46 protein-coding genes, 2 tRNA genes, 3 rRNA genes and 1 pseudogene are annotated in these 56795 nt (G+C 39.2%); 28 read left to right on the top strand and 24 right to left on the bottom strand.

Annotated elements, in window-relative coordinates; translation table 11 throughout:
- Nucleotides 1-36: 36 nt before the first annotated feature.
- The 7 genes from rrf to J655_RS21860 form a co-directional block, all read right to left on the bottom strand.
- Nucleotides 37-151: ribosomal RNA gene (rrf, locus tag J655_RS21890) — 5S ribosomal RNA — on the bottom strand.
- A 186-nt stretch (nt 152-337) separates the two neighbouring features.
- Nucleotides 338-3228 (bottom strand): 23S ribosomal RNA (locus J655_RS21885).
- 352 nt (nt 3229-3580) lie between these two features.
- Nucleotides 3581-3656, bottom strand: a tRNA-Ala gene (locus tag J655_RS21880).
- A 55-nt stretch (nt 3657-3711) separates the two neighbouring features.
- A tRNA-Ile gene (locus J655_RS21875) sits at nt 3712-3788 on the bottom strand.
- A 59-nt stretch (nt 3789-3847) separates the two neighbouring features.
- A 16S ribosomal RNA gene (locus tag J655_RS21870) occupies nt 3848-5385 on the bottom strand.
- The 16S, 23S and 5S rRNA genes sit together here with 2 tRNA genes alongside, the layout of an rRNA operon.
- Nucleotides 5386-5782: 397 nt before the next feature.
- Complete coding sequence (locus J655_RS21865) at nt 5783-6334, bottom strand: peptidylprolyl isomerase (RefSeq protein WP_017481230.1); 552 nt, start codon at nt 6332-6334, stop codon at nt 5783-5785.
- A 158-nt stretch (nt 6335-6492) separates the two neighbouring features.
- Nucleotides 6493-7563: an alpha/beta hydrolase gene (locus tag J655_RS21860; protein WP_025468414.1), complete on the bottom strand. Its 1071-nt coding sequence runs from the start codon at nt 7561-7563 to the stop codon at nt 6493-6495.
- A 209-nt stretch (nt 7564-7772) separates the two neighbouring features.
- Here J655_RS21860 and J655_RS21855 point away from each other — a divergent pair, with 209 nt between their 5' ends.
- On the top strand, nt 7773-8099 hold the full coding sequence (locus J655_RS21855) for a hypothetical protein (protein WP_032042483.1): 327 nt from the start codon (nt 7773-7775) through the stop codon (nt 8097-8099).
- A gap of 167 nt (nt 8100-8266) precedes the next feature.
- Here the strand turns inward: J655_RS21855 and J655_RS21850 are convergent, their stop codons facing one another.
- Nucleotides 8267-8497, bottom strand: coding sequence for a hypothetical protein (locus tag J655_RS21850; RefSeq protein ID WP_000733015.1), 231 nt, complete (start codon nt 8495-8497; stop codon nt 8267-8269).
- Nucleotides 8498-8889: 392 nt separating this feature from the next.
- The gene (locus tag J655_RS21845; RefSeq protein ID WP_017481227.1) at nt 8890-9756 is read right to left on the bottom strand and encodes an MBL fold metallo-hydrolase; all 867 of its coding nucleotides are present in this window, start codon (nt 9754-9756) and stop codon (nt 8890-8892) included.
- 107 nt (nt 9757-9863) lie between these two features.
- On the opposite strand from J655_RS21845, the gene J655_RS21840 reads away from it, so the two are divergent.
- From J655_RS21840 to J655_RS21815, 6 genes and pseudogenes are all read left to right on the top strand, one after another.
- Complete coding sequence (locus J655_RS21840; protein WP_009392834.1) at nt 9864-10757, top strand: LysR family transcriptional regulator; 894 nt, start codon at nt 9864-9866, stop codon at nt 10755-10757.
- Nucleotides 10758-10919: 162 nt separating this feature from the next.
- Nucleotides 10920-11474 carry a nucleotide exchange factor GrpE gene (gene grpE / locus J655_RS21835; RefSeq protein ID WP_002115470.1) on the top strand — a complete coding sequence of 185 codons (555 nt, stop codon included), beginning with the start codon at nt 10920-10922 and terminating at the stop codon, nt 11472-11474.
- 118 nt (nt 11475-11592) lie between these two features.
- Nucleotides 11593-13533, top strand: coding sequence for a molecular chaperone DnaK (gene dnaK, locus J655_RS21830; protein ID WP_002115449.1), 1941 nt, complete (start codon nt 11593-11595; stop codon nt 13531-13533).
- Nucleotides 13534-13861: 328 nt separating this feature from the next.
- Nucleotides 13862-14767, top strand: a complete 906-nt coding sequence (locus J655_RS21825; RefSeq protein ID WP_025468413.1) for a matrixin family metalloprotease — start codon at nt 13862-13864, stop codon at nt 14765-14767.
- A gap of 137 nt (nt 14768-14904) precedes the next feature.
- Nucleotides 14905-15872, top strand: a pseudogene (locus J655_RS21820) (M57 family metalloprotease).
- 101 nt (nt 15873-15973) lie between these two features.
- Nucleotides 15974-16348 (top strand): hypothetical protein, encoded by a 375-nt coding sequence (locus J655_RS21815; RefSeq protein WP_014207668.1) that lies wholly within the window; start codon nt 15974-15976, stop codon nt 16346-16348.
- Between the two features lie 63 nt (nt 16349-16411).
- Here J655_RS21815 and J655_RS21810 read toward each other — a convergent pair whose 3' ends face one another.
- From J655_RS21810 to J655_RS21795, 4 genes are all read right to left on the bottom strand, one after another.
- Nucleotides 16412-17704, bottom strand: coding sequence for a lytic murein transglycosylase (locus J655_RS21810; protein ID WP_017481224.1), 1293 nt, complete (start codon nt 17702-17704; stop codon nt 16412-16414).
- A gap of 691 nt (nt 17705-18395) precedes the next feature.
- Nucleotides 18396-19517 (bottom strand): 5-(carboxyamino)imidazole ribonucleotide synthase, encoded by a 1122-nt coding sequence (locus tag J655_RS21805; RefSeq protein WP_017399664.1) that lies wholly within the window; start codon nt 19515-19517, stop codon nt 18396-18398.
- Between the two features lie 9 nt (nt 19518-19526).
- Nucleotides 19527-20042, bottom strand: coding sequence for a 5-(carboxyamino)imidazole ribonucleotide mutase (gene purE / locus J655_RS21800; protein WP_032015103.1), 516 nt, complete (start codon nt 20040-20042; stop codon nt 19527-19529).
- Nucleotides 20043-20325: 283 nt separating this feature from the next.
- Nucleotides 20326-20688, bottom strand: a complete 363-nt coding sequence (locus J655_RS21795) for a DMT family protein (RefSeq protein ID WP_075384089.1) — start codon at nt 20686-20688, stop codon at nt 20326-20328.
- 240 nt (nt 20689-20928) lie between these two features.
- On the opposite strand from J655_RS21795, the gene mpl reads away from it, so the two are divergent.
- Nucleotides 20929-22302 (top strand): UDP-N-acetylmuramate:L-alanyl-gamma-D-glutamyl-meso-diaminopimelate ligase, encoded by a 1374-nt coding sequence (mpl, locus tag J655_RS21790; RefSeq protein ID WP_017399665.1) that lies wholly within the window; start codon nt 20929-20931, stop codon nt 22300-22302.
- Nucleotides 22303-22369: 67 nt separating this feature from the next.
- Here mpl and J655_RS21785 read toward each other — a convergent pair whose 3' ends face one another.
- Nucleotides 22370-23620 (bottom strand): low temperature requirement protein A, encoded by a 1251-nt coding sequence (locus tag J655_RS21785; protein ID WP_032053125.1) that lies wholly within the window; start codon nt 23618-23620, stop codon nt 22370-22372.
- A 135-nt stretch (nt 23621-23755) separates the two neighbouring features.
- On the opposite strand from J655_RS21785, the gene J655_RS21780 reads away from it, so the two are divergent.
- The 8 genes from J655_RS21780 to J655_RS21740 all read left to right on the top strand — a co-directional run bounded on the left by J655_RS21780 (nt 23756) and on the right by J655_RS21740 (nt 31259).
- Complete coding sequence (locus J655_RS21780) at nt 23756-24352, top strand: undecaprenyl-diphosphatase (protein WP_032053124.1); 597 nt, start codon at nt 23756-23758, stop codon at nt 24350-24352.
- Between the two features lie 319 nt (nt 24353-24671).
- Nucleotides 24672-25628 carry a TerC family protein gene (locus J655_RS21775; RefSeq protein WP_000447689.1) on the top strand — a complete coding sequence of 319 codons (957 nt, stop codon included), beginning with the start codon at nt 24672-24674 and terminating at the stop codon, nt 25626-25628.
- Between the two features lie 188 nt (nt 25629-25816).
- Nucleotides 25817-26182, top strand: coding sequence for a hypothetical protein (locus J655_RS21770; RefSeq protein ID WP_032053122.1), 366 nt, complete (start codon nt 25817-25819; stop codon nt 26180-26182).
- Nucleotides 26183-26203: 21 nt separating this feature from the next.
- Nucleotides 26204-27364 carry a glutathionylspermidine synthase family protein gene (locus J655_RS21765; RefSeq protein WP_032053119.1) on the top strand — a complete coding sequence of 387 codons (1161 nt, stop codon included), beginning with the start codon at nt 26204-26206 and terminating at the stop codon, nt 27362-27364.
- 291 nt (nt 27365-27655) lie between these two features.
- Nucleotides 27656-28711: an aromatic ring-hydroxylating oxygenase subunit alpha gene (locus J655_RS21760; RefSeq protein ID WP_032053117.1), complete on the top strand. Its 1056-nt coding sequence runs from the start codon at nt 27656-27658 to the stop codon at nt 28709-28711.
- A 56-nt stretch (nt 28712-28767) separates the two neighbouring features.
- Entirely contained in the window at nt 28768-30093 is a 1326-nt protein-coding gene (gene guaD / locus J655_RS21755) for a guanine deaminase (RefSeq protein ID WP_017481214.1), read from the top strand.
- 214 nt (nt 30094-30307) lie between these two features.
- Nucleotides 30308-30835: a hypoxanthine phosphoribosyltransferase gene (gene hpt / locus J655_RS21745; protein WP_002115408.1), complete on the top strand. Its 528-nt coding sequence runs from the start codon at nt 30308-30310 to the stop codon at nt 30833-30835.
- Between the two features lie 172 nt (nt 30836-31007).
- Entirely contained in the window at nt 31008-31259 is a 252-nt protein-coding gene (locus J655_RS21740; protein WP_002115476.1) for a GlsB/YeaQ/YmgE family stress response membrane protein, read from the top strand.
- Between the two features lie 52 nt (nt 31260-31311).
- On the opposite strand, the gene J655_RS21735 is transcribed toward J655_RS21740, so the two are convergent.
- Both J655_RS21735 and dmeF read right to left on the bottom strand, forming a co-directional pair.
- Entirely contained in the window at nt 31312-32010 is a 699-nt protein-coding gene (locus J655_RS21735; RefSeq protein WP_017481212.1) for a DsbC family protein, read from the bottom strand.
- A gap of 95 nt (nt 32011-32105) precedes the next feature.
- Nucleotides 32106-33116, bottom strand: coding sequence for a CDF family Co(II)/Ni(II) efflux transporter DmeF (gene dmeF / locus J655_RS21730; RefSeq protein ID WP_032053115.1), 1011 nt, complete (start codon nt 33114-33116; stop codon nt 32106-32108).
- A gap of 57 nt (nt 33117-33173) precedes the next feature.
- Between dmeF and J655_RS21725 the strand changes: the two genes are divergently transcribed.
- On the top strand, nt 33174-33437 hold the full coding sequence (locus J655_RS21725) for a metal/formaldehyde-sensitive transcriptional repressor (RefSeq protein WP_017481210.1): 264 nt from the start codon (nt 33174-33176) through the stop codon (nt 33435-33437).
- 48 nt (nt 33438-33485) lie between these two features.
- Here the strand turns inward: J655_RS21725 and mnmE are convergent, their stop codons facing one another.
- The 5 genes from mnmE to rpmH all read right to left on the bottom strand — a co-directional run bounded on the left by mnmE (nt 33486) and on the right by rpmH (nt 37585).
- Entirely contained in the window at nt 33486-34841 is a 1356-nt protein-coding gene (gene mnmE, locus J655_RS21720) for a tRNA uridine-5-carboxymethylaminomethyl(34) synthesis GTPase MnmE (RefSeq protein WP_009392881.1), read from the bottom strand.
- 90 nt (nt 34842-34931) lie between these two features.
- Entirely contained in the window at nt 34932-36692 is a 1761-nt protein-coding gene (gene yidC, locus J655_RS21715; protein ID WP_032053113.1) for a membrane protein insertase YidC, read from the bottom strand.
- Between the two features lie 5 nt (nt 36693-36697).
- A complete protein-coding gene (yidD, locus tag J655_RS0104810) occupies nt 36698-37018 on the bottom strand; it encodes a membrane protein insertion efficiency factor YidD (protein ID WP_003656027.1) in 321 nt (106 codons plus the stop codon).
- A 10-nt stretch (nt 37019-37028) separates the two neighbouring features.
- On the bottom strand, nt 37029-37421 hold the full coding sequence (gene rnpA, locus J655_RS0104805) for a ribonuclease P protein component (RefSeq protein ID WP_005063921.1): 393 nt from the start codon (nt 37419-37421) through the stop codon (nt 37029-37031).
- 29 nt (nt 37422-37450) lie between these two features.
- The gene (rpmH, locus tag J655_RS21710; RefSeq protein ID WP_000831329.1) at nt 37451-37585 is read right to left on the bottom strand and encodes a 50S ribosomal protein L34; all 135 of its coding nucleotides are present in this window, start codon (nt 37583-37585) and stop codon (nt 37451-37453) included.
- A 681-nt stretch (nt 37586-38266) separates the two neighbouring features.
- Here rpmH and dnaA point away from each other — a divergent pair.
- The 6 genes from dnaA to J655_RS21680 all read left to right on the top strand — a co-directional run bounded on the left by dnaA (nt 38267) and on the right by J655_RS21680 (nt 46030).
- On the top strand, nt 38267-39676 hold the full coding sequence (dnaA, locus tag J655_RS21705; RefSeq protein WP_017481209.1) for a chromosomal replication initiator protein DnaA: 1410 nt from the start codon (nt 38267-38269) through the stop codon (nt 39674-39676).
- 97 nt (nt 39677-39773) lie between these two features.
- On the top strand, nt 39774-40922 hold the full coding sequence (dnaN, locus tag J655_RS25620; protein WP_017481208.1) for a DNA polymerase III subunit beta: 1149 nt from the start codon (nt 39774-39776) through the stop codon (nt 40920-40922).
- Nucleotides 40923-40936: 14 nt separating this feature from the next.
- Nucleotides 40937-42019 (top strand): DNA replication/repair protein RecF, encoded by a 1083-nt coding sequence (gene recF, locus J655_RS21695; RefSeq protein WP_002115479.1) that lies wholly within the window; start codon nt 40937-40939, stop codon nt 42017-42019.
- 52 nt (nt 42020-42071) lie between these two features.
- Nucleotides 42072-44540, top strand: coding sequence for a DNA topoisomerase (ATP-hydrolyzing) subunit B (gene gyrB / locus J655_RS21690; RefSeq protein ID WP_017481207.1), 2469 nt, complete (start codon nt 42072-42074; stop codon nt 44538-44540).
- 35 nt (nt 44541-44575) lie between these two features.
- Complete coding sequence (gene cybC / locus J655_RS21685) at nt 44576-44968, top strand: cytochrome b562 (protein ID WP_023187717.1); 393 nt, start codon at nt 44576-44578, stop codon at nt 44966-44968.
- A gap of 135 nt (nt 44969-45103) precedes the next feature.
- Nucleotides 45104-46030 carry a hypothetical protein gene (locus J655_RS21680; RefSeq protein ID WP_032007325.1) on the top strand — a complete coding sequence of 309 codons (927 nt, stop codon included), beginning with the start codon at nt 45104-45106 and terminating at the stop codon, nt 46028-46030.
- A gap of 50 nt (nt 46031-46080) precedes the next feature.
- Here J655_RS21680 and J655_RS21675 read toward each other — a convergent pair whose 3' ends face one another.
- Nucleotides 46081-48009, bottom strand: a complete 1929-nt coding sequence (locus J655_RS21675) for an ATP-binding cassette domain-containing protein (RefSeq protein WP_032007326.1) — start codon at nt 48007-48009, stop codon at nt 46081-46083.
- A 253-nt stretch (nt 48010-48262) separates the two neighbouring features.
- On the opposite strand from J655_RS21675, the gene J655_RS21670 reads away from it, so the two are divergent.
- The 4 genes from J655_RS21670 to erpA all read left to right on the top strand — a co-directional run bounded on the left by J655_RS21670 (nt 48263) and on the right by erpA (nt 52346).
- Nucleotides 48263-49267 (top strand): putative solute-binding protein, encoded by a 1005-nt coding sequence (locus J655_RS21670; protein WP_032007327.1) that lies wholly within the window; start codon nt 48263-48265, stop codon nt 49265-49267.
- Between the two features lie 255 nt (nt 49268-49522).
- A complete protein-coding gene (locus J655_RS25205) occupies nt 49523-50530 on the top strand; it encodes a putative solute-binding protein (protein WP_002115480.1) in 1008 nt (335 codons plus the stop codon).
- Nucleotides 50531-50881: 351 nt separating this feature from the next.
- On the top strand, nt 50882-51886 hold the full coding sequence (locus tag J655_RS21660) for a putative solute-binding protein (protein WP_005804873.1): 1005 nt from the start codon (nt 50882-50884) through the stop codon (nt 51884-51886).
- A 124-nt stretch (nt 51887-52010) separates the two neighbouring features.
- On the top strand, nt 52011-52346 hold the full coding sequence (gene erpA / locus J655_RS21655) for an iron-sulfur cluster insertion protein ErpA (RefSeq protein WP_002115421.1): 336 nt from the start codon (nt 52011-52013) through the stop codon (nt 52344-52346).
- A 60-nt stretch (nt 52347-52406) separates the two neighbouring features.
- Here the strand turns inward: erpA and J655_RS21650 are convergent, their stop codons facing one another.
- Both J655_RS21650 and J655_RS21645 read right to left on the bottom strand, forming a co-directional pair.
- On the bottom strand, nt 52407-53249 hold the full coding sequence (locus tag J655_RS21650; RefSeq protein WP_032053110.1) for an alpha/beta fold hydrolase: 843 nt from the start codon (nt 53247-53249) through the stop codon (nt 52407-52409).
- Between the two features lie 127 nt (nt 53250-53376).
- A complete protein-coding gene (locus J655_RS21645) occupies nt 53377-54504 on the bottom strand; it encodes an anhydro-N-acetylmuramic acid kinase (RefSeq protein WP_032053108.1) in 1128 nt (375 codons plus the stop codon).
- A 61-nt stretch (nt 54505-54565) separates the two neighbouring features.
- On the opposite strand from J655_RS21645, the gene tyrS reads away from it, so the two are divergent.
- On the top strand, nt 54566-55798 hold the full coding sequence (gene tyrS / locus J655_RS21640) for a tyrosine--tRNA ligase (protein ID WP_080973473.1): 1233 nt from the start codon (nt 54566-54568) through the stop codon (nt 55796-55798).
- Nucleotides 55799-56795: the final 997 nt, after the last annotated feature.

The raw sequence follows: 56795 nt of genomic DNA, 5'->3' as shown, positions 1-56795 counted from the left end.
CCCCCATTCGTTAGAACGGGGGTGTTTAGAATAATGAGCTGGCGATGACTTACTCTCACATGGGTAACCCCACACTACCATCAGCGCTAAGAGGTTTCACTTCTGAGTTCGGGAAGGGATCAGGTGGTTCACTCTTGCTATGGTCGCCAGCACAACTGGTATGGATACTTGCTTCGTTTTATTCACTGTGTGATACGTTGCGTTTTCCAAATCTTTACAGATGGGCTGATTGGTCTGATTTTTCGTTGTTCATTTTAGCTAGTAGTATAACTAAATCAAGTTGCTTTGCATGTTTATGAATCGATTGATGCTTCATATACAACTGCTTGGGTGTTGTATAGTCAAGCCTCACGAGCAATTAGTATTGGTCAGCTTCACATATCACTATGCTTCCACATCCAACCTATCAACGTCCTAGTCTCGAACGGCTCTTTAGAGGAATAAATTCCTAGGGAAATCTTATCTTGAGGTAGGCTTCCCGCTTAGATGCTTTCAGCGGTTATCCCTTCCGAACATAGCTACCCGGCGATGCGACTGGCGTCACAACCGGTACACCAGAGGTTCGTCCACTCTGGTCCTCTCGTACTAGGAGCAGATCCTCTCAAATTTCCAGCGCCCACGGTAGATAGGGACCGAACTGTCTCACGACGTTCTAAACCCAGCTCGCGTACCTCTTTAAATGGCGAACAGCCATACCCTTGGGACCTGCTTCAGCCCCAGGATGAGATGAGCCGACATCGAGGTGCCAAACACCGCCGTCGATATGAACTCTTGGGCGGTATCAGCCTGTTATCCCCAGAGTACCTTTTATCCGTTGAGCGATGGCCCTTCCATACAGAACCACCGGATCACTAAGACCTACTTTCGTACCTGCTCGACTTGTGGGTCTCGCAGTTAAGCGCGCTTTTGCCTTTATACTCTACGCGTGATTTCCGACCACGCTGAGCGCACCTTCGTACTCCTCCGTTACTCTTTAGGAGGAGACCGCCCCAGTCAAACTACCCACCAGACACGGTCCTCGTCCCGGATAACGGGACAGAGTTAGAACCTCAACATTACCAGGGTGGTATTTCAAGGACGGCTCCATTGGAACTAGCGTTCCAACTTCAAAGCCTCCCACCTATCCTACACAAGTAAGGTCAAAGTTCAGTGTCAAGCTGCAGTAAAGGTTCACGGGGTCTTTCCGTCTAGCCGCGGGTACACTGCATCTTCACAGCGATTTCGATTTCACTGAGCCTCTGCTGGAGACAGCGCCGCCATCATTATGCCATTCGTGCAGGTCGGAACTTACCCGACAAGGAATTTCGCTACCTTAGGACCGTTATAGTTACGGCCGCCGTTTACTGGGGCTTCGATCAAGAGCTTCGCTTACGCTAACCCCATCAATTAACCTTCCAGCACCGGGCAGGCATCACACCCTATACGTCCACTTTCGTGTTTGCAGAGTGCTATGTTTTTAATAAACAGTTGCAGCGGCCTGGTTTCTGCGGCTGTCGTCAGCTCAGGAAGCAAGTTCCATCACCAACAACAGCGTACCTTCTCCCGAAGTTACGGTACCATTTTGCCTAGTTCCTTCAGCAGAGTTCTCTCAAGCGCCTTGGTCTACTCGACCTGACCACCTGTGTCGGTTTCGGGTACGATTCCTGTGTAACTGAAGCTTAGAGACTTTTCCTGGAAGCATGGTATCAGCCACTTCACTGTACAAGTACAGCTTGCTATCGGATCTCAGTATAGAGTACCCCGGATTTGCCTAAGATACATACCTACATCCTTCCACCTGGACAACCAACGCCAGGCTGACTTAACCTTCTCCGTCCTCTCATCGCATTACACAGAAGTATTGGAATATTAACCAATTTCCCATCGACTACGCCTTTCGGCCTCGCCTTAGGGGTCGACTCACCCAGCCCCGATTAACGTTGGACTGGAACCCTTGGTCTTTCGGCGAACGGGTTTTTCACCCGTTTTGTCGTTACTCACGTCAGCATTCGCACTTCTGATACCTCCAGCATACTTCTCAATACACCTTCATCGGCTTACAGAACGCTCCCCTACCACTTGACTAATGTCAAATCCGCAGCTTCGGCACATAGTTTTAGCCCCGTTACATCTTCCGCGCAGGCCGACTCGACTAGTGAGCTATTACGCTTTCTTTAAAGGGTGGCTGCTTCTAAGCCAACCTCCTAGCTGTCTATGCCTTCCCACATCGTTTCCCACTTAACTATGATTTTGGGGCCTTAGCTGGCGGTCTGGATTGTTTTCCTCTTGACTACGGACGTTAGCACCCGCAGTCTGTCTCCCGGATAGTACTCATAGGTATTCGGAGTTTGCATCGGTTTGGTAAGTCGGGATGACCCCCTAGCCGAAACAGTGCTCTACCCCCTATGGTATTCGTCCGAGGCGCTACCTAAATAGCTTTCGGGGAGAACCAGCTATCACCAGGCTTGATTAGCCTTTCACCCCTATCCACAAGTCATCCCCTGGCTTTTCAACGACAGTGGGTTCGGTCCTCCAGTTAGTGTTACCCAACCTTCAACCTGCTCATGGATAGATCGCCTGGTTTCGGGTCTATACCCAGCAACTAAACGCCCTATTAAGACTCGATTTCTCTACGGCTCCCCTATACGGTTAACCTCGCTACTGAATATAAGTCGCTGACCCATTATACAAAAGGTACGCAGTCACACCACGAAGGTGCTCCCACTGCTTGTATGCATGCGGTTTCAGGATCTATTTCACTCCCCTCACAGGGGTTCTTTTCGCCTTTCCCTCACGGTACTGGTTCACTATCGGTCAGTCAGGAGTATTTAGCCTTGGAGGATGGTCCCCCCATATTCAGACAAGGTTTCACGTGCCTCGCCCTACTCGTCATCATTATGTGTGCCCTTTCGTGTACGGGAATATCACCCTCTACGTTCGCACTTCCCAGAGCGTTCCACTAAAACACACATAACTTAATGGGCTGATCCCCGTTCGCTCGCCGCTACTGAGGGAATCTCAATTGATTTCTTTTCCTAAGGGTACTGAGATGTTTCACTTCCCCTCGTTCGCCTTGCAACACTATGTATTCATGTTGCAATACCTACCTTAAAGTAGGTGGGTTCCCCCATTCAGAAATCTCCGGATCAAAGGATATTTGCCGCCTCCCCGGAGCTTTTCGCAGGCTATCACGTCTTTCATCGCCTCTGACTGCCAAGGCATCCACCACATGCACTTAATTACTTGACTATACAACCCCAAACAGTCGTCAACACCTACAAGTGAGTGTTGTCCGTGCGATTCTTCATCGCTACTATCTGTTGTTTGTGTACTTAAACACTGTACAGCTTCAATCTAAATTCATATACCAAAACGCTTGATTCAGTTAATTTGCTAGTTCTCAATTCATCTAGATTAATTGCTTAATCTAAACTCTTGAGTGAACAATTTATTTCAGACTCAATTTTGCCAATCTGTTAATGAATAAACACGCCTTCGTCAGGTCATGCTTAATACCGTGATACTTAAATCACAGAAGTTAATAAACCAAGACCGAAATCTCTATTTACTAATTTCTGTAATCCGAACTTCTCTTAAGTTCTGGTGGAGACTAGGAGAGTCGAACTCCTGACCTCCTGCGTGCAAAGCAGGCGCTCTACCAACTAAGCTAAGTCCCCAGCTTACATCATCAGTCATGTATCTTTTATCTATAACTTCAACCAGTCAAAGTCATGGTGGGTCTGACAAGACTTGAACTTGTGACCCCACGCTTATCAAGCGTGTGCTCTAACCAACTGAGCTACAGACCCTCAGATACATCTATGAAGAACAACTTGTTGTGGATTCTTACCAATCGTCAATCTTTCGTTAAGGAGGTGATCCAGCCGCAGGTTCCCCTACGGCTACCTTGTTACGACTTCACCCCAGTCATCGGCCACACCGTGGTAACCGCCCTCTTTGCAGTTAGGCTAGCTACTTCTGGTGCAACAAACTCCCATGGTGTGACGGGCGGTGTGTACAAGGCCCGGGAACGTATTCACCGCGGCATTCTGATCCGCGATTACTAGCGATTCCGACTTCATGGAGTCGAGTTGCAGACTCCAATCCGGACTACGATCGGCTTTTTGAGATTAGCATCCTATCGCTAGGTAGCAACCCTTTGTACCGACCATTGTAGCACGTGTGTAGCCCTGGCCGTAAGGGCCATGATGACTTGACGTCGTCCCCGCCTTCCTCCAGTTTGTCACTGGCAGTATCCTTAAAGTTCCCGACATTACTCGCTGGCAAATAAGGAAAAGGGTTGCGCTCGTTGCGGGACTTAACCCAACATCTCACGACACGAGCTGACGACAGCCATGCAGCACCTGTATGTAAGTTCCCGAAGGCACCAATCCATCTCTGGAAAGTTCTTACTATGTCAAGGCCAGGTAAGGTTCTTCGCGTTGCATCGAATTAAACCACATGCTCCACCGCTTGTGCGGGCCCCCGTCAATTCATTTGAGTTTTAGTCTTGCGACCGTACTCCCCAGGCGGTCTACTTATCGCGTTAGCTGCGCCACTAAAGCCTCAAAGGCCCCAACGGCTAGTAGACATCGTTTACGGCATGGACTACCAGGGTATCTAATCCTGTTTGCTCCCCATGCTTTCGCACCTCAGCGTCAGTGTTAGGCCAGATGGCTGCCTTCGCCATCGGTATTCCTCCAGATCTCTACGCATTTCACCGCTACACCTGGAATTCTACCATCCTCTCCCACACTCTAGCTAACCAGTATCGAATGCAATTCCCAAGTTAAGCTCGGGGATTTCACATTTGACTTAATTAGCCGCCTACGCGCGCTTTACGCCCAGTAAATCCGATTAACGCTTGCACCCTCTGTATTACCGCGGCTGCTGGCACAGAGTTAGCCGGTGCTTATTCTGCGAGTAACGTCCACTATCTCTAGGTATTAACTAAAGTAGCCTCCTCCTCGCTTAAAGTGCTTTACAACCATAAGGCCTTCTTCACACACGCGGCATGGCTGGATCAGGCTTGCGCCCCTTGTCCAATATTCCCCACTGCTGCCTCCCGTAGGAGTCTGGGCCGTGTCTCAGTCCCAGTGTGGCGGATCATCCTCTCAGACCCGCTACAGATCGTCGCCTTGGTAGGCCTTTACCCCACCAACTAGCTAATCCGACTTAGGCTCATCTATTAGCGCAAGGTCCGAAGATCCCCTGCTTTCTCCCGTAGGACGTATGCGGTATTAGCATTCCTTTCGAAATGTTGTCCCCCACTAATAGGCAGATTCCTAAGCATTACTCACCCGTCCGCCGCTAAGATCAGTAGCAAGCTACCTCTCTCCGCTCGACTTGCATGTGTTAAGCCTGCCGCCAGCGTTCAATCTGAGCCATGATCAAACTCTTCAGTTAAAATCATTTTGTACCTTATTTAAAGACAAGGTACCAATTCTGGCTCATCAATTACTGACTTAAATTTCGCTCAAATAAACTTCGAGTAATTTAAACCAATCAATCAATGAAAATTATTTCGATTAATCAACCAGTAAAAATCCACACAAGTTGTTCTTCAATTCTCTTAATGATTTTTCTGCTCTTCGTCAGAGACAGAATTCAACGCAATACTAAGCTTTCATCTTAACCCTGTAAGCTAAGATATTCTCGTGTATCGCGTCGGGATGAGTGCATTATAGGGAAAAAAAACTGGTACGCAAGCACTTTTATAAATATGCACGTTCGACCGGTTCTTTTTCAGCCAAAAAAAATCTCAAAAACAAACAAATATATGATTTATATGGTTAATTTATTTTTAAAGAGTTTTAAACTTTATATCTACTATCTTTATAGCCTGTTTTGGTACGTTTTGATGCATGCCATAGTTTGATGTAGGGACCTGAACAATACGGTCAACCACATCCATTCCTTTAATTACTTTTCCAAAAACTGCGTAACCCGGATTACCAGCAGAACGATTTAAAAAATTATTATCTGCAACGTTAATAAAAAACTGACTAGTAGCTGAGTCAGGATTTGCAGTACGAGCCATCGCCAACGTTCCGCGTGTGTTAGCAATTCCATTTCCAGCTTCATTTTTGATAGGTGCTCGCGTAGTCTTTTCCTGCATATTTGCAGTAAGTCCACCGCCCTGCACCATAAAACCAGGAATTACGCGGTGAAATATCGTATCTTTATAAAAACCTGACTTTATATAGTCTTTAAAATTCTTCACACTGTTTGGTGCTTTATCATCATAAAGTTGTATTTCAATGTTGCCTAAATTTGTTTGCATTTCAACTAAAGTGTCAGCCCAGACTGAATGGCTGCTTATACCCAAACAACATAACATTAATAATTTTTTCATATTTTCCCTACAACAAAATGCCAAACTTAATGAAGGATAAATTTAATCATCTATATAAAAGAATTCTAGTGAGTATTTATTATCTTTTATTTAGTGCTTTATATTTTAGATTTGAGTATTAGTCCACGTTCCACGTGAAACATGGACTAAGCTTTTATTTAACTATTTTTATCCCAGAACTTTCTGAAGTTTTTACTAATCTCGATGGTATAGCGTTTTGCCTTTTTCGAAATAGGGGTCAAGTTTATAAAACCGTGGGTTTGATCTGGATATTCTTCATAATGCATTTTGACGCCATTTTGTCTTAGCTTATAGCTATAAATTTTTGCTTCATCATGCAGTACGTCATGCCCAGCCGTAATCACAAAAGCTGGTGGATTCTTTTTCAAATTACCATAGGTTGGAGAAATAAGTGGATCATCTAATTCTACATTATGCTGAGTTGCATAATATTGAGTGACATAATTAATATCGCTATCCGTCAAAACTAATCCTTCGTTATAAGCATAAAAAGAAGGATGTCGGCTTTTAAAATCAACTGTAGGATAAATGAGAAGCTGTGCTTGTGGAGCATAAGGTTTGTTTACTGATCGTTGAGCTACAACCGTACTGATATTTCCGCCTGCACTATCCCCTGCTACAGCAATACGATTTTTTAATATTTTTAGTTGTCTGCGATTTTGATAGACCCAAGCCAATGCATCTTCGCATGATTGAATTAAATGTTGAGGTGAGACTTCTGGTGCAAGAGGATAATCAATGCTGAGTACTTGTACTTTTGCGTATTTCGCCAATATGCGGCACACCTCATCATGAGTATCTAATCCACCCACGACAAAACCTCCTCCGTGATAGAAAACTAGTAGAGGTAATTTTTTATTAGGTGCCGGGTGATAGTGTCTTGCGAAGATAGTTCCGCTTTGAAGAGGTAAGCGAATATCTTCTACAGAATCAACTTCTGTTGATTTCTGACGGATAGCCAACATTTGTGTATCAAATTGCCGTCTAGACTCAATAGGATCTGAACCAATAAAACCGATACGTCCCTGTTTAATTTGTACGGCCATCATACATTTAGTAAATGAGTCGAGATCTGGGTATTGGTAGGAATATCCAAGAATTTTGGCAAGTGATTCTTGAGCCAATCGAGGTAACTTATCAAGAGCTCGAGCAGCAGGCCCTTGGCCCTTATCTAGCAATGTTTGAATTTTTTGATTAAATGCTGTCATGCCTATCTCCATGAATTCCTCTTATCCTTCATATTTTCTACAGAATTCTTTGTTGTTTGACTATATTCGCATACAACTCATGTAATCAAGATACAAAGGTAAAAACCAATCTACGCTAATCTGATTTATAGCAAATGTCATTAACAAATCTGTCGTTTAAAACAGGACTTTTTTGCCAATTATTGTTAACAGACAAAGGAGATTGGGCTATGTCAGCAAAACTCGTTGTTACTTTGTTAGCAACCAGTCTTTTAACTGTAGGCTGTGTTGCTTATACAGATGACCCTTATTATCGCGGTGGTTATGGTTACCATGATCATGATGATGATCGTTATGACCGTAACGATGGACGTGGATATAGTGATTGGGAGCGAAAACGTTGGGAAGAGCGTAAAAGAATATACGAACAACAACGTAAAGATGCTCGTGAACAGGACAAAAATCGTCGGGATTGGGAAAAAAGACATCGTGAATGGGAAAAAAAACGCTTAGAAGATCGTGATCATGACCACCGAAATTATCGTCATGATGACTAATCTCATTACTATATAAAAAGCCCCAAAGAGATAAGTCTTCTGGGGCTTTTTTGAGAATTCTAAATTCTCTTAATTATAGAGTAATGAGTAGCAGCTCACTTCATATATAAATCGGCATCTTGAATATATGTACTCTATAATCTTTTAACTGTTCTTATCGCTAAGAATTACTGAGCTGTCGCAGAACCTGAAACAGAACCAGAAGCACCAGCATCAACTTGACCTGGTTGTGCTTGACCAGAAACACCAGCGTCTACACCTACACCAGCTTGTACGCCAGATGGGCTAGCGCTAGTTTGAGCAGAACCTGATGCGTTTAAGCCAGCTTCAGATGCACAACCAACAGCTGTAAAAGCAACACCAGCAAGTACTACAGAGATAAGACCTAATTTTTTCATAATCGCTTTCCTTTCATTACGACAAACATTTAAATGCAAAGTTCATCTTCGCGCTGCCTATAATTCACAATTTTTTTTTCTGGCGTGCGTATCATTGGTTGTCTTTTGTAGTAATAGAAGTACAAATTGTGCAATTTTTTATTAAAATCTCTTCCTTAGCCTCACCTCTACCTTTTATATAGAAGCTACAACTTAAGCTTTTGTTTAATTTTATCAATTTCTAATTTTTATCTTAGCCTTTTACTCTACTCAAAAATTTTTTCTTTATAGAAACGCTATATAAGATGCGTAGAATGTTACAGAGACTTTTTACTTAAAAATGCCTTATCTCATCGAAAAAAGCCGAGTATAGACCACGGCTTTTTTGAATTTTTTTAGCGCTTCATCTTAAATTATGGCCATTGCATCTCGCCTTTTACAACTTTTGCGCCCAGCTCTAAACTGTCCACACTCTTTAATGTTGGATATTGTTTCTGCATGAGCTGACTTAGCTCACCCGCATTTTTACTTACTTTGACCGCTTTCTCATAGCTCTTGAGATAGTCGATAGAAAAGTTAACCGCATCTAAACCTTGTGGAGCTCCCTCAACCATATGAGCTGGAACAACTGTTTGAGGCTGCAGTGCTTTAATATTTTCTAAAGTTTGAATCACTTCATTGCGGTCTTTAACTTTTGGTGTATCCGCCATCCATAAATGAATACCTGAAGAGACAGGAATACCACCTACTACTGCTTTAGAAGAAGGAATCCATAAATAAGTGAGTTCTTTCTTACCTTTAATCTCGATCGACTCATTTTCTAACTTTAAAGTTTTAGCAGTATAAGCTTGAGGCAAAATAATTTGACTAGGCGCATTTGCACCCATTTGTGGACCCCAATATTTCACTTTAAGCGCTTGAGTATCTTGGATATGTTTAATAGTTTCTGGCGTTGCGATGATTTGTACATTTGGGAAGTATTGTTTAAATACATCTAAGCCAAAATAATAGTCTGGATCGCCATAACTTACGAAAATTGTCTTTAATGTTTTACCACTATCCAAAATATCCGCAGCAATACGTAATGCTTCAGATTTTGAGAATTGCGCATTCACCAACAGAACTTCTTTATCGCCTTCAATTAAAGTAGAAGTCACACCGAAATGTTCGGGTTTAGCCAAGAAACTTTGGATTTTCAAATCTTGCGCAAAAGCTGAGGAAGTTACTGTTAAAGAAGTAGCAGTTGCTAGGACTGAAGCAGTTAATTTAAAAAATTTCATTATGTATTCTCCAAATTCATGAGAAATACTTTAAATTGCAATTCTTGTAAGGTAAATGCACTAAATTAAGATAAACTGTTGCATATATTGTAATAATGATAAAGTATATGGACACATTAAAAGCCATACAAGTCTTTGTTTCTATTGCTCAACATGGCAATTTAACCAAAGCCGCAGAACACCTAAATTATTCCCGTGCGATGGTTTCTCGCTATCTTGAGCACCTAGAGCACACATTCTCAACTCGACTATTTCAAAGAAATACCCGAAAAATATCTCTCACTCCAGCGGGTGAAAAAGCCCTACTCTACTGTGAGAATATTTTACAACAACAGCAACTTTTACAAGAGTTAGCCGCACCCGAACAACATAACGGTACGATTCGCTTTACCTGTGGTTTATTTTTATTTCAATTAGGGGTTGGGGAATGTATTCGCCAATTTAAACAGCAACATCCACATATTCAATTTGATGTATATCTGACCGAAAATACAATGGACTTAATTGATGCACAGGTCGATTTAGCCTTACGTATAACGCAAAAAGTTGCAGATGGATTAATTGCACGACCTGTTTGTCAAATCGAGTCTGTTTTCTGTGCTCATCCTGATTATTTAAAACAGCACAGTCCCCTCTCCCATCCAAGACAACTGATTCAACATGAATGTTTAGCTCACCATAGCCAACATCAATTTTGGACTCTTTTTGATAATGAACAGCAGCCTCAAAACTATCCTTTGAACGTTACCTTTAAAAGTAATGATGTAAATGCTGTTTATGACATGTGTATACATGCTCAAGGGGTAGCGATGCTACCTACTTTATTAGTTAAAAAAGATTTAAAAGAAAAACGATTAGTTCCTTTATTTAAAAACTTTTCAGCTCCTGAATTAAGTTTGTCGGTGGTATATGCTTCAAGGCAACATTTACCCAAAATAACGCAAGAATTTATTGCATTTATGATCGAAAATTTAAATTTTTACTTAAAACCGCAAAATTAAAAGTTTTAAATTGCCGTGTACGCTTGAATTTTTAGGCAATGCCCATACTTCATCCCTATTAATGAATTACAGCATATGCATGGCAGTTCAGGTTTTACCCAGTAAATGCTGATGCCAAAAGGACTGTACATGTTTAAAAACCCATTTAAACGGAGATCATCAATGGCTAATGAGCAAAATGAGCAAGCTCAAGACATTCAACACGAGCAAGCAGAGCAATCTAATGAGCAAACTCAGGCTGAAGGTGTAGAGCAAGCAAACGACGTTACCGTTGAATCTTTACAAGCGCAAATCACCAAATTAGAAGAAAGCCTAAAACTTGAAAAAGCACGTACTGCGAATGCAGTTTACGAAGCACAAAAAAGTGTAGAGCGTATTCAACGTGAGTCTGACAAGCATAAAGAGACTGTGCTTGAAAAATTTGCAAAAGAATTACTAGATTCTGTTGATAATTTAGAGCGTGCAATTCAAGCAGCTGGCGATGAAGAAACACCAGTACTTGAAGGTATTAAACTAACCTTGAAGTCGCTGTTAACCACACTTGAAAAATTTGGTGTTGTAGAAGCTGATACAAAAAATGGCTTCAATGCGGATTTACATCAAGCTGTAGGTATTGACCCAAATGCTAAAGCGAATGAAATCGGTAGCGTTTTACAAAAGGGCTATACATTAAATGGTCGCTTATTGCGCCCTGCTATGGTTATGGTTGGTCAATAAATAATTTTTTGAGAGTTTTTAGATTTTTTTTCGCTAAAACGCTTGAAAAAAATAGATTCACTCTCATATCGGATAACAAGCAAAAACATTGCAAAAGAATTTTTGAGGAAAACGTCACATGGCAAAAATTATTGGTATTGACTTAGGTACTACCAACTCATGCGTTGCTGTACTTGAAGGCGATAAAGTAAAAGTAATCGAAAACGCTGAAGGCGCACGTACAACTCCATCGATCATTGCTTATAAAGATGGCGAGATCTTAGTAGGTCAAAGTGCTAAGCGTCAGGCAGTAACTAACCCAAAAAATACATTATTCGCTATCAAGCGTTTAATCGGTCGTCGTTATGAAGATCAAGCGGTACAAAAAGATATCGGTCTTGTACCTTATAAAATCATCAAAGCAGACAATGGCGATGCTTGGGTTGAAGTAAACGATAAAAAATTAGCGCCTCAACAGGTTTCTGCTGAAATCTTGAAAAAGATGAAGAAAACTGCAGAAGACTATTTAGGTGAAACAGTTACTGAAGCAGTTATTACTGTTCCTGCTTACTTTAACGATGCTCAACGTCAAGCAACTAAAGATGCGGGTAAAATCGCTGGTTTAGACGTTAAACGTATCATTAACGAACCAACTGCTGCTGCACTTGCGTTCGGTATGGACAAAAAAGAAGGCGACCGTAAAGTTGCAGTTTACGACTTAGGTGGTGGTACTTTTGACGTATCAATCATTGAAATCGCAGACCTTGATGGCGACCAACAAATCGAAGTGTTATCAACAAACGGTGATACTTTCCTTGGTGGTGAAGACTTTGATAACGCCTTAATTGAATTCTTAGTTGAAGAATTTAAGAAAGAACAAAGTGTGAACTTGAAAAATGATCCACTTGCGTTACAACGTTTGAAAGAAGCTGCTGAAAAAGCAAAAATCGAGCTTTCTTCATCAAATGCAACTGAAATCAACCTTCCATACATCACTGCTGATGCAACTGGTCCTAAACACTTAGTAATCAATGTAACACGTGCGAAACTTGAAGGTTTAGTTGCTGATTTAGTTGCTCGCACTATTGAGCCTTGTAAAATCGCACTTAAAGATGCTGGTCTTTCGACTTCAGACATCTCTGACGTGATCTTGGTTGGTGGTCAGTCTCGTATGCCACTTGTACAACAAAAAGTACAAGAATTCTTTGGCAAAGAGCCACGTAAAGACGTGAACCCTGACGAAGCAGTTGCAATCGGTGCTGCGATTCAAGGTGCTGTATTGTCTGGTGACAAAACTGACGTTCTCTTATTAGACGTAACACCATTAACTTTAGGTATTGAAACAATGGGTGGTGTATTAACACCAATCATTGAGAAAAACACGACGATTCCTGCGAAGAAATCACAAGTGTTCTCTACTGCTGCTGACAACCAGCCTGCCGTAGACATTTCAGTTTACCAAGGTGAACGTAAGATGGCTCAACAAAACAAATTGTTGGGTAACTTCCAATTAGGCGATATTCCACCTGCTCCACGTGGTGTGCCACAAATTGAAGTATCTTTCGACATCAATGCTGATGGTATCTTGAAAGTATCTGCTAAAGATAAGAGCACTGGTAAAGAGCAATCGATCCAGATTAAAGCGAACTCAGGTTTGTCTGATGCTGAAATCGAAGCAATGATTAAAGATGCTGAAGCGAATGCTGAAGAAGATCGTAAGTTTGAAGAACTTGCAAAAGCTCGTAACGAAGCTGATGCATTAATTTCAAGCTCGAACAAAGCTGTTAAAGATCTTGGTGATAAAGTTACTGAAGATGAAAAAACAGCTGTAAGCACTGCCGTTTCTGAACTTGAAGCAGCAACAAAAGAAAATGATGTAGAAGATATCAAAGCGAAAACTGAAGCTTTACAAAACATCTTGATGCCTATCACTCAACGTGCTTATGAACAAGCGCAACAAGCTGGTGGTGCTGAAGGCTTTGATCCAAATGCATTCCAAGGTGGTGATGCGGGTCAACAAAAAGCAGATGATGGCGTTGTAGATGCTGAATTCACAGAAGTAAAAGATGACAAAAAATAATTTGTCGCTTTAAAAAAGACCGCGCGAAAGCGCGGTTTTTTATTGTTTACAAAAAGTAACAATAAGTTTTTTAATGATATTATTCAAATGTTTCTGTCAGAAAGATCAATGATAAAAACTAAATATTTAATTTTAAATAATATTTTTTTGCTAAAAAATCACTGTTATTTACTACATTAATTATTTAATTATTGCCAAGTCTGAGAACATCTTTTTTAATTTTTCGACCAATATCACAAACCTCACCTAATCTATTGAGATTTTTATCGTTTTGACGAATTAAATTAAGTAGCTAACAATAAGATTTATTTATATTTTTTATTTTGCCATGAAAAAATTTCTATGGTGGGGATTGAGCTTATGCTTATGCATGGGCTTACAAACAACACTTTTTGCTCAAAGCAATCTGCCAATTAATTCATCTCATCAGCCTTTAAAATACCGAATTGCTTTTATTGATCCACGATTTCAACTTACTAAAGAACAATTAGTCGAGGTAAGTCAGCAAGCTGCTGAAATCTGGCAAAAAGAAACTGGGAAGACCTATTTTATTTATGATTCACAGGCTCAATTGTCAATTAACTTAATCTATGATGATCATCAAATGCTTAAAGATGAACAACAAAACAATTTGGATGCACTTTTGCAAAAGCAGGAAGCTTGGCGCATTAAAAATGAAGAAATTGTTCTAAACAAACAGCAAGTTGCTCAACTATCAACTGATTTGAACAAGAAAAAGGCCAATCTAAAAGCGGAGTTTGAACAATATCAACAAGAGGTAACGCGCTTTAATCAAGGAGAACAGCAGTACTCTAGTGCCAATAATTTAAAAGAATGGCAAAAACAACTAGAACAAAAATCGGAAGATTTACGAAATGAATCCAATAGTCTAAATTTTAAAATTCAATCACTTAACTTAAAAATTAAAGAGTTAAATCGAGAGCAAATTGATTTAAGCGCTTTAAAAACACAATTCAAACTAGAGCAGAAAACTAGTATTCAACCCTTCCATAAAGGATTATTCAGTCAAAACCAAATCCAGATTTACGGCTATGCTTCTTTAAATGACTTACGTTTGACCCTTGCTCATGAACTTGGGCATGCATTAGGACTAAAACATACTACTGATCCTAAATCATTAATGTATCCACGGTTAAAAGAGCAAGATATTCATAACTTTAAATTAACAGATTCAGATTTAGATTTATTAGGTTCAATTTATAGACCAAATTAAGGAAAAATCGTTAAAGTTAAATGATTAAAAAAACTAAATAAAACGAAATATATTAAATTTTTTCTAAAAAATAATTTGGCATTTGGTAAAAAATAATGAGACTAAAGTCTCATTTATTTTCCTGATTTGTACGTTTTTTGATTGATCTTTCATTTTATATTCTTATAATACGTTTTTTTTAAAATCTCCCCTTTCGATTATGCGTTTAACATCTTTGTTATTAGGCGTAGCCTTTGCTTTTTCTAATTTTCAGGCTAATGCTAATCTTGCAACTCCAGCACATACTCAAATCCAGCAAAAAACAGGTCAACATTTGACTTATAAAATTGCTGATATTGATCCACGTTTTGGTTTAAGCCAAGACCAATTAATTCAAATTAGTCAACAAGCTGCGGACATTTGGAAACAAGGTACTGGACAGGATTATTTTACTTATGATCCAAATGCAAAGTTAGAAATTCGTTTAGTTTACGATAATAGTCAAAGCCGTTCTGAACAGCGTCAAAAAATTGCAGCTCAGTTCCAACAAGAACAGCAACGTGTAATTGATGAACAGCAACAAATTAAGCAATTGAAGCAAACTCTTGGTCAAACTCAGTCTGAGCTTGAAAATAAGAAGCAGATTTTGAATGGCAAATTGAAAAATCTTGACCAACTAATGATGCAGCTTAACCAAGGCAAATTAGCACCTGAATACAGCGCTAAATCTTTGGCTAAAACTCAGAAAGATTTGCAAAAACAAACTGTTGCTTTAAAGAAAGAAATTGCTGCATATAATCAGCAAGCTAAAGACTTAAATGTCAAAGTTACTCATTTTAATCAGATTAATAATGAGTTTAATAATTCATTGAACCAATTTAAGCAAAATGCTCAAGCGGATGTCTTTAAAAAAGGTATCTATAACGGCAAACAAATTGTGATTTATGAGTTTAAATCTATTGATGACTTACGCTTAACCATTGCTCATGAGTTAGGACATGCACTGGGTTTAAAACATAGTGATCAACCAAATGCATTGATGTACTCAGTACGTAAAGATGGTGACAAAAAAATCACTGGACTTACGGATGCTGACCGTGATCTATTAAGTGCTTTACCTCAATAATTAAAAGCTTGATATAAAATGATGTATCTATTTCTATGTAGATACATCGAAATTGATATCAAAGTCATGTTATTGTGGTCATAAGAGCTAACGAAAATAGAATGGAGATCAAGATGAGTTATTATCATATCCTGATTGAAGTAAATGATCATATCAGCACGATTGAACAGACTCGTGATATTGAACTGTTTGATATTATTGAAATTAAACCATACCTCCATTCTATTTTAATTCCCTTTTTCAATGAGCATGAAATCGAGCTTGAGGATGAAAATATCGAATATAAAGATATTCTCCATCTTGAAGTAAAACAGACTCTGTTACCGATTGAACATTTAATTGAAGAAGAGCAAAAGCAATTACCAAGTGATACTGATGTCACCATTACTGCATATGAAATCTTTAATGATCGTGATTTAAGCCAAGATGTTACGTCAGTTATTTTTGATATTTTGGAAGCAGTTAAATTAGAGTAATTATCTTATATAAGTACCTATAAAAAAGGTCTGCATGAGCAGACCTTTTTTATTATTTCCAGTTTATTGCATCATTTTTTGAGCTTGTTCTTGACGGAATGCGCGTAAAATTTGCTGCCCTGCCCGTCCTGTTGGATTTAAACCTAAACGAGTCTGCTCCTGACGAATAGCTACGCGGGTTTTACCTCCAATAAGACCGTCAACTGCACCAATATCATAGCCACGATTAATCAAAAATTGTTGGATTTCACGACGTTCTGCACGTGAAGTTCCCGGATCATCAGTTGGCCAAGACGCAACAAATGGACCAGCACCTTTTAAACGATCAGATAAATGTGCAATCGCAAGTCCATAGCTTTCCGCAGCGTTATAGCTGTAGATAGCATCAAAATTCTTAAATACTAAAAATACTGGACCATTTATACCTGCAGGTGCCATTAAACCCGCTGAAGTATTACCAGATAAAGCTCCTTGAACAAGTGGAGAACCATCAATTCGGGTCACCCCTCGTGCACTCCAGCTACTTAAAGCTTTCTTTGAACGTCGCCCTTCTCCATCAATTGACATACCTTGGGGAACTTTGACTTCAAAACCCCACGGCATTCCTGTTTGCCAACCTGCTTTATTTAAGAAATTAGCAGTTGAAGCCAGTGCATCAGCTGTACTCGACACTAAATCTCGACGACCATCTCCATCAAAATCAACAGCTAAACGTTCATAGGTAGATGGCATAAATTGAGTATGACCAAATGCCCCAGCCCATGAACCTTTCAGTTGATCTTCGGTTAAATCACCACGTTGTAAAATACGCATAGTGGCAAAAAACTCAGTGCGGAAATAACTTTGTCGACGCCCTTCACAACTTAAAGTGCCGAGTGCTTGTAATAAAGGATATTTACCAGAAATATCACCAAAATTACTTTCAACACCCCACACTGCTACAATTGTTTCCGGGGGCACACCGTAGATTTGAGAAGCACGGTTTAAAACATCTCGATGTTGCGCCAGTTTTTGTTTACCAAGCTCAACGCGCTCTTCATCAACTAGACCAGAAAGATAATCCCAAATTGGTGTCGAAAATTCTGGTTGATAGTTTAATTTATCAATAACTGAATAATCTGGGGTCAAGTTTTGGGTATAACGATCATAAGTTGTACCAGATACTCCAGCAGCAATTGCTTGAGAACGTAAATTTGCCAAACAGCTTTGGAAATTATTATTAGGCGTATAATCTTCACTCGTCACTACTGGAACAGTAGCACTGCTAGATATTGTAGAACCATTAATTACGAGCTCTGCTTGAGCCTGAGTCATCGCTAAAAATACAGAGCCAACAATACAAGAAAAACGTCGCATATTATCCTAGTTCGATTTTTAAATTTAAATTTGTAAGTACCATACCATTATGAGTCCAAAATTTCAGAGAGAAAACGTAAATTTGAATTCATAATCTCTACTTTAAATTCATTCCCCATGTTTTAAATTCAAATTTTCTACTTTATTTTTGAATTTAAAATTCTTTAGATCCAAATTATTAGTTTTGAATTCAAAACCGATACTCAAGTTTAAATTCAAAAGTACTTCTTTAAATTTAAACTATAAATCTCTCTTTATTGTGGATAACTTTATCCACAGCACAGCAAAAAACACTTCTATTCCTTAATAATTATATTCTATATCTCCTTATTATTTATTACAGACTAGAGTCTACCACCACAAAAATCCGTATTTTTTAAATTTAAAGATCAGCCAAAATTTTTAAATTTAAAACCCCATACCAACAGACTTCTATTTTTGAATTTAAAAAGCACATCCAACTCTCTCATTTAAATTTAAAAATACTTTTGTGGATAACTAATTTTAAATTCAAAAACAACCAAGGCTGCCTTTTGTAGTTTTAAATTCAAATTACAGTAGCTTTTTTAAATTCAAAAGTTCCAATTAAAGTTATCCACAACCCCAAAATATGTATGTTCTATTATTTTTTAAATTTAAAAGATAAAAAAAAGCGATCCGAAGATCGCTTTTTAGAGAATTAAAAATACTTTTAGAGGGTCATATCTGCTGTTAAAGCGAGTGGTTCTGGCAAAATTTCCGCCAATTGACGGCATAAATTTGTCAATTCATTACTATCCACAGGCATTAAAGTGATATGACCTAATTTGCGGCCAGCACGTTCTGACTTGTTATAAAGATGCAGATGAGCACCATTTAAGGCAAGTACATCCTCAGTTTTAGGATGTTGACCAATAATATTGATCATAACCGTTGGGCGAACAACTTCTGTTGAGCCTAATGGTAATCCTGCAACAGCTCGAATATGGTTTTCAAACTGAGAACAAACCGCGCCTTCAATTGACCAGTGGCCTGAGTTATGCACACGTGGTGCCATCTCATTTGCACACAAACCTTGTTCTGTTACAAATAACTCGAGAGTCAGCACACCAACATAGTTAAGGTGATTCAACAAACGAGTAATGTAGTCTTGAGCAACGGGTTGCAAAGCTTCACTATTCGGTGCAGGAACAATTGAATGCGATAAAATACCATTATGATGATGGTTTTCAGCCAATGGCCAAGTTTTTACTTCACCATTTTGGCCACGCACCGCAATAATTGAAACTTCGCGAGAGAATTTAACAAAGCTTTCGGCAACTAGACTTTTTGCAGGGCCAAGTTCAGCCCAAGCTATATCAATCTGATCTTCTGAACGAAGTACAAACTGACCTTTGCCGTCATATCCACCAGTTGCAGTCTTAAGCACGATCGGTAAACCAAGCTCAGCCACAGCCTTTTTCAAGCTTTCTAAGCTATCTACAGCACGATACGGCGCAACAGGAATAGTAAGCTCATCAAACAATGCTTTTTCTGACAAACGATTTTGCGCAGTCGCTAAAGCAACACGGGGAGGATGCAATGTTTTGGTTTGTGTCAAAACATCAACATCTTCAACTGGCGTATTTTCAAACTCAAGACTGAAAACATCAGCACTTTCAATAAACTGCTTTAAGCCTTGCTCATCTTGGCTAGAAAAAACCTGGCCTAAAACACCTGCTGGACAATCTGTATTTGTTTCAAAAAAAGTACATTGAATATTTAATGGTAACGCTGCTTGAGCCATCATACGGCCCAGTTGCCCACCACCAAAAATACCGATAGTTTTATCCATCTCAGCCTCTTACACCTGACCCGGAATATTTTTGCTTGCAACTTTATCAGTTTGCGCAGCACGGAAATCAGCAACATTTTTTGCGATTTCAGGACGAGTTAAACCTAAGATTTGTGCAGCCATAATTGCCGCATTCGTTGCACCAGCTGGACCAATCGCTAAAGTACCAACTGCAATACCTGCTGGCATTTGTACAATTGAAAGCAAAGAGTCTACGCCATTTAAAATTGATGATTTAACTGGCACACCTAAAACAGGTAAATCAGTTTTTGCGGCACACATTCCAGGTAAATGCGCTGCACCGCCTGCACCGGCAATAATCACTTGAATACCGCGATCGCGTGCAGTTTTTGCATATTCAAATAAACGATCTGGAGTACGATGAGCAGATACCACTTCCGCTTCAAATGGGACACCAAGCTGTTTAAGCATATTGGCTGTGTTTTCGAGAGTTGCCCAATCAGATTGAGAACCCATAATAATTCCAACGAGAGGTTGAGCGTCTTGTGCTGCGGCCGCATTCATTGCTAATGTTCCAGAGACAAAAGTAAAAGAAGATAAATCTCGACGAGAGCCAAGTTTTAAATGGTTCGGAAGCCCATTATTATAGACTGATTTTTCATCTCACGAAAATTTAACTGACCAGCTCTGTGAATATTTTTAATATCATCAAAAAATGTCATGGTTTAACAGTGACACATTCTCAATTTTTATTAATATTAATTAATTAGATATCTGAAAGATAATGAGGTATTTGAAAAATTAATAGCTTGTATAGAATCAATTATTCAATACAAGCTATCATGGATTATTGGCTTCTAAATACGAAATAAACACAACCAAATAGGCATAACATCGCCCATAAGTAATCGAGTTTAAAGGGTTGCTTAAACAAGAAAATCATAAAAGGTACAAACACGACCAATGTAACTACTTCCTGAGTGATCTTCATTTCACCGAGTAACCAGCCTTGCGCGCTTAACATACGAGTGGCTGGGATCATAAAACTGTATTCAAGTAAGGCAATAATCCAACCGAATAGAATCGCTTGCCAAAGTGGAGCATGGTGCAAAAATTTAAGATGCCCATACCATGCAAGTGTCATAAAGCAGTTAGAAATAATTAATAGCGTAAAAGCTAAAACCGTTGGGCTCAAAGGCACATCCTTCATCATCACGATGATTTAAGTATTTTAACGATACAAAACATTATAAAAGATAAAACTGTAATTCAGCTTAAATCTAAAAAATAAAGCTGTAGTTTTATTAGGGTCTCAAACACATAGAACAACAACGATTTTTGACTATCTTTTCGAGTTTAGCCTTGCTATCGTTGCTGGCAAATTTATCAATAATGCACACACAGCAATTCATTTTAATGTTGTGTACAAAAGCAGTGGAGAAGGCGAGCAATGCATCTGCATATCTTGGGTATTTGTGGCACTTTTATGGGCTCTTTAGCACTTTTGGCTCGTGATTTAGGACATAAGGTAACTGGTTCCGATTTAAACGTTTACCCACCGATGTCTACCCAGTTAGAAAATGCAGGCATTACACTCATGCAAGGCTATGACCGTAGTCATTTACAGCCTCATCCGGACTTGGTTATTGTCGGCAATGCCATGAAACGTGGTATTGATGCAGTCGAATATATGCTGAACGAAGGCCTACCATATATTTCTGGTCCACAATTCCTTGCCGATCATGTTTTACAAGGTAAACATGTACTTGGTGTAGCAGGTACTCACGGGAAAACAACAACTACGACCATGTTGGCTTGGGTACTTGATCAAGCTGGTTTAAATCCGGGCTTTTTAATTGGTGGTGTTCCACTCGGTTTTAGTGAAAGTGCTCGTTTAGGCGGTGGTAAATACTTCTGTGTTGAAGCCGATGAATATGACTCTGCTTTCTTTGATAAACGTTCTAAGTTTGTTCACTATCACCCAAAAACGGCGATTTTAAATAACCTTGAATTTGACCATGCCGATATTTTTGATGACCTAGCAGCGATTCAAAAGCAGTTCCATCATCTTGTGCGTACCATTCCAAGTGAAGGCCGTATTATTGCGCCAATTACTGAAACGCATATTGATGAAGTGCTTGAAATGGGTTGCTGGACACCAGTAATTCGTACAAGTCTAGAAGCGAATGAAAAAGCTGCTCTCTCTGCCGAACTCATTTCAATTGATGGCAGCCATTTTAAAGTACTCGAAAATGGCAATGTCGTTGGCGAAGTGAAATGGAGCATGACAGGGCAACATAGTGTAGCGAATGCTTTGGCAACAATTGCAGCTGCTCAACATGTAGGTGTTACGCTTGAACAAGCTTGTGAAGCTTTGTCTAACTTTGGCGGTGTGAAACGTCGTATGGAGTTACTCGGTACAGTGAATGGTATTGAGGTTTATGATGACTTTGCTCACCATCCAACAGCAATTGATACGACTTTAGATGGCGCACGTAAACGCTTAGGTGAACGCCGTTTATGGGCCATTATTGAACCACGTTCAAACACGATGCGTATGGGCAGTCATAAAGATGGCTTAGCACATTCAGCACGCTTAGCAGACGAAGTGATCTGGTATCAGCCAGAAGGCTTAGATTGGGATTTACAACCTGTAATTGAAGCTGCTTCTAACCATGCTCAAGTGAGCCGTTCACTTGATAACATCATTCAACGTATTGTCAATGAAGCAGGTGAGGGCGATGCTGTGGTGATTATGTCGAATGGTGGCTTCGGTGGCTTACATCAAAAATTAATGAGCGCATTAAAAGCAAAAGCTGCTTAAATTTCGCTTTAGATGATTCAATAAAAAATGGGTTTCAAATTGAAACCCACTTTTTTATCAGTGACTTTTAAAGCTTTTCTGGCTCTATATTGGCCATAAATTTATTAGAAACGATTAAACGTAAACTATAGACAATGCCCATCGCAAAAACGCTATATCCCACGTTATTACAAATAAACGGAATACATAAAATAATGAGCGCTGTGATTGGATAAAACCATTTCGTGATTCCAGATAAGCATTGGAACTCATAAAGTATCCAAATACAGGTGGTATAAAGCACCACACTCACCGCAACGACTATTCCCATATATAAATCAGAAATATGCGCATGATGGGTTGTAACATCCACGGCAGCAGCAAGCGCAGCACCTACCGCAGCAATACTGACAAAAACAAAATAATGACCGTATCCCCAAACAAATGGGCGTACACCTTTTACATGATGGTGTTGTTCACTACGATCAAAATAAGCCCACCACATTGCGAACATGAGCATCAATCCACCCACCATCAAGAAAATGGCAGGGATATTCATTGATTGAGCGGCTAAAGCATCACGTATGGCATTAAAGCTACCGACAATCGACTCACCCAACACAATAATTGTGAGTAGGGCATAACGTTCTACAATATGATGAGGATGCCACGGCGTTGGAGAATATTTTTCTGCATAAATTGGAACAAATAATTCCACGACAACCAGAAATAAAAATAGAGGTATTGAAAGTACATGAGCAAAGTTAGCCACAAGCCAGCCAATTTGTACTAAGACTATACCTATTGCATAGCGATAAGCCGTAACTCGCCTTTCAGGATCATGTTTTGCTGCTCTGAGCCACTGAGTCACCAAGGCCATGCGCATGATCACATAACCGATAATGATTACATCAAAATCCTGACTACGAAATACATCAGGGATACCCGCAGCCATCACCAATGAACCTACAATCTGCACAAAGGTAAGGCAGCGATACAAAGCATCATCGTTATCGTAAGCCGAAGCAAACCATGAAAAATTCATCCAGGCCCACCATAGTGCAAAAAATACCATCAGGTAGCTTGGCAGTGCATGCCAGAGGTGATTTTCAATAATCGCGTGGTGTAACTGCTGACCAGCTGTTGCAATTGCGACTACAAAAATTAAATCAAACAATAATTCGAGGGGAGTCGCTGCTCTATGGGATTGTTTTGGATCTCTTGGAGATAGGGGCCTCAAACTTAATTTTTTCTGTTTTTCTTGAGTAGTCATGAAATAACGTTCTCGTATAAAGTGCCGACACGTTAACACTTTAATATCAACGCTTAGATCACGCATTAAAAATTATCTAGACCTGTTGTTTAATCTTTACCCATCAGCGAGCTAGATTTCATTTTTGTGACAATTCTTTATCAAGACCTTAAGCTTAATTCTTTATCATAGCTCACGTTTTTGTTCTTGTTTGGAATATGAATGTCTTTAGAAACACTCAACCTTAGCTTATTCCATGTGATTAATGGGGCTCAGGATGCGAGTCAATTTATCATTCGTCTTGCTATCTTTTTTGCTAATGATCTCCTCTATATTCTCTTATTCATCCTTACATTTTTATGGTTTTATGGCGATCAAGATTTAAAAAATAGGGTCATTAAATCTGTCTTTTTAACCTGCGTATCACTTTTAGTCGGTTACGTTATTTCTTTGTTTTACCATCACGCAAGACCGTTTGTCATGGGTGTGGGTACGACTTTTATTGAACATGCACCAACGGCATCTTTTCCAAGTAATCATATGCTGATTTTTAGCACCATTGCTTTATCTTATTTATTTGCTCAGCGCAAAATAATTGGAATTATTCTTTTATTTTTATCATTTGTAGTGGCGTGGTCACGTATTTATTTAGGTGTGCATTTCCCTTTAGACATGTTAGGGGCTTTTATTGTCGCACTACTAGTCAATACAGCAGGTTATTACTTCTGGAATGCTTACGGTACAAGTTTGACGGCATTCTGTATTCATATTTATCAGATTATCTGCAAACCACTTTTAGACCGCGGTTTGATTAAATAACCTATAGATCTTTTTTTGCATTCAAACCACGACATTAAGTTCAGTTGCGTAATACAAAAAAATCTGCCATTCTATGTCGACTTGGATATGTTTTATCCAAAACAGAATTTAGTTTGACAAGGGGAGTAGCCTCCTCCAAACATAACAGCAGTGTTATGTGTCAGGTATCGTCAATACACTTTTATTAAAAAGTCGGTATCTGAGCATCGTGAAATTCATGATGTAGGCAAGACCTTGATCATGTTGATACAGATGTTTACTTCATCTGGCAACTGGTCGAGGTTTTTTTATGCCCAATTGCCGGATGTATGGAGGATTTATGGAAACAATCGGCAATTTATGGCTGTACATAGCATTCTTTGGCATAGTCATTGTGATGCTCCTGATTGACTTTTTAGGCTTTAAGCAAAAGCAAGGTCAAGATGTCTCAATTAAGCAAGCTGCTTACTGGAGTGTAGCGTGGGTAAGCGTCGCAGCCTTATTTGGTGGTGGTTTATGGCTTTACCTACAACAAACAGTTGGGGTGACCTTAGCAAACCAAAAAACTATGGAATACTTTGCGGGTTACTTACTCGAAAAGTCCCTCGCAATTGACAACGTTTTCGTCTGGTTAATGATTTTCGCAGCGTTTGCTATTCCAGCTGCACTACAACGTAAAATTTTGCTCTACGGCGTATTAGGTGCCATCGTACTACGTACCCTCTTTATTTTTATTGGTGCATGGTTCGTTCAAGAGTTTTCTTGGGTACTTTATATCTTCGGTGCGTTCTTAGTATATACAGGCTTTAAGTTCTTAAAAGGCCAAGATGAAGAAACCAATATTGAAGATATCAAGCTCTTAAAATGGTTACGTAACCATATGCGCATTACACCACAGCTTGAAGGTGACAAATTCTTTGTACGTCAAAACGGTTTATTGTGGGCAACGCCGTTATTTCTAGTTTTGATTTTGGTTGAAGCTTCAGACGTGATTTTCGCAGTAGACTCTATTCCTGCTATTTTCGCGGTAACTAGCGACCCGTTTATTGTTTTAACGGCGAACTTAATGGCAATTTTAGGTTTACGCGCAATGTTCTTTTTACTTGCTGGCGCTGCGACTAAATTGCATTACTTACCATACGGTTTAGGCATCATCTTATTGTTCATTGGTGCGAAAATGTTGTTGCTTGATGTATTCCACATGCCAATCTGGATCTCGTTAAGCTTTATCGTAATAGTGTTAGCAATCACTGCTTACCTTTCTCTACGACACAACAAAAAGCAATTGCAGTCTTAATTCATCACAACAAGGCATCTACACGTGAGATGCCTTGTTATCTAAATTTTCAAAATAGACTGTACTTTAAAAAAACAGATTAATATTATATGCCAACTTAAAATTTATCTTTCCTAATCAGAAACATAATAGATAACAGCTATTCGGTATTTTATGCCGAACATACTTATTAAAATGTGTGGAGTCTCATGCGTTCTAAAAAAATTAATCTTGTCGTTGTCCCTCTATTAATCACGGCATGTAGCCATAATGATGGTCCTTTAGTACAAGACGTATATAACAACCAATATGACTGTGCTCGCGACTGGAATAATGAAACATGTAAACAAGAAAATAGCTCCAGTGGACATGGTTCTAGCTATGTTGGTAGTCGCTATTTAGGTCCTGCGTATTATCGAAATAATCGGGAAGTTTCTTACCACGGCAATACCTTACATCCTTACAGCAATTTGAGTGTAGGCCAACCAATTATTTCAAGCACAGCGAAAAGTTCGTCTTTTTCATCCCCAATTCGTGGTGGTTTTGGCCGTAGCGGTTTTTCTTTCGGCGGCTAAGTCTTTAGGCATTCACTCAATATGAAAAGAAAAATATTTACTCCACGACCAGACTGGCAAGTGGAGCATCAAAATATTGGTTTTGATTATTTTAATTTACCTTCTCTTGATGGCTCAATTTACTGGTCTGAAGGAGTTGCTTATGAGTTTACCCTTAAGCAGATTGAACAACTTGAAGATGCAGCAAATGAACTGCATCAGATGTGTTTATTGGTAGTAGGAGACCTTATTCAACGGGGCGACTATCCTGCTTATTTTCAAATTCCTGAAGTCGCTATAAACCATATTGAACATTCATGGAAACAAAATGCTCCGATGCTGTATGGCCGCTTTGATTTCGCTTACGATGGGCGAAATATCAAAATGCTGGAATATAACGCCGACACGCCGACGGGCTTACTCGAAGCCTCTGTCGCGCAGTGGCTGTGGATAGAACAAGTCTCAGGCATTGCAAACCGAGATCAATTCAATAGCATTCATGAAGACCTGATTAAACGCTGGAAAACAATTTTACCGCGTGGTAGCCATGTGCATTTTGCTGCTTGTCAGGAGGCTGGAAGGGAAGACTGGGGTAATTTAGAGTACTTAATGGATACCGCTTATCAAGCTCATCTACAAGTTTCCGAGCTTTCTATGGAGAACATAGGCTGGAACGGGCAAGATTTTGTTGATCTTCATAATCAGCCCATTCAAAACATATTTAAGCTCTACCCATGGGAATGGATCTGGGAAGAAGCCTTTTCTCAATATATCCACCCACAAACACAGTGGATTGAACCTTGCTGGAAAATGTTACTTTCAAATAAAGCGATTTTGGTTGAGCTTTGGAAGCGTTATCCAAACCATCCATTGTTGGTCGAAACCCATACCTATGACCCGCAACAAGCGTTGTCTGGCAAATGGGTGAAAAAGCCGATTTTGGCAAGGGAAGGGGCCAATATTCGAGTTTTACAAGACGGCCATGACCAAGGCGCGGCTTCTGGTAGCTTTTATTTTGATGACTATGACAAATACGGTTATGTCGTACAGAAATGGGTAGATACCCCATTATTTTCAGGGCAACTACCTACACTCGGTTTATGGATGGTTGGACATCAATGCGCCGGCATGTCTATTCGTGAAGATTGCTATGACATTATTGGTAATGATGCTCACTTTGCAGCACATTATTTTGTCGAGTAATAAGTACCTAGAGGTATTTTAAAAAGCACTTTTTAGGTGCTTTTTTATTATGCTTGATTCGCAATCAAACAGAGCATTTTACGTATATAGCGATAATGAATATTTATTTTTAAAGCTAAATTAGAACAAAAATTCAAAAATATAATGACTTAATATTATGTAATTTAATAATTTTATTCTTATTTCTTCAATTAAAAATCAATATTGGCAAGCTCTTTGCATCTCCTAAAAAGAAAAAAGCCTAGATTTTAAGGGCTCGTGAGAGCCCTGATTTTTTTAAGGAGTGATGCCATGAATGCGATTCCAACTTTAACGCCCGTTGCCATGCCGTGTAACAGCAGTTTTGAAGCAAAAGATTGGGAAATTTTATCTACTCACTGGTATCCCGTCGCACGTACTCAAGATGTCTCTACTGCACCTCAACGAGTCACGCTACTAGACGTCAATATGGCGTTATATAAAACAGAAAGTGGGGAAATTCATCTGGTTCGAGATATTTGCCCACATCGTGGGGTGCCATTAACCAAAGGTTGGGTGGATGGTGAGGTGATTGTCTGTCCTTATCATGGTCTACGCTATAACACCGAAGGGAAATGTACCCAAATACCAGCTCAGCCCGAACTAACTAAAATTTCTGATCGTTTTTCTCTGACCAAATTTCCAGTTGTACAAAGATATGGTCTCATTTGGACCAGTATTCATGGTCGTGATATTGCTAAAGCCAATATTCCTATATTAGATACTTGGGACCACGCAGAGCATCAATCAATTTTACCGCCTTTCGTCGATATTGGTGGTTCTAGTGGACGTCAACTTGAAGGGTTTATCGATGTCGCTCATTTTGCGTGGGTACATCACAATGCCTTTGCGAATCGCGATAATCCCATCGTCCCTAAATATCACACTGAACGTACCGACTATGGCTTAAAAACGGTCTATATCAGCAATGTCAGTAACTATCCTCATGAACTAAAACATCTCGAACCAGAAGGCTTTTTGTGGACGCGCACCTTTGATGTCTATCCACCTTTTTCAGCCGTACTCACGGTCGATTTTCCAGAAGGTGGAGTCTTAAAAATTTTGAATGCCTGTTGTCCTATCTCAAATAATAAAACCCGTTTATTTGTTCCACTCACCCGTAACTTTGACCAAACAGGTGATTTAGAAAAGGTATATGCATTTAATGCCCAAATTTTTGCCGAAGACCAAGACATGGTCGAATCACAAAAACCAGAAGAACTACCGCTTGATCTAATGATGGAAGCACATTTTGAAGCAGACCGTTCATCAACGACTTATCGACGGATTTTGGCTGAATGGGGACTAAGTAAACGTTATACCGTTTAAATATTAGCTAACTGGGGTACAATCAATCGAAAAAAGTGAAAATATAAAGGCTTTCCATGTCATTAATCGCAAATACCACCGTTGTGCGTGGTCGTTTTTTAGATATCCAGCAAACCGTCTCTGAGCCAACAGATATTCCAAATCAAGTGCGTTATTTGGAAGATGGTGTATTGGTTAGTGAACATGGAAAAATCAAATGGTTTGGTGCATGGGAAGACGCTCAGACGCATCTACCTGCTGGGGTTGAGATTCAACATTATCCAGAACAATTGATTGTACCCGGCTTTATTGATACCCATATTCACTTCCCGCAAACCGAAATGGTTGGAGCATATGGTGAACAACTTTTAAGTTGGCTCAATACTTATACTTTCCCAACTGAAATCCAATTTCAGGACAAAGCATATGCAAGTGAAATTGCCCAGTTCTTTGTTCAAGAGCTACTGAAACACGGTACAACCACAGCACTGGTTTTCTGTACAGTTCACCCCGAGTCTGTTGATGCCTTATTTAAAGCCGCAGAACACGTTCAGATGCGTTTAATTGCTGGTAAGGTACTCATGGACCGCCATGCACCTGAAGCGCTTTGTGATACGCCAGAAACAGCTTACAGCGACACCAAAGCACTGATTGAGAAATGGCATGGTAAGGGCCGTGCTCTCTATGCGATTACTCCACGTTTTGCACCAACGTCTACACCTGAACAGTTAGAAAGAGCAGGGCAGTTAAAACAAGAATTTCCAGATGTTTATGTACATACCCATTTAAGTGAAAACAAAGATGAAATCGCTTGGGTGAAATCTTTATTTCCAGAACAAGCAGGCTATTTAGATGTTTATCAACATTATGGCCTGACTGGTAAACGTTCTGTATTTGCTCATTGCGTTCACTTAGAAGATCAAGAATGGCAATGTATGCATGATACACAATCGGCTATTGCATTTTGCCCAACGTCAAACCTGTTCTTAGGCAGTGGTTTATTTCCACTGAAAAAAACTTGGGAAAAACAAGTGAAAGTAGGCTTAGGGACAGATATCGGTGCTGGTACATCATTTAGTTTGCTGCAAACCGTTAACGAGGCTTATAAGGTTCAGCAGTTACAAGGTGATAAACTTTCAGCTTATGAAGCGCTCTATCATGCAACTTTAGGTGGAGCAAAAGCGCTTGATTTACAAGATCAGTTAGGCAACTTCAATGTCGGTAAAGAAGCAGACTTTGTGGTACTGAATCTCAAGCCAACAGCATTACAGGAACTTCGCCAGTCTAAATCCAAATCTGTTGAAGACTCACTGTTTGCATTATTCACTTTAGGTGATGACCGTAATATTGAGGCGACTTATATTTATGGAAACCGTGCTTATCAAAAAGAAACAGCCAAATAAAAAAGTCATTGTTAAGTTTTTGTTATTATTTGGAATATGTGCTCTTGCATTAAAGCGTGATCGACATAATCCGCAAAATGATAAAATTTCACAGCCATCAAAGGGTGCATGAAACGTCATTTTGCTTTAAAATTTTACCATTAACTCAGATTTTCGAGGTGTTGCAGGTCAACACCTTTTTTATTTTTTCTTTTATATCTTGTAGGAATCTGCCATGACTGTTGCAATGAGCATCATGATTTCAACCGAAGAAATTCAAGCAAAAGTCAAAGAGCTCGGCGAGCAAATTAACGCTCACTATGCAAATAGTGATAAAGAATTAGTTCTTATTGGACTACTTCGTGGTTCTGTTATTTTCATGGCAGACTTGTGCCGTACAATTACTAAACCGCATGAACTCGACTTCATGACAGTGTCTAGCTACGGCGGCGGTACGACTTCAAGTCGAGATGTCAAAATCTTAAAAGATCTTGACGGTGAAATTCGCGGTAAAGATGTATTGGTTGTTGAAGATATTATCGACTCAGGCAATACCTTAAGCAAAGTCGTTGAAATGTTGCAAACTCGCGAGCCAAATTCAATCCAACTCTGCACATTAGTGAGTAAACCGTCTCGCCGTGAAATTGATCTTGAAGTGAAATTTTTAGGTTTTGAAGTTGAAGACAGATTCATTGTGGGTTACGGCTTAGACTACGATCAAAAATATCGCCACTTGCCATTTATTGGTGAAATTGGTTTATAAATTTCAGAGAAATAGCACCGCAAGGTGCTATTTTTTTATATAAAGCCTTAGCTTTGAACAAAAAAGACACAAAAAGTCGCAATCTGCTACAGACAAAATAGACAGCTCTACCGCACGATAGAATATGAAGCAAAATCATTAACTTCATCAAAAAAACAACTGGAGAACAAATATGTGGTCACTTATTGTTGCTATTGTAGTTGGTTTCTTTGCTGGCTTAATCGCTCGTGCTTTGCATCCTGGGGATGATAAAGCAGGTTTCATCGTAACGACCTTGATTGGTATTGCAGGTTCACTTCTAGCTACTTATGGTGGTCGTTTACTTGGACTTTACGGCGAAAACTCAGCTGCAGGCTTTATCGCATCCGTGATTGGTGCCATCGTTATTCTTTTTATCTACAACTTGATTGCACGAAAAAGCTAAACTTTAATTCATTTATAAAAAAAGCATCTTATGGTGCTTTTTTTAATTTATTTTAAAGACCTAACTCTTTCCATACGGCCTGAATTTCTTCAGCAGAGCGTGCGCCAACCAGTTTGAAACCATTCGCAAAAATTAGGGTAGGGGTGCCGTTAAAGCCGAGTTTTTTTCCTAATTCCAAATTACGATCAATTGGGTTTGCACAGCTCGCAGCTATTGGTTTAACACCTTGCTGAATCAGTTTTTTCCATGAATAAGATTGATTTGGTGCACACCAAACTTGTCTAGAAACCACAATAGACTGAGGTTTTAAAGGATAGATGAACGTGTAAATAGTCACATCTTTCAGCTTGTCGAGTTCAGGCTCAAGCTGTTTACAATAAGGGCAGTTTGGATCAGAAAATACTGCTAAAACATGCTGTCCATTACCTTTCACCGTTTTAATCGCATCTTTTAAAGGCAGCTGTTTCCAATCAATTGAGTTCTGTCTTAAAACTAGATCTTTGGTTAAGTTCTTTTGGTCTTTTAACCGAATCATAGAGCCTATAAACATATGTTGCCCATCTTCACCAACATAAATGATTTGCTGATCAAGATTAGCGCTATATAACCCAGGCATTTCAGTTTTCTGAATATTGCTAATTTTCAAATTAGGATATTGTTTTTTAATATTTTCCCTAACAGTATCTACATTAGCGAAACTCACACTTGCAGTTAGGCTAAATAATGCCAATATTCCTAATTTTTTAAGCATAAAACTGACTCATAGGTAGGAGAGGAGATCATTTTAATCAGTTCAGCTTTTTAAAACAGAACTGATTACCGAGTTATAACCAAACTTCCACTCATTTATGCCAATGTTTCACGTGGAACATAAATAGATTTTAGAGTATTAATTTCTACAGATATATGCACGATTTCATCATGAATGGATAAAGCATGACGAATCTGATCTGCGGTTAAAGAAATATCATCAGTTTCGAGTGCCAAAATACAAGAAAACTTACCTTTCGCGACTTTCCAGACATGAATATCCGTAATTTCAATGTGTTTAGGAAACTCAGCAATTACTTCACGGATCTCTTCAACTACCGGATGATCCATTTCTGCGTCTAAAAGGGTTTTTCCTGTCTCTTTCATTAATCCCAGAGACCATTTTGCAACCAAAATAGCACCTAAAATTCCTAAAAGTGCGTCTAAAAAATCCCATCCGAAATACTTACCTGCGAAAAGCGCAATAATTGCAAAAACAGAAGTTACTGCATCTGCAACTACATGTAAAAATGCAGCTTTTTGGTTTAAATCGTGGTGATGATGCCCATGATCATGCTCGTGGTGGTGATGGTGGTGGTGATGGTGATGGTGATGGTGATGGTGATGGTGATGGTGATGGTGATGGTGATGGTGCCCATCATCGTGAAGTAACCATGCGCAAATCAAGTTAATGACCAAACCTAAAATTGCAATCGGAATCGCTTCATTATAAAAAATTTCAACTGGATTAAATAAACGTTGTATCGACTGAAACGCCATAAAAATGGCGACAACCATCAACAAAATTGCACTGCTATAACCCGCTAAAATCTCGATTTTCCAAGTTCCGAAACTAAACCGACGATCTTTGGAATAATGACGAGCCGCGCGATAGGCAAAATAGGCTAAACCGAGAGCCAACATATGGGAACTCATATGCCAACCATCAGCCAAAAGTGCCATTGAATTGAAAAACCATCCACCGAATATTTCTAACACCATCATTGATGCCGTTAAAATCGTTGCAATCAAAATACGTTTTTGTGCAAGTGGATTTCCTTCATCAAACTGATGTTGATGATGACGTGATACACTATGATCCTGCATAATATTTAAACCCAATATACTCCCTACCAGTATATTGAATTATACAAGAGAACACAGATGAGTCACATTGGTCAGGATAAAAAAATACTTAATCGTGTAAAACGACTAAAAGGACAAATCAACAGCATTGAGCATGCTGTTGAACAGCCAGATATTTCATGCATAGAAATACTACAACAAGTTGCTGCAATTAAAGGGGCAATAAACGGTTTGATGAGTGAATTGATGGAACAGCATTTACATTATCACGTGCTCAAAGACGCACAAGTTGATCAGAATGAGCTAGATGAGTTTTTAAAGGTTCTAAAAAGATACGGTTAACGAGGTGACTGAATGACACAGCGATGTGCATCATTCAGAATTTTGTAATTATTTTCCAATACAGAATGAACCAAAAATCTTGCCTAATAAGTCATCGGCACTAAAGTCACCAGTAATTTCACCTAAAGCATTTTGGGCAAGACGTAGTGACTCAGCAACCAGTTCACCTGCGTTAAACACAACAAGTTGTTCACGTGCTTCTGAAAGATAGAGCTGCGTGCGCTTCATTGCGTCTAAATGACGTGTTCTTGCAATAAAGGTGTCTTCCTCAGGGTGGAAGCCTGCATGCGCTGTAATCGCGTCTACGAGGCCTTGTACGCCCATCTCTTGTTTTGCAGAAACAGTTATATGACGGAAACCTTGAAAATCACTTATTTCAGCTAATTGACCAGTTAAATCGCATTTATTACCAATTAACATTAAACGACGCGGTTCAATATGTTCCGCAAAATACTCTTGAGCGAGTTTTAATGGGTCATCACCTTGGTTTAAATCATAAACCAGCAATAACAAATCAGCTTGTTCAATTTCTTTGATTGCACGACGAATCCCTTCTTTTTCAACGATGTCACCTGTTTCACGAAGACCCGCAGTATCTGTTAAGGTGATTGGTAGACCATTTAAGCTAATTTTTTCATGTAAAACATCACGAGTTGTACCAGCAATATCTGTCACAATTGCACGCTCAACACCAGCAAGTGCATTTAACAAGCTCGACTTACCCGCATTTGGTTTACCCGCAATAACGACTTGCAAACCTTCACGGAGTAATTGCCCTTGTCGTGCAGAGGTTTGAACGGCATGTACCGACTGCTGAACATCCTCAAGTAAAGCTAAAATTTTGCCATCTGCCAAGAAATCGATTTCTTCTTCAGGAAAATCAATTGCTGCTTCAACATGCAAGCGTAAATGAATCAGTTTTTCTAAAACGGTATTAATTTTTGTTGAAAATGCGCCTTGTAAAGAGCGAACCGCAGAGCGTGCCGCAGCTTGCGAAGTCGCATCAATCAAGTCGGCAATCGCTTCCGCTTGTACCAAGTCCATCTTGCCATTTTCAAAAGCACGCATGGAAAATTCGCCGGCTTTTGCAGCAATTGCACCAAGCTCAAATAGACGTCCAAGCAAGGCATTTTGGATGACTGGACCGCCGTGACCTTGTAGCTCTACAACATCTTCACCTGTAAACGAGTGAGGATTGGGAAAGCATAGAACAATCCCTTCATCCATAATACTGCCATCAGCATCATAAAATTTACGGAAACCCGCCATACGCGCTTCTGGCAAGTTTTTTTGTGTCAGGTTTTGAGCAATTTCATAAGCCTTAGGTCCAGATAGGCGAATCACGCCCACACCACCACGCCCAGGTGGCGTTGCAATTGCGGCAATCGTGGTTTGACTTTGCATATTATTCACCTAAAAACCTAAAATCCAGCCAAAGAAAAATCCGCCTAAGATTACCATCTTAAGCGGATTTATTCAGCAAAAGTTCAACGATTAAGAAGCTGATTCAGTCTTATTGATACGACTTTTCTCAACGCTCTTATTAATAAACGACTGCTGTAAAATAGTAATACTGTTGTTCACAATCCAGTACAGTACAAGACCGGCAGGGAAGAACAACATAAATACCGTGAACATAATCGGCATAATGCGGAACACTTTTGCCTGCATTGGATCAGCGGGTTGCGGGTTCAACATTTGCTGTGCAAACATGGTAGCACCCATGATTAACGGCAAGATGAACCAAGGATCCATTGCTGACAAGTCCTGAATCCAACCTAACCATGGTGCGTGACGTAATTCCACACTTTCCATGAGTACCCAGTACAAAGCAAGGAAAATTGGCATTTGTAGCAACAATGGTAAACAACCTGAAAGTGGATTTACTTGTTCACGCTTGTATAAAGCCATCATTTCTTGCGAGAAGCGCATACGGTCTTCACCGAACTCTTCTTTCATGCGTTGCATTTCTGGTGCAATCACACGCATTTTCGCCATAGAACGATAACTTTTTGAAGATAAAGGCCACAAGATCATCTTCACCATAATGGTAAGCAAGATGATTGACCATCCCCAGTTGCCCACAATGCTATGGAAGAATTGAAGACCTAAGAACAAGAGTTTAGCAATCGGCCATAACCAACCATAATCAACAGTCTGATTTAAACCAACAGCTAAATCTTTTAATTCAGATTGTACTTTCGGACCTGAATAAAGTTTTGCATCCACTTCCATTGAAGTGCCTGCCGGAACATTAATCACTGGTGAGGTAAAACCAATGATATTCATGTGATCAGCAGATTGACGAGATTCAAGCTTAGCTACATAAGGCTGACCATTCGCTTGAGTCAGCTTAAGGTTTCCAGGAATCCAAGCACTTACAAAATAATGCTGAACAATCGCAACCCATCCACCTTTCGCTTCAGTATTTACTTTTTCTTCTGAGAAATTAGCAAATTTAAGCTTGTTGTAATGTGCATCAGGCGTTCCCCAAGCTCCACCTAAGAAAGTTCCTAGAGTGAAAATACCTTGAGAAGATTTACCTGGATCTTCAGAATTATCGCGCTTTAATTGTCCAAACATCTGACCTTGCCAGCTTTGTTGACTACGGTTAATGACTTGATGTTTTACAACAATTGGATATTGACCTTGAGTAAAGGTAAAAGTTTTAATAATTTCAACGCCTTCAGGTGTTTTAAATACCATCGGAACGTTTAAAACTTTTTCAGATTGCCCCTTTTGGTCCTGTACACCTTTAGCATCAGCCAAAGTATATGATGTCTTTTCAACAGCATATAATGGACGACCACCACGACTACTATCTGGTCCATTCAAACCAATTAAGCCAGATTGAGCAACATATGTACGCTTGGCATCATTTTCAAGCATAACAAAAGGTTGATCGCTGTCTTTGCTTTTGTCGTGTGAGAGTAATTCAATACGAACAATATCACCACCTTTTGAATTGATCCAAATATGGTAAAGGTCAGTTTGTACTGAAATAAGCTGTTGATTCACAGGTGCAGTTGCATCTGTGGTTTGTGACTGCGCAATATTTGCTTGTGGCACATCGGAAGCCACTGTTGCATTTTTAGCATTTGGCAAATCAGCAGATACTTCATGCGAACTTACAGCTGCCGCTTGTTGTTGCGGAGCAGTTGCAGCATTTCCATAATCTTTTTGCCAAGCCAAAATGAGCAAATATGCGGTGACAAACATGGCCCCGAGAATTGCAAACCTGGCCCATTGTTGCATATCTATTACCCCAAATGGTTAGAGAGATTTTGCTTCAGTAAACGATCACGAAAGGGTACAGCAACATGATGCGTTTGAGAATCTATTTGATGAAACGAAATAAAACGAATTGCTTTTGGCGGTACCGGATCATATCCAGATCCTCCCCACGGATGACAACGACATATCCGTTTAGAAGATAACCAAACGCCTTTTATCGCACCATGAGTTTGCAATGCTTCTATCGCATATTGGGAACAAGTCGGGATATAACGACAACGGGGTCCAAGAAGCGGACTAATCGCAATTTGATACAGTCGAATCAACCAACGTAGAAAACGGACCATTGGCTATCTCTTAATTCTGCGAGGTTGTGCCAACTTTAGAATGTTTTTTTGCTAAGCGCTGTAATTTTTGCCAAGCAAAGTCTAATTGTTGATATAGCTCAGCATTCGTAATCGTTTCTATACCAACTTTCGGCATCACCACAACATCTATGTCTGATCCAAAATTCGGCTGATGTAGACGAAAGCTCTCACGAGCAAGACGTTTTATTCGATTTCTTTCATGCGCTCGGCGCACTTTTTTCTTAGCAACAACAATACCCAAACGGCTTTTAGGCTGTTCGGTTAATTTTGCAAGAAATAAAAAATGGGGTTGATGCACTTTAAAAAGCGCACCATCAAATACACTTTTATAATCTGCAGCACAGCGTATTCGCACGTCTGTGCTAAAACTGTAAAGTGTCATCACACCCAAGTCTGGTCAGCGTAACAGTATTAAACAGTTAAGCTATGACGACCTTTTGCACGACGACGAGCTAATACTTGACGACCAGCTTTAGTTGCCATACGAGCACGGAAACCATGAACGCGTTTACGCTTTAATTCAGATGGTTGGAAAGTACGTTTCATATTGAAACTCCCAAAAATGATCTTTCTATAAAGGTCCGCGATTTTATTGTGCAATGTTTACGCTGTCAATGAAAAACCAAGAAAGTTTTGTATTTAACCCAAATTTTTAATCTCTTCTCTTCTTTTTATCACGGTCATAATTCAGTGCAATATATAGCTTTAAAAGTTATACACAAAGTAATTGTCTATTTTTATTAGAACTTTTAATATATACACACCTTATATACATATTTATCAACAAAACAAGATACCATCTTGGTTTGGATTTGCTGTATTTGAATTTAAATTCATATTTTGCAGTTATCCACAAAAGATCTCCACCCTATTAAATAAATTCAAATTTAGAAATTTAAATTTATTCTTATTAGGGATAACTTTTTCTGTGGATTTCGCACTTTTAAATTTAAAAAACATATATTTGAGTTGTTGATAACTCTGTTTTTACTATATTTATGGATTGTGGATAAGTTTATGTGTTAATTTATCCACAGCTTGTGCAAAAAGTTATACACAAGCCATTTTGAATTTAAATTCATTCACAAGAGATTTCTTTTTAGACAAAATCAACTGAAATCGTCATGACAGATGTGGATAACTTGGTTAGAATGGCGACCCCTTCTCATCAGGAAGGGTTAATCTTTAGATTATTTGAATTTAAAAACGCAGAAATAGGGGATACACATGCTTTGGACAGACTGCTTAACTCGCTTGCGACAAGAGCTCTCTGATAACGTCTTTGCGATGTGGATTCGCCCATTAGTTGCTGAAGAAGTAGAAGGGACACTGCGTCTTTATGCACCTAATCCTTATTGGACGCGTTACATTCAAGAGAACCATCTAGAATTAATTTCTATATTGGCCGAACAGTTATCAGAAGGGCGAGTACGTCAGGTTGAGATTTTAGTTGATTCTCGTCCTGGTAGTATTTTGTCATCAGGTGAGCAGCCAGCAACTACAACTGCTGCTTTGCAAACTGCGTCCCAACAAAGTATTAAAGTAAAAAAAGAACCAGATTCTATTTCCAGTTCACCTACTACTAATAGTGTAGTGAACCCAAAAACACCGAAAAAGAAACTATTAAACCCCCAATTTACTTTTTCTTTATTTGTTGAAGGCCGTTCGAACCAGATGGCTGCTGAAACATGTAGAAAGGTATTAACACAATTAGGTGCTTCACAGCATAACCCTTTATTCTTATATGGTCCGACAGGATTGGGTAAGACTCACTTGATGCAGGCAGTTGGTAATGCTTTATTGCAAGCCAAGCCTAATGCACGGGTGATGTATATGACCTCTGAGAGCTTCGTTCAGGATTTTGTAAGTTCTTTGCAAAAAGGCAAAGTTGAAGAATTTAAGAAAAATTGCCGTTCTTTAGATTTATTGTTGGTCGATGATATTCATCTTTTAGCAGGTAAAGAAGCAAGTTTGGTTGAATTCTTCTATACATTCAATGCATTACTTGATGAATCTAAACAGATTATTTTAACTTCAGATCGTTATCCAAAAGAATTGACCGAGTTAGACCCGCGTTTGGTTTCTCGCTTTTCTTGGGGTCTTTCAGTAGGCGTTGAACCGCCAGATATTGAAACTCGTATCGAAATTCTATTGAAAAAAGCCGAAAATAGCGGCGTTGATTTACCTCGAAATTGCGCATTATTTATTGCACAACAAGTAGTTGCCAACGTACGTGAACTTGAAGGCGCACTCAATAAAGTCGTCGCAATTTCTCGTTTTAAAGGTGCACCAATTGATCTTGATGTTGTCCGAGAGTCTTTAAAAGATGTGTTGGCAATCCGTGCGCGTACAATTAGTGTAGAAAATATCCAACGTGTGGTGAGTGAATATTTCCGTATTCCTTTAAAAGAATTGGTAGGACCAAAGCGGACTCGAATCTATGCGCGACCACGTCAGTTAGCAATGGGACTTGCTCGTGAGTTAACTGGTGATAGTTTTCCCGAAATTGGAATGGCTTTTGGTGGACGTGACCACAGTACAGTCATGCATGCTTGCGAAAAAGTAGTAAGTCTACGTGAAGAAGATCCGATTTTTGACGAAGATTATAAAAATCTACTGCGTCTACTCCAGAGTTAATGAAATGATAAGACGTTGTTGCAAAGTCTACGTAAGTGCAGCATAGTACACAGCTAAAAAATGAAATATTTGCTCCAAGTTGCTAGAGGAATGAATCGTGCGTTTGAAAATCGCTAAAGAAAGCTTACTCAATGTTTTATCGCATGTTGTCGGTGCGGTAGAACGTCGTCATACATTGAATATTCTTTCAAACGTCAAAATTCAGACTAATGCTCAGGCACTCACCATTACCGGTTCTGATTTAGAAGTCGAGCTGGTTGCCAGTACTGTTTTAACAGAAGGGGCATGCATTGAAGCAGGTGAAACAACTGTTCCTGCTCGTAAGTTGATGGAAATTTGTAAATCATTGCCTATAGCTGCATTGATTGACTTACAAATTACAGAAGATCAAAGATGTATTTTAAAATCTGGTAATAGCCGTTTTGTATTAGGTACTTTACCGGCAGAAGATTATCCATTATTGACCACTGAAAATAGTCAAGGTACACAAGTAAAGGTCACTCAACGTGAGTTAAAGCGTTTATTTGAAAAAACGGCTTTTGCTATGGCCGTACAAGATGTACGTTTCTATTTAACGGGTACTTTATTAGAAATTGATGAAAATCAATTACGTGCAGTAACAACAGATGGTCACCGTTTAGCACTTTGTGAAATTACTGCTTCTTCTACATCATCTCAATTGGTCCAAGCAATTGTGCCTCGTAAAGCTGTTGGTGAATTACAGCGTTTACTTAGCATTGAAGATGAACAATTAACGTTGCTGATTGGTCGCGAATTGTTAAATGTCACAATTAATACGCCAAGCCGTGACAAAGAGCAGGGCGATATCACTGTTCGCTTTACTACAAAGTTGATTGATGGAAAATTCCCTGATTATCGTCGTGTAATTCCACGTGGTGGCGATAAACATGTGTTAATTAGCCATGATGTGTTCAAACAATCATTACAACGTGTCGCAATTTTGAGTAATGAGAAATTACGTGGTGTTTTCTTGAATTTTAATCAAGATTCTTTACAGCTACGTGCAAATAACCCTGAACAAGACGAAGCGATTGAAGATTTAGCGATTCAGTATCAAAACATACCGCTTGAAATGTCATTTAATGCACAATATTTGCTGGATGTTTTAGGTGTGCTTGATGGTGATGATGTAAATATGAGCATGACTGAGGCAAATCAATCTGTATTGGTTCAAGATCCGGCACATCCTGATCAAACCTATGTCGTTATGCCGATGCGTGTATAATCTGGCTATCTAATATGCATCTTACGCGTTTAAATATTGAACGTGTGCGTAATTTAAAAACGGTTGCACTCCAAGGGTTGCAACCGTTTAATGTATTTTATGGCGCTAACGGTTCAGGAAAAACTTCAATACTGGAAGCAATCCATTTGCTTGCAACAGGGCGGTCGTTCCGTACCCATATACCTAAAAATTATATTCAATACTCTGCTGAAGATGCGATTGTTTTCGCGCAATCTGCAACTGAAAAAATTGGCATGCAAAAGTTGGCCTCTGGTGAGCAGTTGATGAAGGTCAATGGCGATACAGTGGCTACACAAGGACAACTCGCTAAACTGCTTCCTTTGCAGCATATTGATCCACAAAGTACAGATATTATTGACCATGGGGCGAAACCTCGGCGCCAGCTTTTAGATTGGCTGATGTTCCACGTGGAACCTGAGTTTTATTTTGCTTGGCAATATTATTCTCGTGCATTAAAGCAGCGTAATACTTTACTTAAAACCAGACGGAATATTTCTCTAGCGGATTTAGAGCCGTGGAATAAAATGTTGAGTGATTATGGTGAAATTTTACACTCTCAGCGTTTAAGTATTGTGGAACAATGGAATGTCTTTTTTCAAAATGATTTAAGTCAATTGCTACCTGATCTAGAGATTGAACTGGAATATAGTCCCGGTTTTCATACAGAGCAGGGACTCATGCAAGACTTGCTGAATCAACACCAGAAAGACATCGAACGACGCTATACCGAGTATGGCCCACATCGTGCAGATTTGCGCTTAAAAACCCCGTTTGGACATGCTGATGTAGTTTTATCAAGAGGTCAGAAAAAACTCTTGATTATTGCCTTAAAACTGTCACAAATTGCAATGTTACATGCGAGTAATAAGGAAACTGTGGTATTATTAGATGATCTGACAGCAGAATTAGACTTAACCGCACAACAACGTTTAATTGAACGATTAAGCCAACTTGGTAGCCAGGTTTTTATGACAACTTTAGATCATGCATCGGTAAAAAAACACTTACATGATCTGTCTATTTCATATCAATTATTCAATGTTGAATCCGGTCAAGTTAGTCTTGCTTCACCATAATTTTTTGATGTTACCCATCTTTGAATAAACCTATATTTGCTAGGGAGAAACCATGAGTTCAGAGTCTCAATCAGCCTCTCAAACAGAACAAACCAATGAAAAGGCTTATGATTCCTCTAGTATTAAAGTATTACGTGGATTAGATGCAGTTCGTAAACGTCCGGGTATGTATATTGGGGATACAGACGACGGTACCGGTTTACACCATATGGTATTCGAGGTTGTCGATAACGCAATCGATGAAGCTTTAGCTGGGCATTGTGACGAAATTATTGTCACGATTCACGAAGATGAATCGGTAAGTGTTTCTGATAATGGCCGTGGTATTCCAACAGATATCCACCCTGAAGAAGGGGTGTCTGCAGCGGAAGTAATTCTTACGATCTTGCACGCAGGCGGTAAGTTTGACGATAACAGCTATAAAGTTTCAGGTGGTTTGCACGGCGTAGGCGTTTCAGTTGTAAATGCGCTTTCAAGTAAATTGCATTTAATTATTAATCGCGCTGGCCAAGTGCACGAACAAGAGTATCACCACGGTGATCCGCAATATCCATTACGTGTGATTGGTGAAACGGATAGCAGTGGTACAACTGTACGTTTTTGGCCAAGTGAATTAACTTTTAGTCAAACCATTTTTAACGTTGAAATTTTAGCGCGTCGTTTACGAGAGCTTTCATTTTTAAACGCGGGCGTGCGTATTGTTTTACGTGATGAACGTATTAACCTTGAGCACGTATATGACTACGAAGGTGGTTTATCTGAGTTTGTAAAATACATTAACGAAGGTAAAACTCATCTAAACGAGATTTTCCATTTCACTGCTGATACAGAAAACGGTATTGGTGTAGAAGTTGCATTACAGTGGAATGAAAGTTATCAAGAAAACGTGCGTTGTTTTACCAACAATATTCCTCAAAAGGATGGCGGTACTCATTTAGCAGGTTTCCGTGCAGCTTTAACGCGTGGTCTTAACCAATATCTTGAAAATGAAAATATTCTCAAGAAAGAAAAAGTCAATGTGACAGGCGATGATGCACGTGAAGGTTTAACCGCGATTATTTCGGTAAAAGTACCTGATCCGAAATTCTCTTCTCAAACTAAAGAAAAACTAGTATCGAGTGAAGTAAAACCAGCGGTTGAGCAAGCAATGAACAAAGAGTTCTCTGCTTACTTACTTGAAAATCCGCAAGCTGCAAAATCGATTGCCGGTAAAATTATTGATGCTGCGCGTGCACGTGATGCTGCACGTAAGGCGCGTGAAATGACACGTCGTAAGAGTGCACTTGATATTGCAGGTTTACCAGGTAAATTGGCTGACTGTCAGGAAAAAGACCCAGCACTTTCTGAATTATATCTAGTCGAGGGTGACTCTGCTGGTGGTAGTGCTAAACAAGGTCGTAATCGTAAAATGCAGGCTATTTTACCGTTGAAAGGTAAAATCCTGAACGTTGAACGTGCACGCTTTGACAAAATGATTTCTAGTCAGGAAGTGGGTACTTTAATCACTGCACTTGGCTGTGGTATTGGTCGTGAAGAATATAACCCTGATAAGCTTCGCTATCATAAAATCATTATCATGACCGATGCCGACGTCGATGGTTCGCACATCCGTACCTTGTTGTTAACGTTCTTCTTCCGTCAAATGCCAGAATTGGTTGAGCGTGGGCATATTTATATTGCTCAGCCACCTTTGTATAAATTGAAGAAAGGTAAGCAAGAACAATACATCAAAGATAATGATGCATTGGAAACTTATCTCATCTCAAATGCAATTGATGAGCTATCTCTACATACCAATGCTGAAGCACCTGCAATTACTGGTGAAGCACTGGCGAAAGTGATTCAAGACTATCAAGTTTCACAAAAGAGCTTACAGCGCTTAACTTTACGTTATCCAGCTAGCTTATTGGATGCTTTACTTGAAGTAGAAGTATTCAAGAGTGATCAAAACCATGATGAAGCTTATGTACAACAATGGGCAGATCAGGTACGCGATATCATTACCAGATTACAGCCAAGTTTACGTGCAGAAATCTCTTTAGAGGCATTTGAGCGTGAAAATGCTCAAGGTGAAAAATCTGCGCATTATTGGCCGCGTATTACTGTCTATGTTCATAATCTGCCGCATGCGTATTTGCTTGATGCAGCTTTATTGAATTCAGCTGAATATGCACGTTTACTCAAAAACTCGAAGAGTTGGTTCACTTTACTTGAAGACGGTGCTTTTTTACAAAAAGGTGATCGCCGTATTCAAGTGGCTAACTTCCATCAAGTTTGGCAACATATTTTGCAAGATTCACGCCGCGGTATGATGATCCAACGCTATAAAGGTCTTGGAGAGATGAATGCTGAACAGCTGTGGGAAACAACAATGGACCCTGAAAACCGTAATATGTTGCAGGTGACAATTGATGATGCGATTGAAGCAGATCGTATGTTCTCTTGCTTAATGGGTGATGATGTTGAACCACGTCGTGCATTCATCGAAGAGAATGCTTTAAATGCGGATATTGATGCTTAATTCATAACATGATTCTAAATCAGTCTAGGGAGAGAATGATGAGTCAGAAATTATTAGCTAGCCTATTAATTTCATGTGTGTTTTTAGGAAGTTCTGCTGTTTGGGCGGCAGACCTAGAAACGAATATGAAAACTTTAGCGAAGAGTACTAAAGCATTTGCTGAAGCGAAAGATGCTGATAACGCGAAAAAACAGCTTGTTGTAATGCGTGAAGCAGCAGTTTCTTCTAAGCAATATTTGCCGCATAAACTCGAAGGTTTGCCATCAGAAAATGTAAAGGTAAAAGAGTACCAAGCTGGTTTAGATCAGCTTGTTGCCGAAATTGATAAAGTAACTGTTTTAGTTGAGCAAGGACAATTAGATCAAGCCAAAACTGAAGCAATTAATTTAGTCAAAATACGAAATGAAAATCATAAAAAATTTAGGTAATTGATTTTTTATGGTAAAGGGCTAATCATCATTAGCCCTTTTTTGTATCCGAAAAAAGTATTTTGTTTAACAAGTAAACTATTCGAAGTTATATTCTCTATGCGGTACTTACTAATAACAATAGGAAATATAATTATGAAAAAAATACAAAAACTCTTATGTATTGGAATCATATTTTTTAATTGTTTATTTCAACTGCATGCTGCCATAGCCCCCACCTTTTATGGAAAATTAGTATTTCATCGTTATAGTGATTATGAGGCATGGGACAGTAAGCTTTATCTTTATAACTTCACAACACAGCAGACCACATTACTCGGCGCAAATTGGAAAATTGACCATATGATGAATGGCCATTTCTCTCCAGATGGAAAATGGTTAACGTTTATGGGAGTGAATTCTGGACAGCATTATGGCGATGCATGGGATGTGTATGTTTGGAAAGTCGGAAGCACTGAGTTACCCATTAACCTAACTCAGGGCAATAATAAGCGCGATGAAGACCCTAAATTTATAGATAACCAGCGTATTATTTTTAAACAAAATGGCGATCTAAAAATTATTAAAATGACGGATCGGACGATGACTTCTGTGACTCAAAATGGTTGGGATATAGAAGAATCGATGCCTTATCCGATGGTGAATACCACTCAAATTTTGTATGCAAAAGGTGCTGGAAATAATTCTAGAATTTTTAGTATTGATCAGTCGGGTGCTTATGATACACAACTGACCAATATCGCTTCATATTATCCAGTATGGTGGCAAGGAAGTCGGTTCTTATATGTGTGCTGGTATAGCCCAACAAATCCTCATGACCAGATCTATATTTATGATATGGCTAATAAACAAACTACACGTTTGCCATTTAACAACACTAATTATGATACTTCCGATCCAGCTCCTTTAGATCAGCGTTACATGGTGGTATCTCTTGCAGGACAAACAGGGAGTCGAGGCGGATACGATTTATATATTGCTGACAGCTTATCAAGCAGTGTTTGGCCTTTACCGATCAATACCAATTTAAATGAATTAGGGGCTTTTTATACGCCTTACTAATCAATAAAAAAGCCGATTAAGAAATCGGCTTTTTTATTTTAGAAAATGGATTAATCAAAAGAAGCTTCCATTTCTTCTAATTCCATCATGAGTTCCAAAAGCTGCTCTTCGTGTTGCTCAAGTTTAGCTTTCAGCTCTGTCTGCTCATTCATAAGTTTGAGTAGATCATCCTTACGTGCAGCCTCATATAAAGATGTGTCTGCTAAGGATTCTTCAATTTTGGCAAGCTGCGGTTGTAGCTTTTCAATTTGAGACTCAACTTTTTCAATATTTTTACGAATAGGTCGAGTCTGTTCACGACGGCGAGCTGCTTCTTTACGCTGTGCTTCTTTATCAACTTTAGCAGGCGCTGGAGCGGCAGAGGAAGAGTTGTTCTGTGCGACAGCAGTCTGAGCATTGATTTGTTGCTGACGGGCTTCACGTAGCCATTTAGCATAGTCCTGTAAATCACCCTCGAACTCAGTACATTTACCGCCGTGTACTAAAAGAAGCTCATCACATACACTTGCAATAAGTTGACGTTCGTGGGAAACCAGAACAACTGCACCTTCAAAATCTTGTAATGCCATGCTCAGTGCATGACGCATATCAAGATCTAAATGGTTTGTTGGTTCATCGAGAATTAAAACATTTGGACGCTGCCATACAATGAGTGCTAGGGCTAAACGAGCGCGTTCTCCACCAGAAAAGCTTTCACATGGTGTATCCATGCGTTCACCACTAAAGCCAAAACTACCTAAGAATGAACGTAAAGTGGCTTCACTAATTTGTTTATCTGCTATACGTGCAAGCTGTAGCATTGGGCTAGCGTGACCATCTAAAGCATCCATCTGGTGCTGCGCAAAGTAACCGATATTAAGCAGCTCGGAAGCTTTACGTTCACCTGCCAAGAGTGGTAAATCACCTACCAAGCTCTTAATCAATGTTGACTTACCTGCGCCGTTCATACCCAGTAAACCAATACGTGAGTTTGGTGTAATTTGTAATCTGATTTTTTCGGCTATTTGCTTATCACCATAACCAATGCTGGCGTTGTCTAAAGTCAGCAAAGGTGAACTCATTTTAGTTGGTTCACGGAAACTAAAAGTAAACGGCGTATCTATATGGGCTGGTGCAAGTTGCTGCATGCGCTCAAGTTGTTTAATACGACTTTGTGCCTGACGAGCTTTAGTCGCTTTTGCTTTAAAACGGTCAATAAACTTTTGTAGATGAGCACGTGTTTCTTGCTGCTTCTCAAAAGCTTGCTGTTGCTGGGCAAGACGTTCACTACGTGTGGTTTCAAACGTAGAGTAGTTTCCGGTGTAAAGCGTGAGTTCTTGATTTTCAATGTGAAGAATATGATCTGTAATCGCATCTAAAAAGTCGCGGTCATGCGAAATTAGAATGAGTGTACCTTCATAGGCTTTAAGCCAATCTTCTAACCACAGAATTGCATCCAAATCTAAGTGGTTTGTTGGTTCATCCAGTAAGAGTAGATCAGAACGACTCATCAATGTACGCGCCAAATTTAAACGCATACGCCATCCCCCTGAGAAGCTCTCAACGTTCAAACGTAATTGATTTTCTAGAAAGCCAAGACCTGCCATGAGCTGCGCAGCTTTAGAGGGCGCTGAATAACCATGAATTTCATCAAAGCGGCCATGCAATTTAGCCAGTTCAAAATCAGTCAGTTGATCTGGTTGAGCAAGCTTATTTTGAATATCCCAAAACTCTTCATCACCTGAAAGAACAAAATCAATTGCAGGCATATCTAGGGCTTTCACTTCTTGGGCCATATGCGCCACGGTCCAGCCTGTCGGACGAGTAAGTGAACCTTCATCTGCACCTAAACTTCCAAGTAGTGCAGCAAATAAGGTCGATTTACCCGCGCCATTTACACCAGTAAGACCAATCTTCCAACCTGGGTGTAATTGCATAGACGCTTTTTGAAATAAAACACGTCCACCGCGGCGTAAAGAAACTTGGTCAAATTGAATCATCTTATTGTATCGAGGTGAGTTAGGGATGCTGTATTTTAAAGAGAACTGCCGATGAAAACAAAACTTTCCGGATTTTAGTGAGCAGGTATTAATAATTAGATATATCAAGACATCCTAAATTTCGCTATTCATCCGAAATTTTCAAAATATTGAATAAGATAGAATACTTTTAAAAAAATATGGCTAAAATAAAAACAGTTTGAAATTTGGTTGATTAATGAGCTACTAATAAAACTAGACTAAGGAAAGTCAAATGAAAAAAAGATTGGGGATAATTGGTGCAGTATTTTGCTGTGCTGTGGGGACAGTACATGCTGGGCAAAGTGTCTGTGTGTTTGATTTATTAGGAAAGTCAGGTGAATCCTATAAAATGATGGAAGAGTGGGCGCTTGCAGCGAAAGAATGGCAAGCAGATATCACTTTAATTCCATTTCAAGATGAAGGCTTAGTTGACCGTAGACTGCGTGAAGGAAAATGTGACGCCGCTTATCTGACCTCCATGCGGGCGCGAAATTATAATAAATTTGCAGGTTCAATTGATGCGATTGGAGGGGTAACCAGTAATGCAATCGCCCAAAAAGCTATTAGTTATGTTTTAGATAAGCGTAATAAACATCGCATGGTGACTACACAAACTGGAACCAATTACGAGGTCGTTGGTATTGTTCAGATTGGATTGGCTTATTTATTTGTAAGAGATAAAAACCTCAACTCAATTGAAAAAGTACGTGGGACTAAGTTTGCTATTTTGCAATATGACGCAGCACAAAAAATTATGGTGGAAAGCGTTGGCGCTCAGCCCATTCCTTCAGAAATTATCGATTTTGTGAAAAAGTTTAATAGTGGCCAAGTCGATGCAATTGCGGCACCAGCCTATGCTTATAAACCTTTAGAGATTGGTAAAGGGGTCGGTGTGAAAGGGGCAATGTTTACTTTCCCCGTAGTTAACGTTACGGGTGATTTAATTGCCCGAAGTGATAAGTTCCCCACAGATTTCGGTATAAAGTCACGTGCTTGGTTTATACAAAAATTACCTCAGAATTTTGCCATGATAAAGCGGCTAGAAATGGGTGTACCCTCAAAAATTAAAATTAATTTTTCAGCAGAAGACAAAACTAAATATCAAAAAATTTTACGTGAAGGTCGCCTCAGCTTAACAAAACAAGGTGTATACGATGCAACAATGATGAGTGTGCTAAAGCGTGCCCGCTGTACAGTTGAACGGACAAATTTTGAATGTACGCTTAATGGAGAGTAGTTTATTTTTTAAACACAAAAACGCTACATATATTTCAAAGCTGAATATGGGTATGAAAATTATGAATATAAAAAATAACTTACGGAAAATTAGCGATTTTTCCTTTTAATAAATAATTTAAAACCAACAAACAATGGTTCAATGAGATAAAAATATTTGAGTAAAAGCTCTATTTTTTTCTAAAAAACATGATTAATATCTGTGTTTGAAAGGAAACTTCAAACAAAAAATCTGTTCCGTGGAAGGATGAAGAAAATGAAAAAAATCGTACTTGCTATGGCTGCCGCTTCTGTTGTTGGTTTTTCTGCTTCAGCGCAAGCAGCGAGTACCGTATGTGTATTCGACCTCTTAGGAAAAGCAGGCGACTCATATAAAATGATGGAAGAATGGGCTCTTGCTGCAAAAGGCTGGGGTACTGAAATTAACTTAGTTCCTCGTCAGGACGAGGCTGTTGCCGATAATGATTTTAAAGCGGGTAAATGTGATGCTGTAGCAATGACAGCAATGCGTGCACGCCAATATAACAAATTCGCAGGATCTATCGACTCACTCGGTGGTGTTCCAAACAACCAAATCGCTCAACGTGCAATTACTTATGTATTAGATGCGCGTAATGCAGCAAAAATGACCACGAATATGGGTGGTAAAAAATACGAAGTTGCTGGTATTTCTCCGCTAGGTTCAGCATTCATTTTCGTACGCGACAAAAACATCAACTCTGTTGAAAAAGCTGCGGGTAAAAAATTCGCTGTACTTGGCTATGACGATGCACAAAAAATTATGGTGCAACGTGTAGGAGCTCAAGCAGTTCTTTCTGATATCTCAAACTTTGCTGCTAAATTTAACAATGGTCAGGTAGATATGGTAGGTGCACCTGCTTATGCTTACAAACCATTAGAGTTAAATAAAGGTTTAGGCGCAAACGGTGTAATGTGGAACTTCCCTGTATTACACGTTACAGCAGATCTAGTATTACGTTCTGATAAATTCCCAGCTGGTTTTGGTCAAAAATCTCGTGACTGGTTTGTTAAACAGTTACCTAAGAGCTTTGCAATGATCAACCGTTTAGAAGCGCAAATTCCTGGCAAATACAAAATGAACTTAAGTGCAGAAGACAAACTTAAGTATCAAAAAATGTTGCGTGATGGCCGTATGGACTTAACTAAACGCGGTGTTTACGATGCAGGAATGATGTCTGTACTCAAAAAAGCACGTTGTTCTGTAGACAAGGCTAACTTTGAATGTTCAATGCCTGGTGAATAATCCTAATTTCTTTCAGAAAGCCTAGACTGAGTTCTAGGCTTTTTGTTTTATATGCGCTGTCAGTTCTGCCATTGTGGATAAATAGAAAGACGTTAAGCTAAATTTAGATAAAAACTTCATAAGGAAACATGAAGGTATAAAAATGGATCAAGGACTTGAGTGATTAAAATAATTGCTAATAGATAGATCAATCGCTATCTATTTTTCAGGGAAATAAAATCATAAAAGTAAAAACGGTCTATACAAATATTCCATCATGATTTTTATATGAAGCCTATCCGATTCATACCTGATGGTGTGAAATTTCTTGGTATCGAAAAACAAAAACTCCACAAGGAAAGGAAAAAGAATATGCAATTTTCCAAAACGCTATTACTTGCGATGGGACTTACCACAGTTTCTTTTGCAGCCGAGGCTAAACAAACAGTATGTGTTTTTGACTTCGTTGGAAAAAATGGCGACGTTTATGCGCTGATGAAGGATTATCAACTTGCCGCTAAAAACTGGGGAGCTGATATCGAGCTTAAAGTAAACCAGAATGAAGCCGTGATTGCTGAAGATTTTAAAGCGGGTAAATGTGATGGCATTAGCGTGTCAGGGATGCGTGGTCGCCAATTTAACTCATTTACTGGATCATTAGATGCAATTGGGGCCATTCCTGATCTCAAGCTTGCTGTAAAAGTGATGCAAGGTTTAGCGAGTCCGACTTTTAGTAAATATATGGTTAATGGTCGCTATGAGGTGGTCGGTGTTATTCCGGTTGGTGATGCTTACCTTTTGGTAAATGACCGTAGCATCAATACAGTAGCGAAAGCTGCAGGTAAGAAAATTGCTGTGCTTGATTATGATGAAGCACAAAAAATTATGGTTCAGCAGGTCGGGGCACAGGCGGTTAGTGCTGACGTAACAAATTTCGGTGCGAAATTTAATAACCATCAAGTTGATATTATTGGTGCGCCAGCAGCAGCATTTAAACCTTTGGAACTACAAAAAGGTTTAGGTACAAAAGGTGCGATCGTGAATTATCCAATCTTACAGGTCACAGGAAATATTATTATCCGACCTGATAAGTTCCCAGCTGGTTTTGGCCAAAAATCTAGGGAATGGGTTTCAGGTCAGCTACCACGTGCTTTTACCATCTTGGGTAAAATGAAAGCTGATATTCCACAAAAATACTGGATGGATGTCCCAGCAGCCGATAAACCGGGCTACCAAAAGCTCATGCGTGAGTCTCGAATTAACCTTACACAACGTGGTGTATATGATAAACGCATGATGAAACTACTATGGCAATTCCGTTGCAAGCAAGATGCTAAGAACTTCGAATGTGGCTTACAGGATGAGAATTACAAATAATCTTGATAAAAATACTCAAGATTCGCTTTAAACTTCGAAGACAGACCCTATATTGATTATGCTATACTCAATATAGGGTCTTTTTTATTTTGAAAGGCACAGCAAAATCCGAGGAACAATCATCATGAATGCCCAAGCTCTAGTTTTGACAGATAATGCTGCCAATAAGGTACGCCAACTCCGTGATAGTGAAGGGAATGACGATCTCATGTTACGTGTATATGTAACAGGAGGCGGGTGTTCAGGGTTTTCGTATGGCTTTAATTTTGCTGAAAGCGTAAATGAAGATGATGCAGAATTCGTAAATGGCGATGTGAAAATGCTGGTTGACTCATTAAGCTACCAATACCTTATTGGTTCAGTAGTTGACTATGTAGAAGGTCTTGAGGGTTCACGTTTTATCGTACAAAACCCGAATGCAACAACAACATGTGGTTGTGGTTCTTCATTCTCGATTTAAAAGAATTTTAAAATTTAAAAAACCTCTCAAAATAGAGAGGTTTTTTTATTGATCAGATCATTATATTTTACGGACAGATTCTAAAAAGTATTGTACCAGTTCAGGTGCATTCTGATATGGAATCCAATGCGATGCATCCATAAAAACTGCTTCATAACTATTTTTAAAATAACGTGAGTTTAGCTCCGCACTTTTTTCTGTAACGGCAATATCATGTTTACCCCAAATAAAAAGAGTTGGAACATCTATGGCTTTAAATGGATTTTGAGGTTTGTTCCAAAAAAAGCCACGATACCAATTCAACGCCGTAGTTAATCTATTTTCTTTTATAAACTCAGTCTCGAATATAGCAATTTGCTGTTCAGTCATGCCTGATGACTTTAGAAACTTACGACCCAATTTAGGTATCTTTTTAAATAAAAGTTCTGGCAGGACTGGTAGCTGAAAAATTGCAAAATAATAAGATTTAAAAAGTTGTCTGCTGCTTAAACAAGCTTTTAAAAAAGCAGCTTGATGGGGCACAGAAACTAAAGTGAGATGCTGAATATATTGTGGATACTTCATAGCAATGCCCGAAGCGATTGCCGAGCCCCAGTCATGCCCAATTAAATAAACTGGTTGGCTAAGCTGCTCAATGAAACTTGCCACATCTTCTACAAGTTCACTCAATGAATATTGAAATCGGCTTTGAGGCCTAGCACTTAAACTATAACCACGTTGATGAATCGCAAGCGTTCTAAATTGATGCTGATGCAATAATGCAGAGGTTTGCTCCCAACTATGAGCAGTTTCTGGAAAACCATGCAATAAAACAACGAGTGGACCATCTATAGGGCCTGAATCAATCACATCGAATGTCCAAGCCCCGCGTGTATATTGATGAATACGTTTGGTCAGATCCATACAAACATGCCTTAAATTATTTTTATCGGCATTTATCATGAGTTTTTATGCTCATTTACATAACAGCATTTCGGGTCAGTAAATGTGCTATGAGGTCGAATCTAACCAAACAAATCAATAAATAGTTTTATACTGCAGTGATCGTACCTAGGATTCTGAAATCCGAAGCGCCTGTGACTGCTGGCAAATTTCCACTTAAACCATCTACAAAGCGCATTGCTAACCATGCAAATTCTGTAGCCTCGACCCAAGTAGGGGAAAGTCCTAACACATCGGTAGGTTGAACAGACCAATTATGTTTACGTAAACGCCAACGTAACTGTTCTAGTAAATAAGAGTTATAAGCTCCACCACCGCAAACATACACTTCGCCTGTTTCCATCTCAGAACGATAAATCGCTTTTTGAATAGCACGCACAGTAAGTTTTAATAGGGTAGCTTGGATGTTTTCAGGTGTATCTTCTAACTCGTCATAAGTTAAATCATTTCGCCAATCGATTAACTGATCATCTAACCAATCAATATTAAAGTCTTCACGTCCTGTGCTCTTAGGTGGTTCTTTAGAAAAATACTCATGCGCATGAAGACGGTCGAGTAAAGAGCGAATAGGGTGACCATAAGCTGCCCAGTCACCATTTTCATCATATGGATGACCTGTATGGCGATGGCACCAAGCATCCATCAAAATATTTGCAGGTCCTGTATCAAAACCAAATACGCCGTCACTGTTATTGGCAGGCAGCATACTCACATTAGCAATACCACCCAAATTCAAAATTACACGATGAATACTTGGATGTTGAAATAATGCTTGATGGAAAGCCGGAACCAATGGCGCGCCTTGACCACCTGCTGCCATATCTCTACGACGGAAATCTGAAACAACCGGAATCTGAGTGATTTCAGTAATAATGTTTGGATCACCAATTTGTAACGTAAAGCCATGTTCTGGACGATGACGAATGGTTTGCCCATGCGAACCAATTGCTTTTATTTGGCTACGGTCTAATTGGTGCTTTTCAATGAGAGTATTAATCCCATCACCAATCATTTTGGCTAGAGCAACATCAGCTTTACCCATGCGGTCAATTTCATTGTCATCGGGTAAAGTTAATGCCATAAGCTCATCACGTAACTCGGGTTCGAATGGAACTGTAAGAGTGGCATGAAGCTGTAGTGGCTCAAATGAAGCCGCTACAATATCTACACCATCCATACTAGTGCCAGTCATTACGCCGATATAGATTGCGCTCATATGCAACTTCCCCTGCAAGACGCTGAAAAAATGTTAGTATATCGCACAAATTGAATAACTGATGTGTTTAGGTTTTGTGATGTCAAATTTCTTGCCCGCCGAAGAACAGCTTGCCCTCATCCAACGAGGCACGCACGAAATTATTTCAGAAGAAGATTTACTGAAAAAGCTTAAAGAGAATCGTCCTCTTAAAATTAAAGCTGGTTTTGACCCTACAGCACCAGATTTACATTTAGGCCATACGGTTCTTATTAATAAACTAAAAACTTTCCAAGACTTGGGCCATGAAGTTACCTTCTTAATTGGTGACTATACAGCGATGATTGGTGACCCAACTGGTAAAAGTGCAACTCGTCCGCCGTTATCACGTGAACAAGTAGAAGCCAATGCTAAAACTTATCAAGAGCAAGTATTCAAGATATTAGATCCGAATAAAACAAAAGTACGTTTTAACTCAGAATGGTTTAATCAAAAGTCTGCTGCTGACCTTATCCAATTAGCAAGTCAGCAAACCGTATCACGTATGTTAGAGCGTGATGACTTTACTAAGCGTTATAGCAATCATCAGCCGATTGCAATTCATGAGTTTTTATATCCTTTAGTTCAAGGTTATGACTCAATTGCGCTTGAAGCTGACGTTGAGTTAGGCGGTACAGACCAGACCTTTAACTTACTTATGGGTCGTACTTTACAAAGCCGTTATGGCCAAGAATCTCAAGTGTGTATCACCGTGCCGATTCTAGAAGGTCTAGATGGCGTAAATAAAATGTCTAAATCTTTAGGTAACTATATTGGTGTATTTGATACACCAGGGGCAATGTACCAAAAAGTTTTATCAATGCCAGACTCTTTAATTGAACGCTATTTCGATTTATTAAGCTTCAAATCTCTTGATGAGATCAAAGCTCTATTAGATGAAATTGCTGCTGGTCGTAATCCGCAAGAAGTAAAACGTATCCTTGCGCTTGAGTTAGTTGAACGCTTCCATGATGCAGAAGCTGCTACTAATGCCCATAAGAGTGCTGGTAACCGTATTACAGAAGGTGAAGTACCTGAAGACACACCAGAAGTGACTATTTCACTTGGTGAGTTTGGAGGAGAAATCTTTATTGCTACGATTTTACGTGTAGCAGGCCTAAACCCAAATGCAGCTGCGGCAAAAGATGCGGTTGCTCGTGGTGCGGTAAAAGTTGACTGGAATGCTGTTGATGCAAGCTTCTCTGTAAAAGAAAACGGAAGCTTTATTATTCAATCAGGTAAAAAAGCAATTGCACGTGTAATTTTCACTGACTAATAAAAAATTTATAGATTAAAAAAGCAGGAGTAATCCTGCTTTTTTTTTATTTCTGGATCACAAAATCAATTAAAGCGTTCCACGTGGAACCATCTAAACATAATTAATAGTTAAAGAATTAAATTAAAAATAATAAGAAATATAAAGCAGGGTAGAGTATTTACTCTATTATTTCTTTAGATTCTTTAGATTCTTTAGATTCTTTAGATTCTTTAGATTCTTTAGATTCTTTAGATTCTTTAGATTCTTTAGATTCTTTAGATTCTTTAGATTCTTTAGATTCTTTAGATTCTTTAGATTCTTTAGATTCTTTAGATTCTTTAGATTCTTTAGATTCTTTAGATTCTTTAGATTCTTTAGATTCTTTAGATTCTTTAGATTCTTTAGATTCTTTAGATTCTTTAGATTCTTTAGATTCTTTAGATTCTTTAGATTCTTTAGATTCTTTAGATTCTTTAGATTCTTTAGAATTAAGGGACTATATATGTCTATAACGTCTATTGAAGATATAGAAAATTAAAAATGTCCTAAATTCTTAAATATAAAAACTAATAAAAAGTAATGAAAATGCCTAAAAAAAAGCCATATATATCACTTTTTTCGCAAAATAGTAGAAAAAAACGGCACTCAAGTGAAAAAGGCTGAAATATCCCTTGCAAAGGGATCTTAATCATCTATAATGCACATCCATCGGCGGTGATGCAGATAGAAACTTGTTGAAAAACAGTTACTTGAGATTAGATTGGTTGCTTTAAGTGATGAATTTGATGGTAAGTTGGTTTGAGAGATAAGTTTTAAAAATATCGAAATTACCTGTTGACTTTTAAGAGATTAAGAGTAATATAGCCGACCTAGCTTGCTGGTGACGAACCAGGAAGAAGATCATTAAGAGAATTGAAGAACAACTTGTGTGGATTTTTACTGGTTGATTAATCGAAATAATTTTCATTGATTGATTGGTTTAAATTACTCGAAGTTTATTTGAGCGAAATTTAAG

This window comes from Acinetobacter sp. 1294243, assembly GCF_000588015.1.
GTDB lineage: Bacteria > Pseudomonadota > Gammaproteobacteria > Pseudomonadales > Moraxellaceae > Acinetobacter > Acinetobacter pittii.
This window is presented reverse-complemented; position numbering and strand designations above follow the sequence as displayed.

Coding starts and splice junctions, on each gene's coding strand:
- J655_RS21760 (WP_032053117.1), top strand. CDS start 27,656: ATGAATGCGATTCCAACTTTAACGCCCGTTGCCATGCCGTGTAACAGC.
- recF (WP_002115479.1), top strand. CDS start 40,937: ATGCATCTTACGCGTTTAAATATTGAACGTGTGCGTAATTTAAAAACG.
- cybC (WP_023187717.1), top strand. CDS start 44,576: ATGATGAGTCAGAAATTATTAGCTAGCCTATTAATTTCATGTGTGTTT.
- J655_RS21725 (WP_017481210.1), top strand. CDS start 33,174: ATGAGTCACATTGGTCAGGATAAAAAAATACTTAATCGTGTAAAACGA.
- dmeF (WP_032053115.1), bottom strand. CDS start 33,116: ATGCAGGATCATAGTGTATCACGTCATCATCAACATCAGTTTGATGAA.
- J655_RS21660 (WP_005804873.1), top strand. CDS start 50,882: ATGCAATTTTCCAAAACGCTATTACTTGCGATGGGACTTACCACAGTT.
- J655_RS21680 (WP_032007325.1), top strand. CDS start 45,104: ATGAAAAAAATACAAAAACTCTTATGTATTGGAATCATATTTTTTAAT.
- J655_RS21770 (WP_032053122.1), top strand. CDS start 25,817: ATGCGTTCTAAAAAAATTAATCTTGTCGTTGTCCCTCTATTAATCACG.
- J655_RS21805 (WP_017399664.1), bottom strand. CDS start 19,517: ATGGATAAAACTATCGGTATTTTTGGTGGTGGGCAACTGGGCCGTATG.
- J655_RS21675 (WP_032007326.1), bottom strand. CDS start 48,009: ATGATTCAATTTGACCAAGTTTCTTTACGCCGCGGTGGACGTGTTTTA.
- J655_RS21650 (WP_032053110.1), bottom strand. CDS start 53,249: ATGGATCTGACCAAACGTATTCATCAATATACACGCGGGGCTTGGACA.
- rpmH (WP_000831329.1), bottom strand. CDS start 37,585: ATGAAACGTACTTTCCAACCATCTGAATTAAAGCGTAAACGCGTTCAT.
- yidC (WP_032053113.1), bottom strand. CDS start 36,692: ATGCAACAATGGGCCAGGTTTGCAATTCTCGGGGCCATGTTTGTCACC.
- J655_RS25205 (WP_002115480.1), top strand. CDS start 49,523: ATGAAAAAAATCGTACTTGCTATGGCTGCCGCTTCTGTTGTTGGTTTT.
- hpt (WP_002115408.1), top strand. CDS start 30,308: ATGACTGTTGCAATGAGCATCATGATTTCAACCGAAGAAATTCAAGCA.
- J655_RS21855 (WP_032042483.1), top strand. CDS start 7,773: ATGTCAGCAAAACTCGTTGTTACTTTGTTAGCAACCAGTCTTTTAACT.
- yidD (WP_003656027.1), bottom strand. CDS start 37,018: ATGGTCCGTTTTCTACGTTGGTTGATTCGACTGTATCAAATTGCGATT.
- J655_RS21850 (WP_000733015.1), bottom strand. CDS start 8,497: ATGAAAAAATTAGGTCTTATCTCTGTAGTACTTGCTGGTGTTGCTTTT.
- J655_RS21795 (WP_075384089.1), bottom strand. CDS start 20,688: ATGAAGGATGTGCCTTTGAGCCCAACGGTTTTAGCTTTTACGCTATTA.
- J655_RS21825 (WP_025468413.1), top strand. CDS start 13,862: ATGAAAAAATTTCTATGGTGGGGATTGAGCTTATGCTTATGCATGGGC.
- J655_RS21670 (WP_032007327.1), top strand. CDS start 48,263: ATGAAAAAAAGATTGGGGATAATTGGTGCAGTATTTTGCTGTGCTGTG.
- J655_RS21845 (WP_017481227.1), bottom strand. CDS start 9,756: ATGAAATTTTTTAAATTAACTGCTTCAGTCCTAGCAACTGCTACTTCT.
- mpl (WP_017399665.1), top strand. CDS start 20,929: ATGCATCTGCATATCTTGGGTATTTGTGGCACTTTTATGGGCTCTTTA.
- J655_RS21865 (WP_017481230.1), bottom strand. CDS start 6,334: ATGAAAAAATTATTAATGTTATGTTGTTTGGGTATAAGCAGCCATTCA.
- mnmE (WP_009392881.1), bottom strand. CDS start 34,841: ATGCAAAGTCAAACCACGATTGCCGCAATTGCAACGCCACCTGGGCGT.
- dnaA (WP_017481209.1), top strand. CDS start 38,267: ATGCTTTGGACAGACTGCTTAACTCGCTTGCGACAAGAGCTCTCTGAT.
- J655_RS21785 (WP_032053125.1), bottom strand. CDS start 23,620: ATGCGTGATCTAAGCGTTGATATTAAAGTGTTAACGTGTCGGCACTTT.
- guaD (WP_017481214.1), top strand. CDS start 28,768: ATGTCATTAATCGCAAATACCACCGTTGTGCGTGGTCGTTTTTTAGAT.
- J655_RS21765 (WP_032053119.1), top strand. CDS start 26,204: ATGAAAAGAAAAATATTTACTCCACGACCAGACTGGCAAGTGGAGCAT.
- J655_RS21815 (WP_014207668.1), top strand. CDS start 15,974: ATGGAGATCAAGATGAGTTATTATCATATCCTGATTGAAGTAAATGAT.
- grpE (WP_002115470.1), top strand. CDS start 10,920: ATGGCTAATGAGCAAAATGAGCAAGCTCAAGACATTCAACACGAGCAA.
- gyrB (WP_017481207.1), top strand. CDS start 42,072: ATGAGTTCAGAGTCTCAATCAGCCTCTCAAACAGAACAAACCAATGAA.
- J655_RS21735 (WP_017481212.1), bottom strand. CDS start 32,010: ATGCTTAAAAAATTAGGAATATTGGCATTATTTAGCCTAACTGCAAGT.
- rnpA (WP_005063921.1), bottom strand. CDS start 37,421: ATGACACTTTACAGTTTTAGCACAGACGTGCGAATACGCTGTGCTGCA.
- dnaK (WP_002115449.1), top strand. CDS start 11,593: ATGGCAAAAATTATTGGTATTGACTTAGGTACTACCAACTCATGCGTT.
- J655_RS21645 (WP_032053108.1), bottom strand. CDS start 54,504: ATGAGCGCAATCTATATCGGCGTAATGACTGGCACTAGTATGGATGGT.
- tyrS (WP_080973473.1), top strand. CDS start 54,566: ATGTGTTTAGGTTTTGTGATGTCAAATTTCTTGCCCGCCGAAGAACAG.
- J655_RS21740 (WP_002115476.1), top strand. CDS start 31,008: ATGTGGTCACTTATTGTTGCTATTGTAGTTGGTTTCTTTGCTGGCTTA.
- J655_RS21775 (WP_000447689.1), top strand. CDS start 24,672: ATGGAAACAATCGGCAATTTATGGCTGTACATAGCATTCTTTGGCATA.
- J655_RS21840 (WP_009392834.1), top strand. CDS start 9,864: ATGGACACATTAAAAGCCATACAAGTCTTTGTTTCTATTGCTCAACAT.
- J655_RS21780 (WP_032053124.1), top strand. CDS start 23,756: ATGTCTTTAGAAACACTCAACCTTAGCTTATTCCATGTGATTAATGGG.
- J655_RS21860 (WP_025468414.1), bottom strand. CDS start 7,563: ATGACAGCATTTAATCAAAAAATTCAAACATTGCTAGATAAGGGCCAA.
- J655_RS21810 (WP_017481224.1), bottom strand. CDS start 17,704: ATGCGACGTTTTTCTTGTATTGTTGGCTCTGTATTTTTAGCGATGACT.
- purE (WP_032015103.1), bottom strand. CDS start 20,042: ATGAATGCGGCCGCAGCACAAGACGCTCAACCTCTCGTTGGAATTATT.
- erpA (WP_002115421.1), top strand. CDS start 52,011: ATGAATGCCCAAGCTCTAGTTTTGACAGATAATGCTGCCAATAAGGTA.